Genomic DNA, 57671 nt, shown 5'->3' on the forward strand with positions numbered 1-57671 from the left:
AGTTTGGAAATTATAGTTTCGTATTATTTCCCCTTGAGAGTTTATGGAACTGAGCCGACTGATATTATTCTGTGCAACTAATATATATTGAGAATCGGGGGAAGGTCTACTGCCGAATACAGCTGGTAGCCCGTTGGGACCTGTCTTGTGAAGAGGTATCCGTTTGGCTATCTGTTGATTCTCTATATCAAAAATGACAATGTCATATAATGATTTTTGTGTATTCTCAAAGTGAAGGTATTCTTTCCCGTTTTCTTCGAATTGGAACATGGATTTGCTTAAGTAATAGGTCTGTTCGTCTAAAGGGAAAGTCAGCTGTTTTTCTGCTACCAGTTCTACTTCGTTCTGTTTGCCAGCTTCGTTTTTTGGGGAGGACTGGCAAGATACGAGGGTAAATATAGAAAAGAGTGATATAAAAAGGAGTGTTCGATTCATAATATTTTCGGTTTTATGATATTTGTAATTTATGTGACCGGATTTCTAACCGGCCACATAAATTGTTGGTTGTTAATTGGTAGGAGCACCATGATTCCCACCTTCTCCTGAACCTTCACCGGGGGCACCTACCTCTACTCCGGTGCCGCATTTACCATCTTCACTGATACACACTGTGCCTGTAGCAGCCATTTTGCAATTTTCCCATTCAGTTTCGAAAGCACAGTACTTTGGTCCCCCTCGTGGCATTTGCACGGCAGGTGCTCCAAACACTACTTCCTCATTAGAAGAGTGGAGGTTCAAGCTTATTGCAAATGTTGCAATAACAGCCATAATCATTGTGAATTTTGTTTTCATAGGTGTCATATTTATAATTGTCTGAATATAAGATGTTTAATGGGTGTTGACAACTATAAATGGACTTATTGTTCTTGCTATTATGGATATTTAACAGAAGGACTTGCTTCATTGATACTTACTTGCCATCAGTACCGCTTTCAATTTGATAAATTCTTTTCCATTACAAATGCCTTCTGCCTGCAACTTGAAAAGGTGCTCTTCCGTTTTTTCTAATCGGATAAACAGCTGTAGTAGCGGAGTTTCCAGCGGGTTGATGGCAGACAGGAATTTGGAAGAAGCAATCTGTACATACTGCAAAGGTTGGTTGGCGATCTGTTCGGCACTTTCTTTTATTATCTGTAAGGTACAGACGCCCGGAACCACCGGCTGTCCGGGGAAATGACCTTGATAGAGCATATGGCCGGGATTCAGCTCTATCTCTATTGCCTGTTTTCCGTCTTCTCTTTCCTTTATATGAATGATTTTATAAAAGTTCTCCAGCAGCATTTCAAGGGTTGTTTATGTTCAGTTTGTCCAATTGGATTCTTAACCGTAGCAGCGGATGCTTGATTTGTACTTTCTCCGCCTGTCCGTTTACGAAGCCGGACAAGGTGAATACCGTCTTTCCAAATCCTTTGCCACTGATTCTTTGCTCAAAAGTACTACTTTTCTTTTTAATACGTGCTTTTTCACTCTTTAGAAATAGATTTTTGAAATCAGTTTCCAGTATTTTCAGCATCTTTTTCTTCCTCATCGGTTCCATGCAACTGTTCACTATGAAGGTGTCGCAGTGCAGGGAGAAGTCAAAAAGGCTGAGGCCAAAGTAAGTGGATCCCAGGATACGGATTTCGTTATCAGGCATTTGGCGGACAATGAGCATTCCGCTGAAATGATGTTTCATGAAATCCAGTTGCAAGTTGTACTTTTGCGACTGTGCTTCTGCCTGCAGGATGGGAGGCAGTGCCGTAGCTTCCCCTGTCACCCGGTGTGAGCAGGAGAGCAGGATAAACAGCAACAGCAGCCAGCTAGCGTATCGTAAACTTTGCCTCATCTTTCAAAGAATTGAATTTCTTGTCCGAGAATTCGTATTCGGTATAGTTGGTTGCGGTTTCCGATAAACGTAGTTTGTGGACAGACATGTCTTTTTTGTCTAAATAAATTTGAATCTGGTTGATATATGCCTGTATCGCTTTGCTGACGGGCTTGATTTGAATGAGATAGTAATGGGCGTCTTCAAAATATTCCAAAGCATAGCCGGGCGACATGTTGGACAGGTCGCCCACCATGCAGGCGGTAAGCATATCCTGCATTTGGTTCATCATCTTATTGGAGTGAAGGTCCATGATGCTTTTCTTTCCGTCCGATACTATTTTCAGTTGGTTGTTGTTGATCACGATAAGGTAGTTCATGGGCTGTGCGTAGTCCATGCATATCTTATTGCTCTTTTTATAATAGAACTTTCCTTTCGAGGTTATTTTCTCATCGAATACATCCAGATATTTTATCTGAGTGAAATTACTTTCGATGGACTCTATATTTTTAGCCTCTTGCAGCAGACGGGCTTCAAAATCTTTCAGATCAGTAAGTTTCTTCATCTGTTGGGCTTGCATCGGCAGGACTGTACAGAACATCAAGAGCAAAAGTATTTTCATGTAGGTCATACTTTATAGAGGTTTATCCGTTTGTAATGGGAAGCAAAGATAGTATATTTTGAGAAACCATTCATACCTTTATCGCTTATTTACGATTTTTACCTGTTTCTACAATCGTTCACATGGGCAATTATAATGAATAAAAAAGTTATATTTCTGCGTTGCAATATTTTTTTGTTTTATCACGGCATGTTATTGTTAATCAATAATTTATAGTGACGAATCCTCCTGTATCCCCCTCGAAACGGTTTATCCGTTTTCCCTGTCGGAGTCAGTTTGGCAGAAAGCGTCATTATGCAGGATGAAGGTCTGTTGGAATTCTTGTAAGGAGAACGGTAGGATATGATTTTCACTTAGGTGAAGATGGGTTTTCACCTGTGTGAAGAGCTGTTGTCACCAGTGTGAAACCACCGTTTCAAACTGGTGAAGCAACAGTATATATCGGAAGTTTACACACTGACATCCTATTAAGTTGAACGAAAGTACAGCATATCCTGTCAGATTTAATCTGATATCTGCGCTTCTCTTGCAAATAACGGGTGAATGTTCCACTCCATCGCTTACATACCGGTTTGGGGGTATTACAGACTTTTTTACACGGCAAGTTGTTGGTAATGAGTGGAATGAAGTGGCGGAAGAATTTTATGTTTTACGTAAGACGAAGTTATCTTTTTATCGGTTTGATCATGAAGGGTGAACCAGGTCTCGTTTCTGGAACTTGGTGATGTTGCTGTTGAAAATATAGAAGAAATTTATTTTGTCATGTCCTTTATCAGCCTATCTAACGCTACTACCGTATACCCCTCTTTTTCTATAAAGTCCAGAACTTGTACCAGCAGCCTGTCACTATCGGGCATCCGGTCATGTAGCAGAAGGATGGAGCCCGGAACGAGCCGTTTCTTGATGTGTTTGATAATTTTTTCAGGAGTGGGTTGCTGAGTGTCCAGTGTGCGGATGTTCCAACCAATGGGGATGTATCCCAGCCTGCGCACTGCTTTAGCCAGGGTAGGATTGGTCACTCCGAAAGGCGGCCGGAACCATCGGACCGGTTGGCCGGTCACTTTTTCCAATTCTTGCTGGCAGGTAATTAAATCATGGCACATCCGTTTGAAGGTATAGAGAGGAAAATAGCCGGAATGGGAGAAGGAATGATTCCCGATACGATGTCCTTCTTTGATGATTTGCCGGAGCAGTTCTTCATTGCCTTTTATCTTGTTTCCGATGCAAAAAAAGCAGGCCGGTATGTGTTTTTCTCTTAACACTTTCAGCACTTTGGGGGTCTGTATCGGATCGGGCCCGTCATCAAAAGTGATGGCTATGATTTTCTCTTCGGTTTTCTTGCAACAGAAGACACGCATGTAAATACAGGCACGGATGCTGTAAGAAGCGTAAAAGAAATAGGCCATGACGCTTACTATGATGACTACAGAAACTAGGATGTGCATTGCTTGATTAAGATGATTGAGTGATACTTTAATAAATGATCTTGTAGAGATTATTCTAATTGTTTGTCATTATCTGTCAGTATTCTGAACTTTTTTTCGGTATCAATCGTATTCAAGTGTGCTAATTGCTCTTTGGCCATCTGCCGAAGATGAGTAAACCTTTTAGACTTGTCCACCTTACGCTTGATTAACTCTGCATTGAAGGATTCCATATTCGATAATACGACTAATTCATTTATGCTTGCTACATCTCTGATATTGATATTCTTATCTGCGTATTGTGGATTTGCTTCACGCCATTGTCTTGCGGTACATCCCCATAATGCGAGATTTAACAAATCAGCTTCATCGGCATAAACAAGTTTTTGATTGAAATCTTCTACTTTAGGTATAATAAAGTCTTTGATTGCATCCGTATGTATGGAATAATTTACTTTACTAAGTATTCTTTTTACGTTCCATTCACTTAATAAAGGGTGTGATTCTGCTTCTTTAAGTCTTTGGTATTCTTTGATGAGATATAGTTTAAATTCAGGGCTGAGCCAAGTCCCGAATTCAAAAGCTATGTCTTTATGGGCAAAAGTTCCCCCATATCGCCCGGGCTTGGATATAATCCCTATTGCTTTAGTTTTTTCTATCCATTGTTTGGGGGTTAGGGTGAAACTGTTTGTTCCACTCTCCATTTTAAAAGCATCGAATTCGATGCCTTTAAAATTTGGATTATTTAGTTTTTCCCATAACCCTAGAAAATCAATCGTACTACGTAGACGCATCCAGTTTTGTATAATGTAGTTAGTACGTTCTCTGTCTTTGAAATGTGCCATGTCTGTCAGGCAGATATAATCATTATTATCAGGTCTTACAGATATGGATATATCAATATTCGTAACAGTTATTTTCTTCATTATTTCTACCACTTTTATTTTATGAGGGATAAAGTTAAGCATTATTCCTGTTTTCAGTATCTTAAAAGCATCTTTTTAATAGGCCATGACGCTTACTATGATGACTACAGAAACTAGGATGTGCATCGCTTGATTAAGATGATTGAGTGATTGATACCTTGATATTGGTTATAAATCAATGCGTAACGGGATGAAGCTTCTTCTTTCAAGGCTTTTGCCGCCATCCAGAGAGCATAGGATGAAGCAGTCTGATATTCTCCGCATTGTTCTTTAAAACTGCTATGCAGGGCATGAGGGAACAGACTGTGTTCCAGATCCGTATAAACGGCATCTGTTGCTTCCTGCCCGTTCTTGCCACTGATAAACCAGTCAATGTCTTCGGGTGCAAGCCCGTGAGATTTTAGAAAATGATGCATCCTGTTACTGATTTCCGGAGCACTCATCCGGGTGATAAAAGTATCTACCCCTTTCAGTTCGGCAAAAGTCTGTTCCTCTTTTTGTGCGCTTAACAGGAAAAATTGTGCTCCCTCACCGGCTGTCGTTCCTTTCAACAGTCCTAAACGCTGCTGAATGATATGGCTGGTAGGGGTTATTTCATCCATAGCACCTGCCAGTACATGCTGTTTGCCTTCGGCAATGCTTATGATGCCATCTATCAGAGCACTTTCAAAACTTAAACCACGGTGTACATACGTAACATTATAAGCATGTATTTTGAGTAGCAAAGCTAGCTGTGCACCCACCGTATTAAAGGTGGACTGAATGAAAGCGGTGGGATTGAGCATCTGTTCCCGGTTGTCCATCAAGGCGTTCATAAACTTTTCCGTATCGGCCAGACAACCCAGTCCTGTAGCGGTGATAATGGCATCTACCTTTTCCGACGGGATATCTTTCAGACATTCCAGTCCGCAGGCTACTCCCATCTTGATCATGCGGCTCATGCGCCTCCGCAGATTGGCGTTGGTGATCATTTCTTTATAATCAGGTTCCTGTGCGGAGAAATAAGGCTTTTCATTTCTGCTTTCCGCATGGATAGAGGCGATACGGTTGATATATACTGGGCACATACGCTATTGGGTTAGAGTGGAAAATACGAGAGATGAGTTGTTGCCGCCGAATCCGAAGGAGTTGGATAATACATGCCGTATGGGAAGTCCCGACCGGAAAACCGTTTCAGGAATGAGGCCGCTTTCTTCATCGGACAGATGGAAGTTCAGATTAGGGTAAATCAGTCCGTGACGGATGGAGAGTACGGAATATACGGCTTCTATTCCTTCCGAGGCTCCCAGGGTGTGCCCGATGAAAGCCTTGACCGAACTGAAAGGAGGAATACGGGTATCGAAGATACGCCGGATGGCTTTCCCTTCGGAAGCGTCGTTGCTGGGAGTGCCTGTACCATGTACATTGATATAGTCTATGGCTCCGGCTGTCAGCCCGGCAGAGGCTATGGCCTGACTCATGGAAAGGAAAGGCCCGTCTCCGTCGGGGGAACTTCCTGTCTGGTGGTAGGCTTCATTGGCATTGGCGTAACCGCTGAGTTCGCAATAAGGAGCTTTAGTAAGGGATTTATCAGATTGAAGAACAAGGTATCCGGCTCCTTCTCCCAGGTTTAGTCCGGCACGTGTGCGGTCGAAAGGACGGCAGTGCTCTTTGTCCAGTATCATCAATGAATTGAAACCGTTGAGCGTGAAACGGCATAAGGCATCCGTTCCGCCTACAAGGACAGCGTCCAGCAGACCATGCCGGATGAGGCGTGCCCCTAACATAATGGCATTTGCGGCGGAAGAACAGGCGGTGCTGAGGGTGGTCACCGTTCCTTTCACTCCCAAATAAGCGGCTATCATTTCGGTACTGGACCCACAGTCATGGGAGATAATGTCACGTAATCTCCCTTTTCGGTTATCTTCCCGGAAAGAGGCATAAAACCGCTCGCTTGCATCCATTCCTCCGATGGAAGTGGAAGAAATGAGCCCGATACGGGGAGAAGTGAAATCGAGTTCCGCATCACGGGCCGCTCCTTGGGCTGCCCACAAGCCCAGCAAGGCTGTACGTGAATACGTCTTGCCGGATGGAAGGGACAGGAGTTTCTTTAATTCTTCATTGCTCTGTTTTACTTCGGACACGGGTACGTCAAGTGCGGTGGGGAAAAGGGTGATTTTCCCCATACCGTGTTTCCCGGCTTTTAAGGAATCCAGGTTTTCTTCCACTCCTTTCCCTATGCCCGAAATCACTCCCAGACCGGTGACATAGATCTTCCTCATTTCTGATGGGCGGTGATGTAGTCTGCCAGGGTACGTACCGAATAGAATATTTCCTTGCCTTTGGCAGGATTCTCTATCTTGATTCCATAATTCCTTTCCAGAATCAGGATAATCTCTAATGCGTCAATCGAGTCAAGGCCCAGACCGTCATCTCCGAATAAAGGTGCTTCACTGTCAATGTCCTCCGGAGTGATTTCTTCCAGATTCAATGCTTCTATTAATTCAACTTTCAGTTTATCAATCAATTCTTCCATATTCTTTATTGTTTTTCAATCAGTTTAAATACTGCTTTATAGGTGTTCTTCCATAATTCACACCACCCGATGATACAATAGTTCAGTTTCCCTTTTTGCATGACTATACGTGCGTATCTTTCCAGTTTTTCCGGCTGATAGGCTTCAGTGATGAAAAAGGTGTTTTCCCCTTGTATCTTGTGGCGGATGCAAATCTCGCCGGACACTACATTGGGTAGTGTGTAAACAAATACAGCCGGACTGGCTGCCTGGTCTCCTTCCCGGTCTATCAGTTGCTGGTGTCTGATGTCCGTATGCAGAGAGGAAGCGGCATTGGCAAGTAACATCCCCATTTCCAGTGGAGCGAATGTCTTACCTTCCAGCAAGTATTCGGCGGCCACATATCCCAATTTGCAAAGGTCATCCATTTTATAGAATTTCAGGTTGTTTCCGCCTGTTTTTTTATAGGTATCACGTATAAATGTGCCGAAATCCGGTTCTTCGGAATGAAAAATAAGTTCGTTGTTTATGAAGACAGAACTGTTTTCAATACGAACCTCCCGTGTACATCGGATTTCGGGCAAGGTGTTGTCCTCATCTTTGAACGGAGTATATTCCGGTAAAGATAAGACAATGGCTGCGTTGCATCCGCCGAATCCCGAAGCGGTTTTTACGCAATGTTTCATCGGGATGCTCCGGTGGGTGGCATAGACCGGTATCGGCATAGGAACTCCCGGCGTTTCGTAACCCGGAGTGCCGAACAGGATGCCTTGTTTCAGTTCGTGCATACAGACAATGCTTTCAATGATTCCCGATGCTCCCAAGGTATGGCCGAAATAGGGCTTCAAACTATGGACGGGCACTTGTTCCAGATGAGCCAGTGTGAGGGCTTTGGATTCCATTTCGTCATTGTATACGGTAGCAGTGCCGTGAGCATTCACAAAACTGATATCCTGAGGGGCTGTCCCTGCTTCCTGCATGGCTTGGCGGATGGCGAAATAGAGTCCGTCTCCCGTGCGGGAAGGACCGGAGATGTGGTTGGCATCGTTACTGACGGCTCCTCCCGAAAGGATAACATGTTCTTCTGTTCCTTCTGAACTGAGCAATACGGCTCCGCAGGCCTCTCCCAAGTTCAATCCGTCACGGCTGCTGTCATACGGACGGCATGGGCGGGAGCTGAGAGACCGGAAAGACCCGAAACCGCTGGTGATGAAATGAGAGAGAAGGTCACCTCCCGCTACGATTACCCGGCGGTAGATACCGTTCTCTATCATGCGTTTTCCTGCTATGAGGGCTGACACTCCTGAAATGCAGGCATTGGAAATGACATGCACCCGTTCCTCGGCATGGAAATAACCGGCAATGTTTTCTGCCATTTTCCAAAGAAAGACCGCTTCATCGGGATGTTCCGTATGACGGGCCAGTAAATCGATGTTCCCTTTGGTGGTGGAGAGGATGAGTCCGCAGGTTTTGTCTTCCAAAGTTTGTCCGGACTGACGGATGAGTTCGTTGATAGTCAGTATGAACAGTTGTTCCATCCGGGGATAGCCACTTACTCCTATGGCTTCCGCCTGTTGTTGCAATCTCTCTTGCGAGAGAGTGGCTGCCAATAGGGGAGTGTCCGCAATCCGTTTGTCCGTCTGCAGGGTGATACCGCTGTGATAGCTCCGGATGGCTTCCAGATTTTCCTGTGTGCCGAAACCCAGCGCGCTGATCAGGGTATCATGGGTGATATAGGTAGTCAGATGATGTTCCATTTCTTTTTCCACTCTATGTAAAAGGCAGGATTAACCAGTTCCAGTTCTCTATTTGTATTCAGGAATACCTGTGTAGTGGTTCCTGTTGCCACAATGTTTTGGTCCGATGCCCGGTAGATGGTGTATTCAAAAAGAATTTTGGCGGCATCACTGTGGATAAACCGTGTCTCGACAATCGCTTCCTCGCCAAAAGACAGCGGTTGTTTGAACTGGCAGGTCAGGTCTACGATAGGAACTACATATCCTTCCCGGTAGATGCTCATATAGTCCAGACCGTATCGCTTTCCGAAAGCTTCGCGTCCGTCTTCGAAATAACGCACATATTCTCCATGCCATACTATCTGCATGGAATCTATCTCACTGAAGCGGACTTTGATGGTGGTCCGGTCCGTCAGTGCCGCCTGATGTGGACTTGTTTTTCGTTTCATTCTTTCTTCAGATATATTTTCATCCGGCATTCGGCCAGCAATTCATCGTTTTCTTTTACCTCGGCGGTAATCAGGGTGATATCAAATACTTCCTGAACGATGGTTATACCGGTATATAGTTCTGCTCCGGCAGAAGGAAGACGGAATAGTTTCATCTTTTCTACCGAACCGATAAAACCTAATGGTACAGGTTCTTTCCGCAGCATATAGATATAACCTACACGTGCCGCCGCCGACTGGGCGATGTGCTCTATGATTCCCGTTTCCTGTAATACACCGTCCCGGCAGAACAGGTTGTCGGTAGTGACGGTCAGCCCTGACCAGGATGTATTTTCTTCTATCCCATAGAAGCGGTCTATCATTACCATGGGCGGGCGTTGGGGAATCAGCCGGAACAGCTCTTCTCCCTGACAGATGATTTCTTTGCTGCTCATTTCAGTCTGCATTGCAGGATACTGTGTCCCAGTCCTATGTTATCTTGAATTTCTTCCACTTCCAATCCGGCATTTTCAATGCAGCGGATCAGGTCATCCGAATGGAACATCTTACTGTTGCCGTTGGCCATTGCTGTAAAGTAGAGGCTGATTTGTGTCAGGCAATAAGATGCTGTTTCATACCGTTGGCGATCCCATAATGTTTCCATAATATAGACTTTGCTGTCTTTGCCGATGGATTGTGCCACACGGGTCAGGATGCTGATGACTTCTTCTTCCGAGAAGCAGTCCAGAAACTGGCTCATCCATACAGCGTCAAAACCCGTGGGAAAGGGCACGTCCCGATCCAGCAGATTGGCGCCGTGACCGTGTATGCGTTCACTACCGGACAAACCGGCCGTTTGCTTTCTCATCATTTCCAGTTGTTGAGGCAGGTCCACGATGGTTACTTCCACTTCCTTATTATATTGTACGCATTGTGTGGCCCATCTGCCGGTATTCCCGCCAATATCGAGCAAGCGTTTCGGGTGATGGCTGAACACGATTTCCAACGCTTTGCCGAATGACTGGTCCGAATAGAAATGATCAAAGCCGAACCAGCTTTTCTGTACCTGTTCCGGCAATTGGGACAGACCTTCGTAAATGGTAGGCCATTCTCCGAATACTTTCAATCCTTCCGGACGCCCGTTTAAAAGAGCTTCTTCCAAATGGAACAAGCCTTGATAGTTCACATCGTGATTGAATTCCATATTGACACGAGCCATTTTATCGTTCAGCAGAAACCAGCCTGCCTTGGCCAGTACATAACGGTCTTCTTCCAACAGGATGGTTCCGATGGTCAGCGATGCTTCCAGTAATACTTGTGCCGCATAGCGTGTCAGTCCGGTCTGCCCGCTGATTTCTTGCAGCGTATATCCTTCCCGTTTGCCGGACAATAATTGGAAAATTCCGAATTTCAACATCAGGCGCGATACTTGGAATACCACAGGACCGAAAGCTATCTCTTGTGCCAGTCTTTGCGCTTCGGCAGCCGTACATTGTTCTTTTGTATATCTTTTATGCATCATACCAGATTTATTTTTATGTCCAGAACGGGTAGTAATTGAACCATTGTTCCGGATACTGCCGGACAATCTTTTCCAGCGTTTGTGTATATTGCTCCAATAATGCCTGTTCGGCCCGTTTCTCTTTCGTCCGTACTACTGTCTCGGCTATAAAGAAATGGAAACGATACGTTCTTTGGGCTTCACGCATGGCAAAATAGAATACGACGGGTACTTTTAACTTCGAAGCCAGCAGGAAAGGGCCCATCGGAAATTTGGCTTCTTTTCCCATGAAAGAAGTCGTGAGTAATTTCTCTTTATTCAGATAGCGGTCTCCCTGAAAGCAGACATACTCCCGGCGGTCCAGCGCTTCCGTGATGCGGAATACATGTGTCAGGCTGTCTTCATTCACCGGAATTATTTTGTAGTCTCGCGTAGAGGCGTTCTTTTCCAAAATCTCCTTTATCCGTTCGTGTTCGGCGTCAAACATGACGATATTGATCTTTTTGCCATATTCATCGAAGAAAGGAGCGCCTATTTCCCAGTTGCCCACATGGGCGCCAATCATAATTACTCCGGTGTTTCCGTTTAGTACGTCTAAAAATGCCTGATAGTTCTCAAACTTGAAATGATACTTGCCGGTCATTCCGTTGCCGATGGCCACTTTGTCAATCAATATTTGTCCCAGCCGGTAATAGTTTTTCAGGAGCAGTGCGACGGATTTCAGCCGTCCGTATTTCAGCCTGTTCCGTGCGTAACTCCAAGTATTGCCCGTTGCTTTCGGTGCGAAAGGTATGAAGTAGAGGACGACCAATGCCAGGAAGCCGTAGGCCGCAGTTATCCCCAGACAGCGGATCATGTAGATAAAGAACATGTATCCGAATATGCCTCCTCTTGTCTTACCTTTCCATGTTTCGGACATCAGTCTTCTTTTTGCATATGTGAAATTACCAGATTATAGAAATCCTGGAAGGTTTTGATACCGGCAAAATCTTTGGCTGTAACGGTGAAACCGAAATTCTTGTCAATCAGTACTACCATATCCACCAGGTCAAGGCTATCCAATTCCAAGGTTTGCATCAAAGGTGCGTCCGGTTGGATCTGTTCTACATCAATCTCAAATTCTTCGGCCAGGGTGGTTCTGATCTTTTCGATGATTTCTTCGTTGGTCATAAATTTATATATTGGTTTGAATTAATTGTTTTCTTTAAATTTACGGATAATCAGTGAGGAATTGGTTCCTCCGAATCCGAATGAGTTGGACAAGAAGGTGTCAAATTCCGTTTCTATCCTCCGGGAGGGGATGTTCAGCAGAGCAGAGGCTTCATCGGGTTCTTCAAAATTGAGATTAGGAGCGATAAATCCGTTATTCATCATCAAGATGGAATAAATGACTTCACTGGCGCCTGCCATCCACATCTCATGTCCGGTTTGTGACTTGGTGGATGTGACATAGGGCCGATGGTTTCCGAACACTTCCGCTATGGCTTTTGCCTCATTCAAATCTCCCACGGGGGTGGAAGTGGCGTGTGCATTGATATATTGGATTTCTTCCAAGGGAATGCCCGCATCGTTGATTGCCATCTGTAAAGAGCGTCTGGGACCGTCCACATTCGGTACGGAAATATGATCTCCGTTTGATGAGAAACCGTATCCTATGACTTCTGCCAGAATAGTAGCTCCGCGCCTTACGGCTGATTCATAACTTTCGAGTACCAGGCTGGCGCCTCCTCCGCTGGGTACCAAACCGTCCCGTCCCTTGTCAAAGGGGCGCGATGCCTTTTCCGGTTCGTCCTCACGGGTGGAGAACGCGCCCAATCCGTCGAAACTACCCACGGAGTAAGGATTTACCTCTTGTGCTCCTCCGCACAGAATGCAGTCCTGAAGTCCTGATTTGATGAGCATATACGCCATGCCGATGGCGTGTGAACCGCTGGCACAAGCTCCCGATATGGTAAAATTAATTCCCTTCAAATGGAAAATAACCGAAAGGTTCATGGTAATCGTAGAGTTCATGGACTGGAAGATAGAACCGGAGCCTACCATAGCCGTATTCTTCTTGGCACGAATGACATCAATGGCCTCGATTACCGGAGCGGCGCTACTGTCATTTCCATACAATATGCCTACTTCATGATCCAATAAAAACTCCTCGTCTATTTGTGCCTGACGGAATGCCTCCAAGGTAGCCATATAGGCATATTCTCCCTGTTCGGCGAGGCTATGCCGCTTTTTGCGGTCCAATAACTTCTTTAAATCAGGACGTTCGACAAGTCCTGTCAATGCGGAAAAATACCCCATCTCTTTACGTGCCGGATCGATGCCGATGCCTGAACGCCCTTGGAACAAAGAGTCTTTCACCTCATCTTGGTTCTTGCCTATGCACGAATAAATACCCATGCCTGTAATCACTACTCTTCTCATCTTCTGCTTATGTATAGATTCCTCCATTGATGGAAATTACCTCTCCGGTGATATAGGAGGCTTGTTCCGATGCCAGGAAGCCTACCAGTGCGGCTACTTCTCCGGGTTCGCCGAACCGTCCTGCCGGTATCTGTTTTTTCCATTCATTTTCATCAATGCCGTTGGTCATATCCGTGCGGATAAATCCCGGTGCTACGGCGTTCACCGTCACGTGTTTTCTGGCCACTTCCTGTGCCAGTGCTTTGGTGGCGGCTATCATTCCGCCTTTGGCTGCCGAATAGTTGGTTTGTCCCGGCATTCCTTTGATACCCGACAGGGAAACGATGTTGATGATACGTCCGAATCGCTTTACCAGCATATTTTTCAGCAAGGGTTGGGTGACGTTAAAGAAACCGTTCAGGCTGATATCCAACACCCGGCTCCATTCATCCTGTTCCATCCACAGCATCAGGTTGTCACGGCGTATACCGGCATTGTTCACCAGTACCTCAATGTAGGTATCGGGATGCTTCTCCATCCAGCCGTTCAGTGCGGCGTGTGTGGCTACTGCGTCTGTCACGTCAAATTTCATCAGTTCGCCGTCCGAGCCTTGTTCCCGTATCTGTTGCAGGGTGGCTTCGGCTTCCGTATCGTTGCTTTGGTAGTTTATCAGTATATGATATCCCATTTCGGCCAGTTTCAGACATACAGCCTGTCCGATGCCCCGGCTTCCTCCTGTTACTAGTGCGTATTTCATTTTTCTTGCAACCTCCCTTTTTTAAGATATACCATCATTCTTTCTATCTCTTTATATTTAGGCGTATCTTCCCGGAACACAGGAAAAAATGCTCGTATCTCTTTATATACTTGTTGTGACCGGGGGCTTAGCCGACCGGCTATTTCCAAACAGTCTACAGCTTGTACAATACCCATCATCAGGATAGCCATCACCTGATAAGCATTTTCTATGACTGTTTTTGCCAGCAGTGCGGAATTGGTTCCCATGCTTACAATATCCTGATTGTCATTGTTGTTGGGGATGCTATGTACATACATCGGATTGGACAAAGTCTGGCACTCCGCTGTGGTAGAAGTCGCGGTAAATTGTGACGCCTGCAAACCATAGTTCAATCCCAGCACTCCCATATTGACAAAGGGGGGCAGAATGCCGTTGATGCGGTCGTGAAACAAGTAATTGATCTGCCGTTCGGCAAGCATGGCCAGTTTGGTGACCGCTATTTTCAGTTTATCCATTTCAAAAGAAACGTAATCTCCGTGAAAATTACCGCCATGATACACGTTTTGCGTGTCGGGGTCCACTATCGGGTTGTCACAGGCTGAATTTATTTCGTTTATCAATACTTTTTCGGCATTGAGCAATTCATCATAAACCGGTCCTAGAATCTGTGGGATGCAGCGCAACGAATAATAGGGTTGAACCTTATGGGTGAAGATTTTCTCTTCGTGTTTTCCGTTGTAAAGTTCATTCTCTCTTTTGCGTACACATTGGCTGCCTTCCACCCATTGGCGCATCATGCGGGCTATCTCTTGCTGTCCTTCATGCCGTTTGGCTTCGTTCAGCGGTTCAGACATGAAATCATCGTACGAGGCGGCAATTTCATTCATCATGACCGATGCGCCTACTGCCCAATGCATCAGTTGGCGGGCATAAATCAGGTTGACAATGCCTATACCTGTCATTACCGAAGTGCCGTTGGTCACTGAAAGCCCTTCGCGGATATGCATTTTGAAGGGTTGCAATCCGTTTTCCGCCAAAACGGATGCCGTATCTCTTTTCTTGCCTTGGTAAAAGACCTCTCCTTCTCCAATCAGGGTGAGGGCGATATGGGCAAGCTGTACCAAATCGCCACTGGCCCCTACACTGCCGTGTTCGGGTACGTATGGAGTAATCCCCCGGTTGATAAACTCGGTAATGAGCAATGCCAGTTCTTTATGTATGCCGGATTTTCCTTGCAGAAAAGTATAGAGACGCGCTATCATGGCAGCTTTGACATAGAGTTCCGGAAGGGGGTGCCCTGCTCCGGTGGCATGGCTGCGGATGATATTATACTGTAATTGTGACAAGGATTCATCTTCAATACGGTATTGGGCCATCGGTCCAAAGCCGGTATTGATGCCATAGATGATCTTGTCGTTGGAGAATGTTTTCAGAAAATGGAAACTCTCTTCCAATTTTTGCATACATTGGTCGGAGAGTGTCAGTGGCTCTTCTTCAAACAAAATCTTATACAGGGACGCTAAAGTTATCTTATTCTCAGCTAGCATTGGATTGGTGTGATAAGCAGTTTTGTATAATTTCCGCAAAAATAGTTATTTAAAAATAAGTATTACCATCCGAAGGGAGATTTTTCAGTTTTGATGGTTATCTGAAAGGTTCACCACAGATTATACAAATAAACGCAGATGCTTCTTAAATCATTGATTGTCAGGTGGGTAATCTGTGTGAATCTGTATAGTCTGTGGTGAAAAATATAGTGTCGCTCTATGTATCCTATTTATTCAGTTTCCATGTGAAACCGTCTTTGGTATCTTTCACTTCAAAGCCAAGAGCGGCCAGCTCATCACGGATTTTATCGCTTGTAGCCCAGTCTTTATTGGCTTTGGCTTTCATACGTTGTTCCAGCAGCATATCTACTACTTTGCCGTATGCCTCTTCACGTGCCTCGTTATTGGCGGCTTCTTCTTTCAGACCCAGGATTTCGTACATAAAGAGATGGAACATACTTTTCAGTTCTTCCAGATCTTCTGCGGAAATAGTGGCTTTCTTGTCCAGAACCGTATTAATCATACGGGCGCCGTCAAACAGATGGGCAATGACAATCGGTGAGTTCAAGTCATCATTCATGGCTGTATAACACTTTTCACGCAAGTCTTTTACCCCCTCTATGCCGGTGGTTTGTGTTGCCGGAGTGATGCGTTCAAGACCTTTCACAGCTTCTGTCAGCCGTTCCAATCCTTTTTCGGCTGCTTGTAATGCTTCGTTACTGAAGTCCACTGTACTGCGGTAATGTGCCTGAAGGATGAAGAAACGGATGGTCATGGGGCTGTAGGCTTGGGTCAGTAACTTGTGGGTACCGTGGAAGAACTCATCCAAGTTAATGAAGTTGCCGTATGATTTTCCCATCTTCTGTCCATTAATGGTAATCATGTTGTTGTGCATCCAATAGTGAACCATGTCATCTCCTTGTGAAGCCACGCTTTGTGCGATTTCACATTCGTGGTGTGGGAAAATTAAGTCCATTCCCCCTCCATGAATATCGAAATGCTCGCCCAGGTATTTCTTACCCATTGCGGTACATTCACAATGCCAACCGGGGAATCCGTTACTCCACGGGCTGGGCCAGCGCATGATATGTTCGGGTTGTGCACATTTCCACAGGGCGAAATCGGCAGGATTGCGCTTCTCGCTTTGACCGTCCAGCTCGCGGGTGGTGTTCAGCACATCGTCCAGGTTGCGGCCGGACAGTTTGCCGTAATGATGGTCTTTGTTGTATTTTGCTACATCGAAATAAACGGAACCTTCACTTTCATAAGCATAGCCGTTTTTCAGAATTTCTTCTACCAGTTCTATCTGTTCAATGATATGGCCTGATGCATGTGGCTCGATACTGGGTGGAAGTACATTCAAGGCTTCCATTGCCTTGTGGTAGCGATTGAGGTAATATTGCACTACTTCCATGGGTTCCAGTTGCTCCAGACGGGCCTTTTTGGCGATTTTATCTTCGCCTTCGTCTGCATCGTGTTCCAGATGACCGACATCGGTAATGTTACGGACATAACGTACCTTGTATCCCAGATGGGTAAGATAACGGAACAGGATATCGAACGTGATGGCGGGGCGTGCGTGTCCTAAATGGGCATCGCCATATACGGTAGGACCGCATACATACATACCTACATGAGGGGCATGCAAGGGAACGAAAAGTTCCTTTTGACGGCTTAATGTATTGTAAATGGTTAGTTTATTTTCCATAATTCATTCTATTAGAATTGCAAAGTTATAAATTAAAGTGTGTATTTGGCTAATAATTAACAAAAAATCTGATGCTGATGTCCTCTGCTTGTCTACAAATGGTGTTTGTTGGTTTAAAGGATAGAGATTTATGGTAATAAATAAAAGTAGGTTGTCTTTGAATGTAAAAGAACAGAATGATGATTTTTTGTATGGAGATTAGGGAACCTAACTCTTTTTCCTTTTCATGAAATAGGTTTCTCTTGTTTCTGTTTATGATCTTTAATCTCTGCTATTGATTTGTAAAACAGGACCACTGCCTCATAAACCTTGGTGTTGTTTTACGGGGCAGTGGTGGTGTTTCTATATGAAGTTTGCGTGCGGAGCGGGAATGTTTATTTGGACTTCTTTCCCCAATACGTCTTGTTGTTGGCATAGCCGGCATAGACGATGGTATGGGTGCGCGGACTGGCTTCCCAGTCGGTTTCGCGTTGCAGATAAAGTTCCACTCCGTTGACAGTCAGAATCTGTTGGGCGGCATCATAGCTCCACGTACTGCCTTTCCAGATACCTTCGGTGATAGTGTGGTCGGCGGCGAGAGTCATTGTTGCTGAAGTTCTCTGCTCTCCATATTTGTATGTAAGGTCGATGTGTTCCCAATTGCCGGGCAATTCTTCTTCGGTGATGGCTACCTTGGGAACGGCTCCGTAGCGTTCAGGCATTACGAGAGGCCAACCGTCTTTCGTCCAGCGGATGCTGCGTACGTGCCCCATCATGATGGCGTTGCTGGCGTTGATGCCCGGAACATCCTTAGGCAGACGGCCTTGTGAGGCGTAGAACCAGTTGTCTTTGCCATCGTCGAAGATAGCGCAGTGGGCGATGCCTACCCAGCCGTAGCCTTTGCTGAACTTATAGGGATGAGTCACTATGGGCAGTGCATCGGCACCGGCGGTCACGTCTTTGCCGTCAATGCCCACGTAGGGACCGGTGATGCTTTTCGAGCGGACCACACGGGTGTTATAGGGCACGTCGAGAGCGTCGTAGGCCAGGAAGAGGTAGTAGTAGCCATCGCGGTAAATGACTTCGGGACCTTCACTGGCTTGCCAGCGGTTACCTGTCTGGCGGGTGGCGATCAACTGACCATACTCGGCAGGTGCTTGGCCTGTAGCCCAAGGTTGGCCCAAAGTTTCGGCAGGCTTGCCTGTTTCGCTATTGAGCTTGAGAGCGGCTATGCCGCTATGCCATGAACCGTAGACCAACCAGTGCTCGCCTTCGGGCGTGATGACATAAGAGGGGTCGATGGCATTCCATTTATAATAGCAATTGGCCCAATCATCCGGCTTCACGTTGAAGTTAAGTCCTTTGTCGGAAGCATTGGTGATGACGTAGCCTTTGTCTACCCATCCGTTGTTGTTGGAGGGATCGTTGTTTTCCATCAGGCCGATAAAGGCGCGCTCCGACCAGGTGTTGGCACCGTTGAGTGTGCCGGGGCAGACAATGGAATAGTACATGCGATAGAGGCCGTTCTTTACCTTGCGTACTACGGGAGCCCAATAGCCGAAGTCATTAACATTAGGATTGATTTCGGCAAGTCCCATTTCTTTTCGTATTTCATTGAGCTTGGGCACTACCCATTCGGGCAGGTTCTTCATTGTACCGCCGAGGTATTCCCAGTTGACAAGGTCCTTGGAGCGACGACCGTGGAAGTGGCCGCCTGCGGTGTGGACGTTGCCGTATGAAGCATCCGTCTGATACATGTAATAATAACCATCTTCGGCCAATACAACCGAGGGGTCGTGTACGTTGGCAAGATTCCATTGAGAGCGTTTGCTCCAGTCACTTATCGAGGTATAGTCATCGGAGTAGGTGGGGGCCACGTAATTCTTGAGTTCATCGTCTAAGCTTAAGCTTTCTGTGGTGGCCGTGACCACCTCTGAATAGACATAACGGCTGTCACAGTAGACGTATGCACGGATATAGTAGGAGGTACCGGAGGTCAAGGTTGAGAGGGAAGCACTGAAATTCTCATCGGCATCCACCACGTGGTCTTTGATAGTCGGTACGGAAGCTGCTGCACTGTAACAGAAGCCTTTCTTGACTATTTGGTTCAGATCACCTGTAACCGATGCGGTGACGGTCAACGAGGTGGGGGTGGTTGTAGTTACTTTTGGAGTACTTACAGTTGCATAATAGCGGTCTATATCTTCGCTGTTGTCAGAACAAGCGGCTAAAACAAGGAATATTGGTAAGAACATCCACAATGGTAATAGTTTTTTCATCTGTTGATAGTTTAAAGACCATGCCGCTTCTTCCTGAGGAAAACGGCATGGCTTGTGTGATTACTGATTCGGATTAGAAGACGAGATGGCCGCCTTCAATCGTTAAAGCGAAGTTCAAGTCGTTCATATCCAATTTGTTGATCCCTAAATAGTATTGGGCATAGGAAGTACCTGAAGTGCCTTTCATTACTGCTTGAATGTCGGCTGTACCATTGCCGCAATTGGTCACGTAGACGGTGACTTTGGCTCCGTTCATATCGGCAAGCCAAGCAGCCCAGTCGCCTTGTGTACCGTTGTGAACGAGGCTGGCATTTCCATCGTATCCTGCACCCCATCCATAGTTGTCGGCGCGTACCACTGCATATTCGGCAAGATCGGCTTTGCGGAGAACGATAGCGAAGTTGCTCCAGTTATTAGCTTGGCTGGTGTAATTGGTGAAGCTGATGGATCTGGTTTCACCTGCCGGCACGTTGAAATTGTCAGAAAAGACAGTCCACCAACCCGTTGAATTGTCTTCGGCTCCTATGATACCGGCTGAGTTGCTCACAGCGGCAACCACAGATTCGGCAACTTTGACTTCTACGGTAGCGGTAACTTCTTCGGCAGTAATGGTTACGGTCTGCGTACCGGCTTTGGCAGGAATGGCAGAGAAATGGAGTTTGGCGTTGTCTACTACTCTTGTGCTTCCGTCGGCATAAGTAGCCGTTACTTCCAATCCTTCGGGAAGGAATGCCAGCGTACGGTCGGTCATCGTTTCCGTTGCTGCCGAAGTATAATAGTAATACTGCGTGTGCGCAGGTTGAGCCGTCACTTGGATGGATACAATCTTTTCCACTACTTCAAACGTAGCATTGGCCACCACCGGCTGGTTGCAATTCTCGCCCTTGAAGGTCTTGTTGTAGATGACTACCAGTGTCTTCGTGCCCAGTTCGTTCATATTGGGGATGGCAGTGAACTGGAGTTCTTCTGCGGTTACGGTCTTAGTCACCCCTTCTTCGAAGCTGACGATGGCAGTAATCCCGGCCACGGCTTCTTCGAGTGAGGTGCCGGCATTGACCTGATCGGGTACATTTTGCAGTACCATCGAGAGCGGATTCTTGTCTTCGGCAGAGGTAAGGCCGCCGATAGGAACGATGTTCGATTGCAAGAAGTTGATGTAAGAGCCTTCGGGTACCAGGAAGCAGCGGATGTTGGTATTGCTCGCGTCTGCATTCAGATTGGGTAACTTGTACGGCTGTTTGTAGGTTTTGGTTGCCGAGGCGTTCTGGATTTTGATAGAGAAGGCATTTTCATTGGTGCGGTCTACGGTGAGTGTTACTTTGCCGCCCAATTTCTGTACAGTTTCGTCCAGATTGTCAACGGGTGACAGCATCAGTGTGCTGGAGGTGTATTTGAAGAAGAGATGGGAACCCCATTGGGAGTTATAGGCCAAAGTATCGTTTGTGGTATCAAAACGATAAGCGCCATATTCCGTGTATCCTTCACCTCCGCGGTCTGCGTCATTGGTAATGACTAGGGCGAAGTTTTTATAATAGGTATTGTCGGCAGGGTTGATGTTGAGGTTGAACACTCCATGCCACTTCTGACCATCGGGCACGACGTAATACTTGGAGAAAGCTGTCCAGAAACCGGAGGTGTAGTCCGTATTACCGAAGGAGTAGACATCTTCCTGCATGCCCTCCAGCACTTCTTCTTCCGGATCTTTCTTTGAATTTGCTATGGAGTCCACTTTCTCGGAAATCCAGTCGGGGGCGTTAACATCATACAGCTCGCCACCCTCGCAGCTTGGCAATGCCATCAACCCGAAGGCGATGGAACAGCAAGCGTATACTAATTTATTGAGTATTCTCATTGTCTTACATTTTAATAGGTTTGTTTATTTGCTTAAGTCAACCACCGGATGAACAGTCCATCCGTTCTCACTGAAATAAGTAGAGTTGTCCGTGCTAAAGTTGGCAGAGTTACCACTTAGGTTAGGGTTCTTGTTCAACAACTGTTGTACGATGGGCAGAAATTCGTGCCCGGGTAAGTAGGTGTCAAAAGAACTTTTTAGTTCGGAGTCGGTTGCGATATCGTTGTAGTCTACAGGATCTTTGGTTCCGGTTACAGAACGGCGTACGACACTGTGCTCCTTAAGTTGTTGCAAACGATCATTCTTATAGAAGAATCCCCAGCGGATAAGATCGAATCCGCGTCCGAACTCACAACCAAATTCTTTCGGACGCTCCACATTGGCAATCTGCTCGAAGAGTTTGTCGGCTGTAGGGAAGTCAGCCAGTTCCAGATCGGGCAAGTCAGCGCGGTTGCGTACTTCGTTAATCCAGTCGATGGCCTGTTGTGTGGGGCCGTTGACTTCGTTTTCACATTCGGCAGCACGGAGCAGCACGTCGGAGTAGCGCATCAGACGCAAGTTGATTCCATCGTGTAAACCTGTAATAACGGTGCTATAGAGTCCGGTACGGAGGTTTGTGAACTTGGCGATGGGTAGACCACCGTATGTGTTGTTGGTTACGATGTTGTCGGTGGCTGTAAGTTTGCTCGTATAAGCTACATTGCCATATTCAAAGTCTTCCCAATCGGATTCGTAAGTACCGATGGTCCAGTACAGACGCGGGTCGAGTTTGCCGTCAGTAGTACGTTCTGCTTTGAAGAGATGGTAGAGCCAGGGGGAAGCCGAAATGTCGGCCCAACCGCCATAATTGCCGGGAGCGAAGTTACTCTCGATGGCCGAACCTTGGGTGGCATTCGGGCTGGTGTTCACCGGAGTCCACTCGTCGTCGGTTCCTTGTGATTCTAAGTCAAGGAATTGCACTTCGAAAAGGCTTTCCTTGTTGTTCTCATAGGCAGGACCTTCACGAAAGTTGTCGCCATAGTTATCCATCAGTTCATAAGTACCATATTTTTTGCCGATAATGTCTTTCAGTACAGTAAGGGCGTCTTTGAATTTATGGCGTACCATGAGCGCACGGGCATAGTAACCGGCTGCGGCACCACAGGTGGCACGTCCTTTTTCCCATTCGCCACCTTGATCTCGTGAGGGTAACAATTCCATGGCTTCTTTGAAATCACTTTCCACTTGGTCCAGCACGGCATCATAGGTGCTGTTGCCGGTATAAAGTCCATCCAATGAAGAGTAGGTGGCATAATCTGTGATGAGGGGCGGGTTCTGGTAATAACCAACCAGATTGTAGTATGACAGACCGCGCAGGAAGAGCACTTGTCCTTTGATGCGTTTCATTTTTTCGGAAAGCTGGCTGTTGTCTTCATCGCAACGGGAAATGGCAAAATTACATACATTAACGGTGTAGTACCATTCGCGCCAGGGCCACCACGTGATGTCCGAGGTTACTTCCGCATTCAGGTCATCGAAAGGCAGATACCATACTTGTGATGAATTCCAGGCTTCATCGCCACGACACACATCAATGGTGTAGCCTACACGGGCGTAAGAACCTTCCATACGGATATGGTTATAGGCGGCAATAACGCTCTCTTCCAAATCATCGGCATTGAAACCGAATGTGTTTGAGGTTTGCTGGTTGGGATTTAACAGCTCCAAATTATCATTGCAAGAAGTCAATGTGCCTAATCCCAAAAAGAGAACCAATGCATATTTATTGAGTTTCATATTGTTATGTTTTTAGTGATTAGAAAGTGAAATGAACGCCACACATGAAGGTACGTGCGGTAGGATAAGAACAGAAGTTATATCCCGGTGTGAAGGTACCTCCTGCATAGTCCACATTGTAACCTTTGTAGCCGGTAAAGGTGTGCAGGTTCTGTGCCGACACGTAGAAACGTACATCCGATACGTATTTGCCAAACCATTCGTTGGGGAAGTTGTAGCCCAGTTCTATATTGGCAATTTTCCAATAAGCTGCGTTCTGAATTTTGCGGTCGCTGAAGAGATCGTTCCAGGCCAGGCTGGCACTGTTGGTGACATAGGTACGTGGTACGCTGGAAAGATAGGTGCTGCCGTCTTCGCTGAAGCGATTGGCGTCGAGCATGGCTACGTCTTTGTTGCCCCAGCCATAGCAAGAGTTCAGAGAGTTGTGGATGTCGTCGCTAACATGATAGTTGAGTGCACCGAACGTAGCGATGCTCAGGTCGAAACGTTTGTATTCGAAGCGGGCGTTCAAACCGAAATTGATCTTAGGCATACCGCTGCCCAATACTACCTGGTCATTGGCATCTACCTTTCCGTCAGGCTTTCCGTCGGGACCGCTTACGTCCTTATAGAGGCAGTCACCAATTTGGGCGCCTTCTTGTGTGGCATGGTTGTCCAAGTCAGCTTGTGTGCGGGCGATGCCATCATAAACCCATCCGTAGAATTTGCCGATCTCTTCACCTACGTTGGTGATGTAGGCGCCGGAGATGTATGAATCGGTACCGAAGCCCAATGAGGTTACGCGGTTACGGACAGTACTTAAGTTAGCCGACACTTCATACTTGAAGTCGTGGTCTCGGTTGCGGTAAGTAGCTGCAAATTCGAAACCTGAATTGTTCATCGAAGCGGCGTTCATTGTTACGGTGGTATTGGATACACCGGCTTGTTCGGGAACGGGAACAGCATAAAGCAGGTCTTCACTGGTGTTCTTGTACCATTCGGCAGTGAATTCCAGACGGTTGTTGAACAAGGCGAGGTCGATACCCACGTTGTAGCTTTTCTTCTTTTCCCAAGAAAGGTTGTTGTCTACGAAAGTGGAAATGGCAGAACCGGTGATGGGCGTGTTGCCAAAGCTATAAGTCATGTTATTACGTGCCATTACAGCCTGATACATGTATTCACCAATGTTTTCGTTACCGAGCTCGCCATAGCTGGCACGTACCTTGAACATGTTGACAATGTTTCTGTTGAAGGGGAAGAAAGACTCCTTGTCGAAACGCCATCCCACAGAAACAGAGGGGAAGGTGCCCCAACGGATATTTTGGGACAAGCGGGAACTGCCGTCGCGGCGCACGGTTGCCGAGAACAGATAACGCTCGTCGTAGTTGTAGTTGATACGCCCGATGTAGGATAGGAGGGTGTGTTTGTATTCGAAGCTTTCAGCGTAAGTGTTGGCGGCATTCTGGAGTTGCAGGAAGTAAGGCTCGGTGAAGTTGACGCCCCAGCCTGTCAGCAAGTCGGTGTTTTCTTCTTCGTAAGTCTGGCCGGCTACCAGGTTAAAATGGTGTTTGCCGACGGTGGCATCATAAGTCAGCACGTTTTCAATCAAAGCATCGGCATAAGAGCGGGTAGCTTTGGTGAGACGTTCGTTGCTTTTGGCCAGATAGACACGGTTGCTCTGTACCCATGCAGGAATCCAGGTGAAGTCCTTGCAATGGGTTTTGCTGTAAGAGAGATTGACTTTATAGTTGAGCTTGTGGTTTTTGCTGTCAATACCGATCATTTTCAGGAGATCCACATCGGCAGAGGCTGTTCCTACAAAGCGGTCTACACGGGTATTGCGCTTTAACAGGTTATTGACTAGCAAGGGGTTGGAAGCTGAAATGTCACCATGTACGGTGTCGTAGTAAACACCATAACCATAAGAGTCATAGTTGAAGTTATTGGCGATCCCTACCAGATTGTCAAGTACCCAAGTAGAGTTGTCGTAGGCTTTGATGGTGGGTTGCATCAGCAAAGTACCACGCAGTATGTTGGTTACGTCTCCATACAGACCTTGAACGTATTCGGAAGCGTTTGACAAACCCATGTTGTCTTGATCGGAGTGAGAGTAAACCAGGCTGGTATGGAACTTGATGAATTTGGTGTCCATCGTGTTGTTGACACGCGCCGTGTAACGTTCGTAGTTGGGACCGGCGCCTTCCAGTGTACCTTTTTGGTTGTAGTAATCTAATGAAACGTTATAAGTATTGTGGGCACCGCCACCGGAGAGGTTCACATTGTGATTTTGACGGATACCTGTTTTGAACACTTCTTTAAACCAGTTGGTATTGGTGTTATCCTGGAAATGATATTTTCCGGTGGTACTGTCCAGCTTGTAACCGCCGGGCAGCGGAGTGTTGGAGTTGGCGCATGCCTGACCGATGTACTGGCTGTATTGGTCGGCATCCATTACGTCATAGACACTACTGGGAATGTAGTCCATACCTACGTACCCATTGTAGTCTACTTTCAGCGGTTGGTCTTTCTGACCGCGTTTGGTAGTGATGATGACCACACCGTTGGCTGCACGCGAACCGTAAATGGCAGCAGCCGATGCATCCTTCAGAATTTGGATGGTTTCAATATCGTTTGAAGAGAAATCGCGGATGGAAGTACCCATGGGGACACCATCGATAACATAAAGAGGAGAAGTGTCACCAAAAGATCCGACGCCACGGATACGGACGGTAGGGTCGGCACCGGGCTGCCCGTCGGAAGTGACTTGTACGCCTGATACTTTACCTTCGAGCATGGTGGAGATATTGGAATGGGATGTCTGTTTCAAGGCTTCCGTGTCTACTACAGCTACAGAACCGGTCAAATCGGATTTCTTTTGTGTGCCATAACCTATGACAACAACTTGTTCCAGCATCTGGTTGTCGGGTTGCAATTGGATGGCTTCAATGATAGCGCGGTTACGAACGGCTACTTCGCGTTCCTTGTAGCCTACATAGCTTATCGAAAGGATAGCGTTTCCGGCAACCTCCAGTTGGAAGTTTCCGTCCACATCGGTAATGGTTCCACCTTGTCCTCCTTTAATTCTGACAGTAGCTCCTGTCAAGGGCTCACCTTGTTCATCGATAACTTGACCGCGAACCTTGATAGCCGGAGATTGTGCCACGGTAGCTATAGCAGGTGTGGGATACACCATCATGCCACCCATAGCACACAGACTAAGCATTACGGAAAATAATAAATGTTTCCTCATTTTTTTAAGTATTAAATTAGTAGATTAAATTGTTGCTGATGTATTGAATTGAGATGTTGGATTATTGTACAATCTAATGTTGAATACTCTAGGTAGACAAACCACAGAGTTTATAAATATGCTGGAGCTATTCTTCATAATATTTAAGATTAGGATTAGACTTTAAAAGCAGGGTTCTCTTCCGAAAGATTGAGCACCGATTGCATGACAAAAGTATAATTTACACCGTAAACAGGGGTGGACAAACGGTTTTATAGGGTGGACGAATGGATAATGGAAAAAAATGTATTTATTCCGCTTATAGTTTGCGTCTTTTGGAGGTGGTGAGATAGGCTTAGGAGAAGGCTTTTTTTATATAAAGTCATGTAGCCGGACAACCTGGTGAAGGACTGTCCGGCTACATGAGGGATAAAATACAAATAAAATTCTCTGAAAGGAATTATTTCACAAGTAAAAATCCTCCTTCCGCCTGCATCGTAATGCTGACTTCATCATTCTTTTTTAATGTTATCTCTTCAGCGTGAGGATTTAGTTTTTTATCGTCCTGATAAAGCATCACTTTATCTCCTTTAGTACACATGGGAAGGTTCAACTTTAATTTCAGCGGTTCTTTTTGTGCATTGATTCCGGCTATGTACCATTTATCGGCATGCCGACGTGCCAGTACTACGTATTTGCCCGGATAGCCGTCAATGAATCTTGTTTCGTCCCATGTGGTGGGAACTTGCTTCATGAAATCCAAACAAACTTGGGGGGCATCGGTCAGGTTATTAGGCGCCAACGCAAAATTCTGAATAGGATTTTGGAATAAAACGGCTGTTGCCAGTTGGAATACATCAGTGGTCTTGCGTATGCTTCCGCCGTCATTGTTGCGGTTGAGGCGTTTGTTGAGGAATGTGCCGCCAAACTCCATGCAACCGATGGTGTTGCGGATAAATGGATGCAGACAGGCATTAAATGCTTCTTCATCGCAAAAATGTTGTTGGAAAATCAGGTTTTCCGATGCGAGCACGGCTTCGCTTCCTACATAATTAGGATACATACGCTCCCATCCCCGAGGAAGGGTACAGCCGTGGAAAATGACCATCAGTCCATTATCATCCGCATCGCTCAGGATGGCTTCGTACAGACGCATGGTTTCCTGCTTGTCACCTCCGAAGAAGTCTACTTTGATTCCTTTTACTCCTATATTATGCAGCCATTTCATTTCCTTTTTACGGATAATGGGATTGTCCATGTAATTGGTAGGACCTTGTACGATATCATTCCAGTAGCCGCTGGAACTATACCATAAAAATACATCTACATTTTTACTGTGTGCATAGTCTATGAAGTCTTTCATACGTTCACGGCCGATGTTGGTATCCCACCAGTTGTCTATCAATACATATTCATATCCCATGGCGGCAGCAAGATCTACATATTTTTTCTGATCGTCGAAATTGATGCTGCCATCTTGCCAAAGTATCCAGCTCCAGGTTCCGCGTCCCATTTTGTATGTATGCTCCGTTGGGTAAAGAGGTTCCACGACATCCCATGGAATCGTTGTTTCTACAATGGGCTTCAGGTTTTCGCCTACAGTAATAGTACGCCAAGGAGTGGAACCGGGCAATGCAAGACCGGGAGATGCCGTACCGTTACCGTTGTTTTCTTCGGGCATGGGGAAAGCGAGGGTATAAAGTCCGTCGGCGGTGGCATCGCTCAGGTGTGAACCACAGTATTTGCTGTCTACTCCGGTTTCACTGATAAGTGCCCAGCCATTTTCTCCTACATGGAACAGACAAGGAAATGTGTAACCGTGCCCATATTGTGAACGTACATTCATAGGAGCGTCAGCCTTATATTCTTCCTCATAACTGGGCTTGGTACGTTTCCAACCTATCATGGCGTCACTTTGCGGGCACAGGAAAGTAGTGGTGAAGGAGGGGAAGTCAAAACCGGTAGTTTCTTTTTCTATCACGATGCTTCCCGTATCGCCATATTTGGGCATTTCGTAGCGGAAAGCAATATCGTTGTTGCTTACGCGGAATATTATATTTATATTTTTCTTTTCTTTATTGGTAAAGGTGCATGTAAGTTCATTGGCTTGATAATGAATTTGTGATTGTTTGATACGGTCTTGTGTATAGGTCTTATCTATTTTATTCTCTTTTTGTCCGGTGAAAGTCATATCTCGGCTGAAGTCCCCCACATTGGCAATGAAACCTAAAGGTGAATCTTCCAGGATGGTCTTGTCCTTATAGGTAACGGAATAAACGGGGATACCCTGTTTTACGGATACATTTACTTTCAAAAAGGAATCGGGTCCTGTAACTGTAGCTTGTTGGGCAAAAGCTGACATTGTAGTGATGGCAAGCAGCCAAGTCATAAATTGTTTTTTCATGGGTATTAAATATGCTATTATAATGTAGAGCAAAGATAATTTATTTAGCGAGACGAGAGCGTAGAAAAACGGAGCATTTATGGTATACAATCCGTTCATTTTACGCTCTGGAATAAGTCAGTCGGTTCCATTCTCCATCATCGAACTGGGTGTTGTTCCGAAATGTTTTGTAAAGCAGCGTGTGAAGTATTTGGGATCATTGAATCCTACTTCGTATGCTATCTCAGATATATTCATATTGTGCGTCAGCCGGTTACGGATAATAAGTTCCCGCGCAAGATTCAGCCGGTAGTTACGCATGAATTGTCCGGCAGACTGTCCCGTCAGATTTTGCATTTTTTTGTTCATCAAACTTTTGCTTACCCCCATTGCTTCGATGAAATCGCTTATTTCGTAATAGGAGTTCTTATAGTTTTCTTTCACAATCTGCATCGCCTTGTCCAGGAATTTCTTGTCACTGGATTCTTTTTCGATATTCAGTGCATCCACGTCCATACTGTATGAGAACTTTTGTTGGAAACGTTTGCGGTTTTCCAGTATATTGGATATCCGGGCCAGCAGCAAAGTATCATCAAATGGTTTCAGCAGGTATTCGTCTACACCTATACGGAAGCTTTCGATGCGCGATTCGTTGGATGTTTTGGCTGTGAGCATCAGGAAGGGGATATGTGAGATGGCGAAATTGGATTTTACCCGGCGGGACAGTTCCATACCATCCATGACAGGCATCATCAAGTCACTGACTATGAAATCCACGTTCTGGGATTGGAGCACAGTCAATGCTTCTTCACCTTGGGATGCTTCGAGCACGTTATAATATTCGGCCAGAATGGAACGGATATAGGCGCGCATATCTTTGTTGTCTTCTACTACCAGAATCGTCAGTTTTCCATTGGTGGCAGGTTGCAAGGCCAGCGGAGATTCTACCGGTTCTTTAACTTGCTCTGTTGGTGCGGGCAGACTGTTTGCATCGGCATATTGCAAAGGAAGTAAAATACGGAAAGAACATCCTTTGCTCTGATTATTCTTGGCACAAATTGAACCTCCATGCAACTGGACAATTCGTTTGCATAGATAGAGGCCGATTCCGGTCCCGCTTTGTCCGTTGATAGAGGAATGCGTCTTGTTTTGTGATTGGTAGAAGCGGTTGAATACTTTGTCTATCTCTTCTTCGGGCAGTCCTGGCCCCGTATCCCGGATACAGATGAACAACTTTTCCTGCTCTTCCTGGCGGAAGGGGGTGGCATAGATGGTAATTTGTCCTCCTTTGGGGGTAAATTTCAAAGCATTTCCTATCAAATTGACAATCACTTTATGCATGGCATCCTCATCGTACATGATTTCACATGAAGGAAGGCGGAAACGACGTTCGATGGTTATTCCTCTTTCGGATGCATATGCGTCGAAGGGAACCAGCAGTTCATTGAGTAACTTGGCAAAGTTGCCCGGGTTGCGGACAATTTCCATTTTCCCTGATTCTACTTTGCGGAAGTCCATTAATTGGTTGACCAGTGAGAGCAGATATTTTGAGTTGCGCTCCACAAAATGTAATTGTTCAATGACTTGAGGATTGTAGCTTAGTTTCAATGCCCTTTCTATAGGTCCTACGATTAATGTCAACGGAGTACGGAATTCATGGGTGATATTGGTGAAGAAGGCGAGTTTGTCAACCGTCAATTCCTGTACTTTCTTTGACATTTGTATCAGTTGCCCTTTTTGTTTGGTTATTTTTTCGTTTTGCTGTTTCAATAGTTGGTTTTGACGATAGAGCTCGCTTGCCTGAGTGGAAAGCAGTTTTTTTTGTTCTTCCAGTTCACGGGTACGTTCCTCTACTTTGATGTGGAGCATTTCTTGTTGTTCTTTTAACGAACGAAGCCTCCATGATAATACCTTATATATAAGGAAAGATAGAAGAACCAATATGGACAGAATGAACCAGATGGTTTTATAGAAATAAGGTGATACGGTAATGTGGAGTTCTGCCATTTCTTCCAGCCATTGTTTGCCGTCGGGGGCATAACGCAGTTCGAAAGTATAGTTGCCGGGACGCAGGTTGGTATAGGCGGCTTGTCGCCTGTTGGCCGGCACTTTTATCCATTTGTCGTCAAATCCTTTCAAGCGGTAATAATAATTGGCGAATGTCGATGCATCATAATCCAGTGCGGCAAATTCAATATAGAGAGATTTGTCGCGTTCGTGTAACTGTAGGGTGCCGTTTGTGTACAATCGTTCTTCATTGGCCACACGAACATGGGTGAATGCCAGAGGAACAGCCTCCTTGGGATTTGTGTCTATGACTGGTTTGACTACAGACAGCCCTTTAGTACTTCCTACATACAAATCTCCATTGGCGGCACGGCATATTGCGTTCCAATAGAACTGGTTGGATAATAGTCCGTCTTTCCGGGTATAGTTGAAGAAGCTGTTGTTGTTAGGATTGAAGCGGGAGAGTCCGTTGGTGGTGGTAATCCAAAGATACCCTTCTTTATCTTCCGATATGCAGCGGACACTGTTGTTTATCAGTCCGTCTTCGGTGGTGAAGGAGCGGAAGGTATATTCTCCGTTTTCTGTTGGTGAGGATTTGTAGAAACCATATCCGTTGCTGCCTATCCATAGGGTTCCGTCTTTAGACTGGGTGATGTAGGTTACCCTTTCCTTCAACTTTGATTCCGGTTCGTCCAGCTTGATCCTCCAGAGTTGATAAATCAGTCTGGGGGCTTTCAAACTGCTTAGATCTATTCGGCAAAGTCCTTCTGTAAGTCCCAGCCACAGGTGGTTATCCTTATCTATATAGTATCCTGTACAGCCTTCAATTCCACCTAGGTTCATACCCTTGAATGGTTCGGTGAGCGTTTGTGTTTTCAAGTCGTAAACATAGATATTGGTACTGGTTCCCACCCAGATGGCATTATTCAAGTGGTCATAGCAGATACTTCCGGCCCATCCCCATGAGAAGTCTCCGTATTCGGGTATTTCTATGTGGTGGAATTGTTTGTTCTGCGGATTTTTCATGTCTATCCATCCTATGCCTCCTCCCCAGGTTCCTATCCAGAGTCTTCCATCGTTATCGCTGGTAAAACAACTGACGGTATTATGGCTTAGGTGGGCGGGTGCATCAGTGGTATAGTGTTCAAAAGTGTTGCTGCCGGGAGCCCGCCGGTTTAAACCTCCTTCTACGGTTCCTACCCATAAAACACCCGACGGGTCTTCATAAATGGCATTGACGGGATTTTGGGAAAGACTTCCGGGAATGGTGGGAATATGATAATAGTTTTGTACCAACAGCATCCGGCGGCTCATCTTGTTCAGCCCTCCCACTTCGGTTCCTACCCAGATAATGTCACCATCGGTCAGCAGACAGTTTACGAAGTCACAGTTCAATGTGTTTTGTACAATTTCTCCTTCTCCGGTATCTTTATTTATCCGCTCAAAATTGTCTGTCAACGCATTATAAAGGTTTATACCTTTTAGGGTGGCAACCAGCATGGTATGTTCTCCTGTTTCTGCTATGTCTGTGATAAAGTTTTGGGAAAGCGAGTTGTTGTCATTCGGATCGTACATATAATGCTTCATCAGTTCCGTATCCATATTGTATCGGAAAAGGCCTTGTGCGCTGCCAATCCAAATTTCATTTTCTTTCCGGCAGATTACTTGTATGGACACACCGGGTAATTGCAGGGCAGATGAAATGAATGTGGGTTCCTGTACTTCCATAGCCGATTCTTTGATGCGGTAGATACCGTCTTTGTAGTTTATCCAAAGATAGTCTTCCACCTCACAAATAGTCCGGATGGATTCTCCTGCCGGCACTTCGCATATTTTAATGATCTGTCTTATATTTCCTTGTTTGTCAAAGGTAATTTTGAATAAATTGTTTTCCGAACAAACCCAAATATTTCCCGCTTTGCTATGGAGAATGAGATGGGAGGGGCGGTTGCACAGTGAAATAAGTTTGTCTTTCGTATCAGCGACTTGTACAGTCTGCATGGTTTGTATATCCAATATGTCAATACCCATTTCACTGACAGCCCAAATACGCTTGAAGTTATCCTCACACAGTTTGTTTATGAAGTTGCTTCGTAGTTTGGTGTGGGTGCTTCCCATATTGAAGGCGGTAAATTCATAACCGTCATAACGGGCGATTCCTTCCCCACGGGTGGCAATCCATAAAAAGCCCTGGCTGTCTTTCAATATATCGTCCACGAAGTTGTGAGGAAGTCCTTCATCCATCGTAATAGCGGTGACGTTATAGCGTTCGGACCATTTTCCGGCGGTCCCTTCAGCTTGTATAGACAGGCTCGACAGAAAGATGAACAGAGCAAATAGCAAAGAATGTCTTTTCATAGTGTGTAGTTCATTAATGACGTAAGAATATACCATTATGGAAACAAAGATATACCTTTTCGTTTTTCCTTAAAAACAAACAAATCATTTTTATCCCTCTGCTGTACAAATGTCCACCCTTTAAGCGATATTGTCCACCTGGCGAGCTTTTGGTTGCAGCTATATTTGCATTAATAATAATTAGTCAATGTGTCAATGTGCCGATTGGCTGCGCTATATGCCACATGGCCATTGACAAATTAGTACATTAGCAAATGGTCATATAATAAACAAAATACTATGGAACAGCAATTTTTTCCTCAAAGATTATTCATGGACATGAAGAGGTTAATAATAAATAGGTTGGTTGGTTTAGGCCTGTTGGTCGTAGGGGCATTGGTATCATGCAATGCACCTACGGCTTTCGTGCCTGTTCCTTCACCGAATCCTTGGGTGGATGATTATACCGCCCTTTCGTCTATGGAAAATTACAAGCAGTGGGGAACGTATAATGTACACGATCCGGCCTGTAAAAAAATAGGGGATACCTATTATATGTATTCCACTGATGCTATCTTTGCCGAGAACCGGAAAGAGGCGGAAGAGAAGAATGTACCGTTAGGTTTTATCCAGGTACGCAAATCAAAAGATCTGGTACATTGGGATTTTGTGGGATGGGCCTTTCCCGAAATACCTGCTCCGGCTATAGAATGGGTCCATAGTCAGGCGGAGGGAAAAGGGGCGACTAACATTTGGGCTCCCTTCCTGATGCCTTATCAGGGTATTTATCGTTTGTATTATTGTGTATCGGCATTCGGCAGGAATACATCCTATATCGGTATGGCCGAGTCGGATTCTTCCGAAGGTCCCTGGATACAGAAAGGGTGTGTGGTCAAGACAGGGGAAGGGGATGCGATGAATGCCATAGATCCTTCTGTTATTGAGGACCCGGAAACCGGAAAGTGGTGGATGCATTATGGCTCTTATTTCGGCGGTCTGTACTGTGTGGAACTGAATCCCGAAACAGGAATGACTAAGCAGTCGGAGGATCATGGGCACTTGATAGCACGCCGGGCCAATTACCGGAAAGACAACTTGGAAGCGCCGGAAATCATGTATCAGCCGGAACTTGGCAAATATTATCTGTTTACATCCTACGATCCGTTGATGACTACCTATAATGTACGTGTCGCTTATTCCGATTCTCCCGAAGGACCTTTTGTGGATTTCTATGGAGAGGATATAAAAGATACAACGAATAATGTTCCCATATTGACAGCTCCTTATCGCTTCGAAAATCATCCGGGATGGGCGGGAACGGCTCATTGCGGTCTTATTGATGCCGGTGACGGCCGTTATTTTATGGCTCACCAGGGACGTCTCTCTCCTCAGAACCATTTGATGGATCTGCATGTGCGTGAAGTGTTCTTTACTGTGAATGGATGGCCCGTGGTTTCTCCCGAACGCTATGCGGGTACTGCTCCGCGCTCTTTCACTAAAGAAGATTTGGTAGGTGAGTGGGAAATTATCCGCATTCAGGAACCACCTTTGGAACGTAGCTTGGAGGCCGGTCAGATATTGTGGGGCGAAGGAGACTTGCGGAATGGTGAGCAGGCATTATCTGCCCGTGTCGTTTTGGAAGCAGATGGCAGTGCGGGAGATGCAGTATGGGGGTTTAATGCTAAAAAACAGCTTCTTACTATAAAAACAGCGACAGAAGATATTAACAATTTGATTATCTTTGCCGGACACGATTGGGAAAATGAGACAGAAACCATTCTCTTTACTGGTCTGGATGCTCAAGGGCATTCTGTATGGGGAAAGAGAATTAACTAATAAAAATTAATAATATTACTATCATGAAATTACACCGAACTCTATTCACGGCATGGGTATTTGCTGCCGGAGTAGCGCTACATGCACAGAATGCGCACAACATGGTCGTGCAGACCAATAAACTTGGTGCGGAAATACAACCAACCATGTATGGTTTGTTTTTTGAGGACATTAATTATGGAGCCGACGGAGGATTGTATGCCGAACTGGTAAAGAACCGTTCATTCGAATTCCCGCAACGTTTTATGGGGTGGAATGTTTTCGGTAACGTGACCTTGATGGATGACGGGCCGTTTGAACGAAATCCGCATTATGTCCGTCTGGGTAATTCCGGGCACAGGGAAAAACATACAGGGATTGAAAACGAAGGTTTCTTCGGTATAGGTGTCAAGGAAGGAGCCGAGTACCGTTTTTCCGTATGGGCACGTGGTGAGAACCAGAAACTTCGCATTGAATTGATCAAGAATGATACGATGGAGGAACGTCAGGCTTTTGAGTCAAAAGAACTGACAGTGAACTCGAAGGATTGGAAACAATATGAGGTGATATTGAAATCGCCGAGAACGGAACCCAAGGCTCATCTCCGTATTTTCCTTGAAAGTGCGGGAACGGTGGATCTGGAACATGTTTCTCTTTTCCCTGTGGATACTTGGAAAGAGCGTAAGAACGGTCTTCGCAAGGACTTGGTGCAGGCTTTATATGATATCAAACCCGGTGTTTTCCGTTTTCCCGGTGGCTGTATTGTGGAAGGTACGGATGAGGCTACCCGTTACGAATGGAAAAAAACAGTAGGTGCGGTAGAGAATCGTCCGTTGAATGAAAACCGCTGGCATTATACGTTCAAGCATCGTTTCTTCCCCGATTATTTCCAGACTTACGGACTGGGCTTCTTTGAGTATTTCCAGTTGTCGGAGGATATAGGCGCCGAACCGTTGCCTATTCTGAACTGCGGACTGGTATGCCAGTATCAGAATGACCCCGACCAGCAGGTCAGCTTGTCCAAACTTGATTCGTATATACAGGATGCATTGGATCTGATTGAATTTGCCAATGGTGATGTTACGACTACTTGGGGAAAAGTTCGTGCGGATATGGGACATCCTGCTCCCTTCAACTTGAAGTTCTTGGGTATTGGCAACGAACAATGGGGACCGGAATATCCGGAACGTCTGAAACAGTTTGTCGAGGTGCTTCGTAAGGCGCATCCCGAAATCAAGATTGTCGGCAGTTCGGGACCTCAGTCTGAAGGTAAAGACTTTGATTACTTATGGCCGGAAATGAAAAATCTGAAAGTGGATTTGGTGGATGAGCATTTCTATCGTCCCGAAAGCTGGTTCCTGGCACAAGGTAACCGTTATGACAATTACGACCGCAAAGGTCCGAAGGTCTTTGCCGGAGAATATGCTTGTCATGGAAAAGGCAAGAAATGGAACCATTTTAATGCTGCTTTAATGGAAGCTGCGTTCATGACCGGACTGGAACGCAATGCCGATGTGGTACACATGGCTACTTATGCGCCTTTGTTTGCTCATGTGGAAGGGTGGCAGTGGCGTCCGGATTTGATTTGGTTTGATAATCTGAATTCCGTCCGTACTTGCAGTTACTATGTACAACAGTTGTACAGTCATAATAAAGGCACGCATGTATTGCCGTTGACAATGGATAAAAAAGCTGTGAGCGGTCAGGAAGGACAGGATGGTCTGTTTGCCAGTGCCGTATGGGATAAGGATGAAAAGGCTTGTATCGTGAAAATTGCCAATACTTCGGATAAGGCACAACCGGTATCAGTGACTTTCAACGGATTGAAGAAGAGTGATAAACTTGTGGAAGGTAAATGCATCACGCTCCAGTCTGCCGATTTGGATAAAGATAACACGGTAGAGCATCCGAATGTCATCACTCCGAAAGAAAGTGATGTTACGATTGAGGGTAATGTACTGAATGTAGAGATGGCGCCCAAGACTTTCGTGCTTTATAAGTTTGTTAAGGCAAGTAATAAGTAAAAGATGAATCATTCCTTTAAATGCTAACACAGAGGATAGAGAAACATAAAGCAGCCGAAGGGCTGCTTTATAATCCCAACTGCATCCGGAACTTTTAAAGGAAATGTATACCTGTCTCCCTTGGTTGTACCAAGGGAGTTTTTTTGATTATACGTATATTGTCATCTTGGATTTTTCACGTTATTTTGCTGTAAATCAGTAATGTACCGTGAAAATACATTCTAAATCCCCCCGGAACGGTTTGCCATTCTCCGCTGCCAAATTTGGTTTGACGGATATCGGTTGTTCTGATTCCTGTGTCATAGCTACGGTTGTTCCATTGCAGGGGAGCGTCATAAGGCGTATTTTTGTTCGGGTGCGTTCATTGCTTCACTAAGGTGAAGAGGCAGCTTCGCTTAGGTGAACAGCCGCTTTCACCCAAGTGGAATAACTGCTTCACCTGGGTGAAATATCAAATGGAGTGAGGTGAAGGTATGATGAGAATAGGTTCTTCTGATGCCTACGAGCTACCGGGAGGTAACGAGGGGCTGATTTTACATTCTGTCCGAGAGCATCCCCGAAGCAGATGTATTTCGCCACCGGCATACCGATTGAGGAGGTTTTGAAAGACTGTCGCACGGGAAGCTCTTGGTAATGAGTGAGTTGTTGTGATGGAATGCTTTTATGTTTTATGTAAATGAGTCAAAAGTGATTTTTGTTGTCGTTATGTTGTATGGGCGGGCTCATGGGCCTGCCCATACGGTGGAACATTTGATGGTTATTTCGGATTTTTGAAATATCCTCTTATTGGATGAGTCCTGTTTACATCTTTATTCTCTTATTGCGTACTTGCCTCAGAATGGTCTGCAACTCAAATACTTTCTCAGGATACTTTTCTGCTACATTCTCTTGTTCGCTCACCTTTTCCATTTCATATAACTGGGGAACGTTCAGGTTTCCGGTTTCTATTTTTTCTGCTTTCATGAAAGTGGTCGGGTCATCATTCGGTTCAATGTATTTCCAGTCTTTGGTACGGACGGACAACGTGTGGTTCATGGATTGTTCCACAATCCAGGGGCGGTCTGTCTTGTCGGTTCCTATCAGATTCCCTAAACGGTCATAACTGTCCGGAGCGCTGCCTTTAGGTAATCTGGCGTTGATCAAAGCTCCTAAGGAGGCTAGCCAGTCAATCTGTGACATTAATACGTCCGAGTCTCCTGTCTTTTTTATCTTCTGTGGCCAGCGGACAATGACCGGGACGGCTGTTCCACCCTCGAAAGCGCTGTATTTGTTTCCTCTCCACGGACCGGAAGGTGTATGTCCGTTCAACAGCTCTTCTGCCTTGTCCTTATATCCGTCGTCTACAACCGGACCATTGTCGCTGGATAGAATAATCAGCGTGTTTTCAGTTAGTCCAAGTTGGTCCAATGTTTCCATCAGCTGGCCTACCGTCCAGTCGAATTGGGCGATTGCGTCTCCGCGTAGTCCCATAGGATTCTTTCCACGGAAGCGGTCATGGGGAAAACGAGGAACGTGTACATCATTGGTTGCAAAATACATAAAGAAAGGCTCGTCTTTATGCTGTTTGATAAAGTCGATGGCATGAACGGTGATGGAATCGGCAATGTTCTCGTCTTTCCAAAGTGCTTTTCCGCCCCCTTTCATAAATCCGATGCGGCTGATGCCATTGACGATGGACATGTCATGTCCGTTGCTGGGATGTAGGTTATACAGTAATTCGGGATTATCTTTGCCGGTCGGTTCTCCCGGAAAGTTCTTGGTGTAACTCACTTCTATGGGATCGGACGGATCATAGTTGGCTACCTTGCCGTTTTCTATAAATACACAAGGTACACGGTCGGCTGTAGCGGCCATGATATAGTGATAGTCAAAGCCTAAGTCACCTAAAGCGGCTGGTAAAGGAGCATTCCAATCCTGCCCGCCTGTCTTGTCTCCCAGGCCCAGATGCCATTTGCCGATGGCGGCTGTAGCATATCCGGCACTTTTAAACATGTCTGCCATGGTGTATTGTTCGGGACGGATAATCATTTTTACATCTCCTGCGGCAATATCCGTGTCCGGTCTGCGCCATGCATATTCTCCTGTCAGCAAGGAGTAGCGGGATGGGGTGCTGGTAGCGGCTACGGTATGTGCATTAGTAAAACGAATGCCTTCCGATGCCAGTTTGTCAAATGGGGAGTTTCTATATTCTTGGCTCCGTAACATTTTAAATCTCCATATCCCAGGTCATCTGCCAGAATAACGATAACATTGGGCTTTTGGGGGTCCTGCGTACTGTTTTTTTGAACGGTTTCTGCTGTTGCAGAGTTACAGGCGGCTAATGAGGCAAGTAAGGATATGCCTGCATAATTTCTACTTTTCATCTCTATTTATTTAAGGTTTGATCCGGATACATGTCTATTTTCACTTTCCGGTTTCTCGACCTGAAGGTGAAGAACGACGGAAAGTTATCAAGAAAATCTTGAAGCAGCAAAAAAGAGGACTGAAATATGATTTGAAAGTGTCTGGAATTAGATGATAATGCCCCCACCCAGTACTACATCATCCCTATAGAAAGCGGCTGCCTGTCCCGGAGCAATGGCTGTCAGCGGCTCGTGCAGTTGTACATGCAGGGTGTTATCCGGTTGCAGGGTTACTGTGCAGCGGTTGGCTTGTTTCCGATAGCGTATTTTGACGATGATGTCGTCCTTGTTTAGTAATAAAGCGGGATTGGTGATGTGCCATTCTTTCAGTCTCATTTCTGTTTTTTCCAGTGCTTTCAAGTCGCTCAGTATGACTTTGTTTTCTGCCGGAATGATTTCTTTGACAAAGACAGCCCGATTAAGATCTATGCCCAATCCTCTCCGCTGGCCGATGGTATAGAAAGGATAACCTTTGTGCCGTGCGATAAAATTCCCCATTTCATCGAAGAATTTACCCGGTAGGATACTTCCTTCAGGTAATTCCTTATGTAGGAATGTGCGGTAGTCCATGGGGCAGAAGCAGACTCCCAGACTGTCCCGTTTATGGGCGGCTTTCAGAAAACCACGCTCTGCCGCGATTTCACGGACACGGGCTTTAGTCAGGTTGCCCATAGGGAGAAGCATACGTTGCAGGATTTCTTGTGGCAGCCCCCATAGGAAAAAGGATTGGTCTTTATCCGAGTCGGCACCGGTAGTGATGTGATAGCATCCATTGATGAAGCGCCGGCGTACATAATGTCCTGTAGCGAAGTGATAAATTCCCATTTCATCGGATATTTTCTTTAAAAGAGGCCATTTCAGGTAGTTGTTGCACAAGGTACAGGGAACCGGGGTATGACCTGCCATATATTCGTTGATGAAATAGTCAATGATGGTTTTCCGGAAGGTGTCACGAACATCGTATGTGAGATGGGGGATGTTCAGACGTTCACATAAAGCGCGGGCGTCCTCCAGATACTCAGTATCATTTTCTTTTTCATAAAAGCGGAAGGTGATGCCGGTTACTTCGTATCCTGCATCCTGCAATAGAAGGGCGGCTACGGAACTGTCTGTTCCTCCGCTCATGCCTAGTAGGACTTTATTATTGGACTCTGTTTCTCTCATCTTTATAGCAGTTTTGTGACGATAGATGCCGGAATATCCATTTTGGAGAAGGCAAACAGTTTCTTTCCCAAATCTTTCAAAGAGGCTCCGATGTGATATATGTCGGATTGGTCTATAATAAGAAAACGGTCATGTGCCTGGCTATTAGCCCATTGGCGGAATTGGATTCCTCGTTTCGTATTTACACGGTATCCTACTGATATAATCACATCTAAATTATAATATTCTAAGTTACGCGTAATCTGTCTGTTGCCTTCTTGGCGAACTGTTCGGAAATTCCGAACGGTTGAACTTTGGATTAGTTCTTCTGATTTATAAATGTTCTTTAGATGCTCGCTTATATTGGCTTTGCTGGATTGGAATAGTTCTACTATTTGTGCCTGGGTCAGCCACACTGTTTCATCTTCAATGCGCACTTCCATCCTCACTGATTCATCCGGTTGGTAGAGTATGATTTCTCCTTGTTGTTCCATGTGTTCGATTTTTTGAGTACAAAGCTAGCAAATATAAATCAGACTGATCTTGTTTTCAGGTTATAATTGAAATGTAGGATGGGAAATGAAACTCCGATGACAATCTATATGATAGTGCCATCGGAGTTCTGACATACTCTTCTTATTAAGGAAGGAATGCTTGCTATGTTTTTATTTTACCGGCATCAATGTGAATCCCCAATGATATTCCTTATTGGCGGGTAGGGTATGTTCCGGCAGAGGGCGGTCTCCCCAGCTGTCATAACCGGCTATACCTTGTTGCTTCATATCAATACATACTTCCACAAAATTACGTGGGGTGATATCATTGACATGTGTCATGCGGCGTATTACATTTTTAGCTTTTTCCTCATTATGGTTAGCAACTTCTTCGGGAGTGAAGTTAGTCCACTGACGGGGACGGCTGATAGCTTCTTCCGAGTCAAAGTCCTCTACGGAGTTGCGCAGGGCATTGAATCCGATAGTGCTGTCGGCACGTATTAACAATCCTTTTCCGCCTTTGCGGGTCAGTTCTACCCAACGGGTGTCGGTGCGGTGTCCGTTTTCTTGCGGACGGACATAGTTGTTGGTGTACATCTGGTCGGCTGTAGTGCGGTAGAGATCAACGAAGCTGCTTGCATTACGGTCGATGTAGTTTTCACCCGGTCCGCGTCCGAAGTATTCTACCTGGTTCATATCGGATGGCAAATGGAAACGTACACCGATACGTGGTACGTTCAGTTTGGAAGAGGCAAGGCGTTGAGCATCCTGTCCCGGTGTGAAAGTGGCCATTAAGGTAGCTTCTGATACTTCCGTGTCGGCAGCCTTCATATCGGTAGAAGTAAAGGTGATGCCTGCATGAACCACACCGTCGGGATAGATGGTATATTTCATGATGTACAGATTGCCTGCCGCCAGTAGGTAATTGACTGTTAATACGGTCTTGTTGCCGTCTGTTGTTGTGGTAACATCTGCTACATTGAAATTCTTGCTGGACTGTTTCCATATTTGCTCGCGCTTAGGCCCACCGTTACCATAATCATTGTCCGTCGGTGCGCGCCAGAAGTTAGGCTGAATACCAAAACCTTCAGCGAAATATTCTGTACCGTTTACTTTGTATGAAGTCACGAGTCCGCTTCTCTTGTTGAAAACGAACTGCATACGTGGTGATAATACGGTGATGATGTCACCATCCGTGCTGACGGTAGTCTTGCCGCTTGCTTTATGTCCGGTCATAGCCAATGGTTCTATGGGCAGGCGGAATTGTTCGGAAGCAATATCGTGTCCTGCAGGAATCAAGGGCTCCGGTTCTGTGGTGGTAACTACAAAATCTACAAAATATTCTGTGCCGGCCTTGGGTTTCAATCCGTTGAGGTTGATGTTCAGTTCTTTGGAACCTTGCGGTTCGATATCTAATGATACTTTTCCGCCTTTGATTGTTTTTCCGTTTGCCTTTACGGTATAACTGATCATATACTTTTTCAAGTTGGTGAAGTAGAAACGGTTTTTTACCAGGAATTTGCCGGCAGCCGGGTCGATGGCTTCGAAACCTACATTCTGATGTGCATATTTCACTTCTGTCATGGCCGGATGCGGAGTGCGGTCCGGAGCTACGATTCCATTGCATAGGAAGTTTCCGTCGCTGGGTGCATTGGTTCCGTAATCACCTCCGTAGGCCCAGTAGGTACGTCCATTTTCGTCTGTTTCCAGAATACCTTGGTCTACCCAGTCCCAAATGTAACCGCCTTGCAGGTTCGGGTACTTGTAGATTGCTCTCCATTGTGCTGCCAGATTACCATTGGAATTGCCCATAGCGTGTGAATATTCGGATGGTGCGATGGGACGGTCGCTGCCTTTCTTGCCTATTTCTTCCAGCCAGGCGGCACTGGGGTATTGGGGTACATACATATCTGTGTTCCATTCCCAAAGGGCGCGTTCATAATTTACAGGACGGTTCATCCCTTTTACTTCGCGTTCTTTCAGCCATAAATAGGTCTGATAGAAATTATAACCGTTTCCGGCTTCGTTTCCTAATGACCAGATGGCTACAGAGGGATGGTTTTTGTTACGCTCGTACATATTAATGGTACGGTCCATGTGCGGCTTCAGCCATTCGGGATGGTTGCCCAATGTTCCGCCCCGGCTTAAGTTATAATACATACCGTGGCTTTCTATGTTGGCTTCATCATATACATAGATACCATATTCATCACACAATTCATAGAACTTGCGGTCTTGCGGATAGTGGCAGAGGCGCACGCTGTTGATGTTGTTCTGTTTCATCAGGGTGAAGTCCTTGCGCATCAGCTCTTCGGGAACATAATGTCCTGTTTCGGGATTATGTTCGTGTATGTTTACACCTTTCAGCTTGATGGGTTGGCCGTTGACGAACAAGCAAACGTATGGTTTGCCGTTTTCGGCTATCTGATCGGTTGGTTTGATCTCGAAACGGCGGAAACCTACCGTATAAGGAATGATTTCGCTTGTTTTTTCTCCGTCTTTCAGAGATATCAGTAACCGATACAGGTTAGGGTGTTCTGATGTCCAGGTCTTGACGTTGCTGAGGGCGGCTTCAAAAGAGATGCTCTTCTGCCCGTCTGCTGTAACAGGACAGGGGGTGTTACCTTCTGCAACCACTTTCTTTGCGGCATCCAGCAATTCGTATGCTACGGTTACCTCTTTGTTGGCTGCTGTATGGTTGGTTACGTCCACATTCAGTTTGAAGATACCATTCTTATAAGTGTCGTCCAGTGTAGACACCACATTGAAATCTTTGATGTGGGTTTTGGGCTGTGAGAACAGGAATACATCACGTTCAATACCGCTCATGCGCCAGAAGTCCTGGCATTCCAGATAAGAACCGGTACTCCAGCGGAATATTTTGATGACCAGCGAGTTTTTGCCGGGTTTCAGGTAGTTGTTGATTAAGAATTCTGCCGGATTCTTGGAGTCTTCGCTGTATCCCACTTCCTGTCCGTTGACATACACGTATACACCGGATTTTGCTCCTTCCAAACGGAGGAATATGTCGCGTCCATCCCAATCGGCGGGAATTTCGATATCACGCTGATACACACCGACCGGATTGGTTTCGGGTAACTGCGGCGGTTGTGGATTTCTGGGTTTGAATTCGTATCCATGATTGGTGTAGATGGCCACTCCGTAGCCCTGTACTTCCCAGTTGCCGGGTACTTTAATCTCCTTCCAGGCTATGTTGGCATCCGGTTGCTCAATGTTGGCAGGCAGATCTTTGTATGCATCTGCATAATAAAAGTTCCATGTACCGTTTAGTAGTTTGTAATAAGGGCTGTTCTCATACTCGCCGGTCAGTGCCTGGTTCCGGTTGTCGTAAGTCATGAAAGCTGTGCGTGGATATTCCTTGTTGACGGCTACGGTCTGAATATCTTTCCAATAAGGTAGTTTTGTATCTTCCGCATGAAGAACTTGTGTTGAATATGCGCATACAGCAGCGCTGATCAGGAATTTAAATAAGGTTGTCATTTTAGGTTTCATAGGTTCAAATAGAAAAATGAAGAAGAAAGGGCGCTAGTACCGGCGCCCCTTTCCTTAAGTCCTTTTATGTAAAATAGCAATTATTTAATTGCGTCTGCCAGTTCAGCACCTGGTTTGAACTTGGTTACTTTTTTAGCAGGAATAGTAATCGTTGCTTTTGTGGATGGGTTGATACCTGTTCTTGCACTTCTTTCAGCAACAGAGAATGTTCCGAATCCGATTAATGATACTTTGTCCCCTTCTTGGAGGGCTTTTGTTACAGTTGAAACGAAAGCTTCAACTGCTTTTTTTGCGTCGACTTTGCTCAAGCCGGCTTCAGCGGCGACTGCGCTGATAAGATCTGCCTTATTCATAACGAAAATGATTAATTATTAAATGTAACACAAAAGTTTTACCAAAATCAGTGACAAATATATGCTTTCAAAATTAGAAATCAAACAGATAGCCTAAAAAAGATGCTCCAAAAATCAAAAAAACGTAAGAGAACTCTTGTTTTCTGTTATATAACAGAATAAAATTGTAAATTTGCGCGCAATCAATGTTTTATAAGACGAAGAATATTTATGAACAGTATACCTACAGTAACCAAGAATTTATTGATAATAAATGTGTTGTGTTTCTTTGGCGGCGTGGTAGCCATGAAGTATGGAATTGACTTGAACGACCTGCTGGGACTGCACTTTTTTATGGCATCTGATTTTAATCCTGCCCAGTTGATTACTTATATGTTTATGCATGGCGGTTTCCAGCATATCTTTTTTAACATGTTTGCTTTGTGGATGTTTGGCCGTACGCTTGAACAGGTCTGGGGACCGAAACGTTTCTTATCCTATTATATGGTATGTGGTATAGGTGCGGGACTGGTGCAGGAGCTGGTGCAATATATACAATATGTGACTGAATTATCGCAGTATGACAGTGTGAATACGGGGATTGCCGTGATCCCGATGGCGGAGTACTTGAATCTGATGACTACAGTTGGCGCTTCGGGAGCGATATATGGTATTTTGTTGGCATTCGGTATGCTGTTCCCCAATAGTCAGATGTTTGTATTCCCTATCCCATTTCCTGTCAAGGCTAAATATTTTGTGATGGGATATGCTGCTTTGGAGATATTTTTGGGCTTGGGTGCTTCGACCGATGGCGTTGCCCACTTTGCACACTTGGGAGGTATGATTTTTGGCTTTATATTGATAATGTATTGGAGAAAAAAGAATAACAATGGGCAGTTTTATTACTGATTTGAAAAATAGTTTCAACAAAGGGAACATATATATCCAGTTTATATATATTAATGTAGGGGTATTCATTGTAACTTCCTTATTGGGAATTTTATGGATGCTGTTCAACCGGAATGGAGCATTTGTGCTTCAATATTTGGAACTGCCGGCCTGGACGTTGCAGTTTGTCAAGCAGCCTTGGTCTTTGCTGACTTATATGTTCATGCACGCAGGTATTTTGCATTTGCTGTTTAATATGCTGTGGCTTTATTGGTTCGGGCAGATGTTTCTGTCTCTTTTCTCGGCAAAGCATTTCCGCGGGCTCTATCTGTTGGGAGGTATTTGTGGCGGTTTGTTGTATATGATCGCTTACAATGTTTTCCCTTATTTCAGTGATTCTTTGTATTATTCTTATTTGTTGGGAGCATCAGCTTCCGTACTTGCTATTGTTGTGGCCACTGCGGTACGTGCACCGGAATATAGAGTAAACTTTATGTTTATTGGGACTGTTAGGTTGAAGTATGTGGCTCTGTTTATGGTTGTGACCGATTTGCTGTTTATGACATCGGGCAATGCCGGTGGCCATATCGCTCATTTAGGAGGTGCTTTGGCCGGATGGTGGTTTGCTTCCGGATTGTCCCGCGGACATGATGCTACGTCATGGATAAACCGATGCTTGGATTGCTTCTCGGAAGGTCTTTCGTTTCGTCGTCAATCGAAAAAACCGAAGATGAAAGTTCATTATGGTGATAAGGCAAAAGATTACGATTATAATGCCCGTAAAAAACAGCAAAGCGAGGAGATAGACCGTATATTGGATAAATTAAAGAAATCCGGTTATAACAGTCTGACTACCGAAGAGAAGAAAAGCTTGTTTGATGCGAGCAAGAAGTGATATATGAAATATATTGGTCGTTTTTTGGGATGGATACTACTGGGCATAAACTTGTGTATGGTGGTATTGTTACTGGTATGTGCTTACAGCCCTTATATTGATCCTGTGGCTCATCCGGTATGGTCATGTGCCGGTTTGGCTTTTCCCGCTTTTTTGATTGTTAATCTTTTGTTTCTGGTCTTCTGGTTAGTGATTTATCGTAAATATGCGTTGCTTTCATTTTTAGGCCTGGTATGTTCCATTGGTGCTATCCGTACTTATTTCCCAGTCAATGTATTTGTATCTGATGTACCGGAAGGGGCAATCAAATTCTTATCCTACAATACGATGGCCTTTGAAAAGAACCGTGCGAACACCAAGGATAATCCGAACCCTGTGCTGGAATATTTAAGAAACAGCAATGCGGATATAATCTGCCTGCAGGAATATATTGTAGGCGGACGCTTAACCAAGAAAGAGGTGGATTATGCTTTAAGAGATTATCCTTATAAAAATTATCATAAGATATCGGGGGCCAACGGTTTGGGTTGTTATTCCCGTTTTCCTATTTTGTCGGCACATCCGGTGAAATATGCCAGCCTTAACAATGGTTCCATTGCTTATAAAATCAAAGTGAATGGTGATACCTTGCTGGTTGTTAATAATCATCTGGAATCCAATAAGCTGACTGAGAAGGATAAAGAAGTCTATCGCGAAATGATGAAGGATCCTGATAAGCAAAAGGTATCGCAAGGGTCTCGTTTGCTGATCGGAAAACTGGCGGAAGCATCGGCTATACGTGCCGTTCAGGCTGATTCCATAGCTCGTTTGGTGGCCGGTTACAAAGGGGGAGGCATAATTGTATGCGGTGACTTCAATGATTCTCCTATATCATACACTCACAGGGTGGTAGGGGAAGGTCTGAATGATGCTTTTGTGGAGTCGGGAAACGGCTTTGGCATATCTTATAATCAAAATCATTTTTATTTCAGAATAGACAATATTTTATTGAGCAAGAATTTAAAATCTTACCGTTGTACGGTGGATAATACGATAAAGAGTTCGGATCATTACCCCATTTGGTGTTATGTGGCGGAGAAGTGATTTTACATACCTTTAATTGACAGATTATGAAAAGACTATTATTTACGTTAGCGACGTGTTGTGTAATGTGTGCATGTGAACAGAAAACAGAAATGAATCCGTTCTTTACGGAATTCCAGACCGAGTACGGTGCTCCCGATTTTACTAAGATCAGACTGGAGCATTATGAACCTGCTTTCTTGAAAGGAATAGAGGAGCAGAATGCGGAAATTAAGGCAATAGTTGATAATCCCGAGGAACCTACTTTTGAAAATACCATTGTGGCGCTGGATAAAAGTGGCGGGATTCTGGCGAGAGTAAGTGGGGTGTTTTTTGCATTGACCGAAGCGGATACAAATGATTCGTTGACGGCCTTGAATGAAAAGATGGCTCCTGTACTTTCAGAACATAGTGATAATATTTATTTGAATCAGGATTTGTATAAACGGGTGGCTGATGTGCATCAACAGGAACAGGAAGGTAAGATAACTCTTACGACTGAGCAACACCGGCTGTTGGACAAGTATTATAAAGCTTTTGTCCGTTCGGGTGCCGGACTGGATGCCGGAAAACAATCCCGTTTGAGGGAGATCAATAAAGAATTGTCGACTTTGGGGATTGCTTTCGACAATCATATCTTAAATGAGAATAACGCTTATCAGTTGGTTATCGAGAATGAGGCTGATTTGGCCGGGTTACCCGAATGGGTGAAAGCGGGGGCCGCAGAGGAAGCGAAAGCTGCTGGAAAAGAAGGGAAATGGCTATTCACTTTGCAAAACTCCAGTCGCTTGCCTTTTTTGCAATATGCTGAAAACCGTGAGCTAAGAAAAAATATTTATGAAGCTTATATCAACCGGGGGAATCATGATGATGCGAATGACAATAAAGAGATATTGGGAAAGATCATGGCATTGCGTTTGGAACAGGCAAAATTATTAGGATTCGATTGTTATTCCAATTTTGTACTGGATGAGAACATGGCTAAGAATTCGCAGACAGTCATGGATTTCTTGAACAACCTGTGGGGATACTCACTGGAAAATGCAAAGAAAGAGGCCGCCGAGTTGCAGAAAATAATGGATAAGGAAGGTAAGGGAGAGAAGCTGGCTGCATGGGACTGGTGGTATTATGCCGAAAAATTGCGTCAGGAAAAGTATGATTTGAATGAAGATGAAATCAAGCCCTATTTCAGTTTGGAAGATGTGCGTAGCGGATTGTATACCGTGGCCAACAAGCTGTATGGCATTACATTGACCGAACTGAATGATGTGCCCGTATATGAGCCGGATGTGAAAGTGTATGAAGTAAAGGATGCCGATGGCTCATTTTTGGGATTGTTCTATGCGGATTACTTTCCACGCGCAGGTAAGCGTGGTGGCGCATGGATGAGTAATTTTCGTGAACAGGCCGGTGAAGTACGTCCTTTAATTTATAATGTGGCAAGTTTTACTAAACCTGCAGGAAATATGCCTTCTTTACTGACTTTGGATGAGGTGGAAACCATGTTTCATGAGTTTGGACATGCATTGCACGGTATGCTGACCAAGTGTAACTACAAAGGAGTGTCCGGTACCAGTGTGGCGCAGGATTTTGTAGAACTTCCTTCACAGATTATGGAACACTGGGCTGTAGAACCTGAAGTGCTGAAACTCTATGCCAAGCATTATGAAACAAGAGAAGTGATTCCGGATGAGCTGATTACGAAAATCCAAAATCAGGGTACTTTTAATCAAGGTTTTATGACTACGGAATTATTGGCAGCCGCTTTGCTTGATATGGAACTGCATAACCTGACTGATACAGACAACCTGAATGTCGTTGCTTTTGAAAAAGAAACGATGGACAAGCTGGGGCTGATTCCTGAAATAGCTCCTCGGTATCGCGCCACTTATTTTAGTCATATTATAGGTGGATATGCTGCTGGGTATTACAGCTATCTATGGGCAGAAGTTCTTGACACGGATGCTTTTGAAGCGTTTAAAGAACATGGAGTGTTCGATAAAAATACCGCAGACTCTTTCCGTAAAAATATTCTAGAGAAAGGTGGAACGGAAGATCCTATGACCCTTTACAGAGGTTTTCGTGGGGCTGATCCCAGCTTGGAACCCTTGCTTAAAAACAGGGGTTTGAAATAAAATAGACTGTGAGATAGAATAATTTAGGCTGCAAAAAATGCTTTTGCAGCCTTTTTTCTCTTTTGGAATCTAAATATTTGTGTTTGATACCGTGGGAATGTGAAAAAAAAACTATATTTGCAACCTTGTATAAACTAAGAATTAATCAAAAAGTAAAAATAATAAATTTCAAAGTAACATGCAAAACAAAGGATTTGTAAAGGTTTTTGCGGTATTACTCACCCTTGTATGTGTGTTTTATCTTTCTTTCTCTTTTGTGACCCGCTATCACATGGACAAAGCGGCACAAGACCCGAAAGGTGAAGCACATTACCTTGATTCTATGCAGAATGAAAAAGTTTATTTGGGTAGTTATACGCTGAAACAGTGTCGCGAGATGGAGATTGGTCTGGGTCTGGACCTGAAAGGTGGTATGAACGTTATCCTTGAAGTTTCTGTACCGGATGTAGTGAAGGCTTTGGCTGACAACAAGACTGATGAAGCTTTTAACAAAGCGGTTGCAGAAGCATCAAAACAATCTATCACTAGTCAGGATGACTTTATTACTCTTTTTGTAAAAGAGTATAAGAAACAAGCTCCCAATGGCAAATTGGCTGAATTATTTGCTACTCAGCAGTTGAAAGACAAAGTAACCACCCGCAGTTCCGACAGTGAAGTTGAAAAAGTATTGCGCGAAGAGGTAAAGGCTGCTATCGACAACTCTTATAATGTATTACGTACACGTATTGACCGCTTTGGTGTGGCACAGCCTAACATTCAGGCATTGGAAGGAAAGATGGGCCGTATCATGGTGGAACTGCCGGGTATCAAAGAACCGGAACGTGTCAGAAAACTGTTGCAGGGATCTGCTAACTTGGAATTCTGGGAAACTTTCGACGCAAAAGAAATAGTTCCTTATCTTTCTTCTGTAGATAACAGACTGCGTGATATTCTTGCCGTTGAAAGTGGTGCTGCTTCTGCTGATTCTGTAGCTACTGATACTGTTGCTGTCGCACAGGCTTCTGCAATTTCTGCTGCCGACAGTCTTGCAGCCGCATTGAAAGGCGAAACGGCAAGTAACTCTGCCGCAATGGAGCAGATGAAGAAAGAACATCCGTTGGCTTCTGTTCTTCAATTAAATCCGAATGGTTACGGGTCGGTGGTAGGTTATGCCGATTATAAAGATACTGCTCAGGTAAACCAGTACCTTGCTATGAAAGAAGTGAAAGAAATGTTGCCGAAAGATCTTCGTTTGAAATGGGGTGTAAAGGCTGCTGACTTTGACAAGCAGGGACGTATTTTTGAATTGTATGCTATCAAGTCTACTGAACGTAACGGACGTGCTCCGTTGGAAGGTGATGTGATCACTGATGCTAAAGATGAATATGACCAGTTCAACAAGCCTTGTGTCAGTATGTCTATGAACACTGACGGCGCACGCCGCTGGGCTGTTCTGACAAAGAACAATGTAGGCAAGGCTATCGCTATCGTACTGGATGGTTACGTATACAGCGCTCCGAATGTAAACGGTGAAATTACGGGGGGACACTCTCGGATTACCGGTAACTTTACCCCGGAGGTGACAAAAGACTTGGCTAACGTATTGAAGTCTGGTAAGATGCCTGCTCCTGCACGTATCGTTCAGGAGGATATTGTTGGTCCGTCATTGGGTCAGGAATCTATCAATCAAGGTATTATTTCATTTGTTGTTGCGTTGATTCTGTTGATGATCTATATGTGCGCTATGTACGGATTGATTCCGGGTATGGTTGCCAATTGCGCATTGGTTGTTAACTTCTTCTTCACATTAGGAATCCTTACCTCGTTCCAAGCTGCACTGACCATGTCTGGTATTGCCGGTATGGTGTTGTCATTGGGTATGGCTGTAGATGCTAACGTGTTGATTTATGAACGTACAAAAGAAGAATTGAGAGCCGGTAAAACTGTTAAGGCTGCTTTAGCAGACGGTTATTCTAACGCATTCTCTGCTATTTTTGACTCAAACTTGACATCAATTATCACTGGTATCATTCTGTTCTATTTCGGTACGGGTCCGATTCGTGGTTTTGCCACTACGTTGATTATCGGTATCCTCTGCTCATTCTTTACAGCAGTATTCTTGACCCGTATTGTTTATGAGCACTTCATGAATAAAGACAAGTGGTTGAACTTGACATTCACTACAGGGATCTCCAAGAATCTGATGCAGAACGTGAATTACAACTTTATGGGAATGATGAAACGTTCATTCACGGTATTCGGAGCGATTATCGTTATCTGTATCATTTCATTCTTTATCCGTGGTTTGGCGCAGAGTATTGACTTTACCGGTGGACGTAACTTCGTAGTTCAGTTTGAACAGCAGGTTGAACCTGAAACAGTGCGTGACCTGTTGAAGAAGAAAATCACAGAAGATAATGTACAGGCTATTGCTTTGGGTACAGACAAGAAGACAATCCGTATTACAACCAATTACCGTATTAATGAAGATTCTCCTACTATCGACTCTGAAATTGAAGAGTTCTTGTATCAGTCTTTGAAAGATGGTAACTTGCTGGGCGAAGGTACTACATTGGAAATCTTTATTGACCGTGATAATCGTGTCGGTGGTTCTATCATCAGTTCTCAGAAAGTAGGTCCTAGTATCGCTGACGATATCAAGACTTCGGCTGTCTGGTCTGTATTGTTTGCATTGGTGGCTATCGGTTTGTATATCTTGCTGCGTTTCCGCAATGTAGCTTATAGTGTGGGTGCGACTGTTGCATTGGCTGTCGATACTATTTTGATCATCGGTGCATACTCGTTATGTTATGGATGGGTTCCGTTCTCATTGGAAATTGACCAGACTTTTATTGGCGCTATTTTGACCGCTATCGGTTATTCTATCAATGACAAGGTGGTTATCTTTGACCGTATCCGTGAGTTCTTCGGTCTGTATCCGAAACGTAACCGTATGCAGTTGTTTAATGATTCATTGAATACTACTTTGGCTCGTACCATCAATACTTCATTAAGTACATTGATCGTATTGTTGTGTATCTTCGTGCTGGGTGGTGACAGTATCCGCAGCTTCGCCTTTGCAATGATTTTGGGCGTTGTGATCGGTACATTGTCTTCTATCTTCATTGCTGCTCCTATCGCTTACCTGACTATGGGTAACAAGATGCCGGAAGAAACAAAGGCATAAGAAGGTTTCTTTTAAGAAATAAATAAAAAGAGGAGGATGCTCATATCATGAGCATCCTCCTCTTTTTATAATGGTCGATTGGAATTGGTTTGTGGAAAAAGGGTAGATGAATCTTCTGTGGCTTCAAAAATTAACTTAAGTACATTGGGTAAGTAACTTAGCTTACTTGGCATTTCAACTTAACTTGCTTGTCCCATGAAGTTAACTTGCTTTTTTACGCTGTATCTTGCAGATCAATTCTGTTTGGCTATAATCGTGAAAATAGTTATCTGACTACTCTTCCTGAAGTGTTTCCTTGCATTAACTCTTCCACTTCTTCTACTGTTACTTGATTGAAATCTCCATATATGGTATTTTTCAATGCAGATGCGGCAAGGGCGAATTCCAATGTTTTTTGGTCATTGTCGGGGTAGGTCAGCAAACCATAAATCATGCCGCCTACAAATGCATCTCCTGCACCCACACGGTCTACTTCATGGACAATATCGTAAATGCCGGTATGCCTTAATGTTCCTTTAGAATAAAGTATGGCTGCCAGCAGATTGTGATTGGAAGTGATGGTATTACGCAACTCCAGAAACATTTTCTGGCATCGGGGAGCTTGTTCTGATACTTTTTGACCGAATACTTTGAAACCGGACAAATCTAATGGATATGAGGTGTCTACAGCTTTAAAACCTACCGGGGGAATGCCGAAAATTTCTTTGTATTCGGGTTCTGCACCAAAAATGACATCACTATATTGAACAAGGGGGAGCATTACCTCTGATGCGGATTTACCGTAATTCCATAATTTTTTGCGGAAATTTAAGTCGCATGAGATTGTTAATCCCAGGCGGTCTGCTGTTTGCAGTGCTTCCAGGCAGGCATCTGCTCCTTCCTGTGACAGGGACGCTGCTATACCCGACCAGTGGAACCAGCCTGCATCGGAAAGAATCTTTTCCCAGTCTATCATGCCGGGACGTAAAGTGGCAAAGGAAGAGCCTTCACGGTCATATACTACATTGGAGTTACGAAATGCTGCACCGCTTTCCAGAAAGTATAATCCCATGCGTTTCCCACCATAAATAATGCCGTCTGTACCTAATCCGTAAGCTTGGAGTGAGTTTACGCAGGCTTGTGCCATTGCATTCTCGGGAAGTCTGGTAACGAATTCTGTGGGGATGCCGAAGTTGACCAGTGATATGGCTACATTCGCTTCACTTCCTCCATAAGTAGCAATAAACTCGTTTGTTTGGGAAAAGCGCTGGAAATTGGGGGCGGTCAGCCTTAGCATTACTTCTCCGAATGTAACGACTTTCTTGTTCTGGGTAATAGCTCTTGTATTCATAGTATGTTTTTAATCAGTATGTTAATTTGCACGAAGATACGATCAAAATTTTATATAAGTGCAAGAAATGTATAAAAATAGCCTTCTCTATCTTTTCCATATAGAATAGAGAAGGCTATTTTATTTATTCAATATTAGTGGTTTATTTATTGAATCGTATTTTTAGTTTGGCAAGCATATCCTGTGTCATGCTGTCTAGATCATATTCCGGTTTCCATCCCCATTCCTCACGGGCACAAGTATCGTCCAGTGAGTTCGGCCATGATTCGGCGATAGCTTGACGTAGCGGATCTACTTTGTACTCCATATGGAAGTCGGGCATATACTTCTTTATATTGTTATAAATAATTTCCGGATCAAAACTCATTGAAGCAATGTTGAACGAATTGCGATGAATTAGTTTGTCGGGATTCGCTTCCATGATTTCAATGGCTGCACGTAAACCGTCAGGCATATACATCATATCCATGAATGTACCGGCTGCAATAGGACATTCAAATTTTTCACCTTTTACAGCCGAATAATAGATGTCTACAGCATAATCGGTAGTCCCGCCACCCGGAGGTGTGACATACGAAATTAATCCGGGGAAACGAACGGAGCGGGTATCTACGCCAAAACGGATATGGTAATAATCGCTCAGTAATTCTCCTGATACTTTTGTAACTCCATACATGGTACGCGGATTACGGATAGTGTCTTGCGGGGTCTTGTCTTTAGGGGTGTTGTTGCCGAAGACACCGATAGAACTTGGGGTAAATACGGCGCAACCCATTTCGCGTGCTACTTCCAATACGTTGAACAGGCCTCCCATGCCTATTTTCCATGCTAGTTGAGGTTTGGCTTCTGCTACAGCCGATAGTAAGGCTGCCAGGTTGTAAATGGTGTCGATGTTGTACTTTGATACAGTTTCGGCAATTTGTTGTTCGTTGGTGATATCTACGATGGCAGAAGGGCCTGATTCTTTTAATTCCCCTTTAGGCTCAGCACCGGGAATATATCCGGCTACGATATTACCATTGTAAATACTTCTCAATTTCATGGTTAGTTCCGAACCGATCTGACCGGTGGAGCCGATAATTAATACATTTTTCATAGTTTGCTATTTGCTTTAAGTTTTCTTTTGGAAGCAAAGATAGATAGAAAACTGCATATTTTATCAAAATTTTCTCTATAATTTAATCGGATATCAAAAAAAAATAAGAACTTTGTCAAGTCAGACTGATTTTTAAACTTAAACTATATACTTAATAAAAAAACAAAGCTATGTATGGTAAAATGAAGGAGTTCCTTGCGAAGGAACTGGCTGATATTAAGGCAGCCGGATTGTATAAAAATGAACGTATAATTACCACACCTCAGCGTGCGGACATCAAGGTGAATGACGGAGAAGATGTGTTGAACTTTTGTGCCAACAATTATTTAGGTTTGTCAGATAATCAACGCTTGATCAATGCTGCCAAAGAGGCGATGGACACACATGGCTTCGGTATGTCTTCCGTACGCTTTATCTGTGGAACTCAGGATTTGCACAAACAGCTGGAAGCTGCCATTTCTGATTATTTTAAAACAGAAGATACTATACTTTATGCAGCTTGTTTTGATGCTAACGGTGGTTTGTTCGAACCGCTGTTTACAGAAGAAGACGCTATTATTTCAGATGCGTTGAATCATGCATCTATTATAGATGGTGTACGCTTGTGTAAGGCAAAACGCTATCGTTATGCCAATGCTGATATGGCTGACCTGGAACGTTGTTTGCAGGAAGCGCAGGCACAGCGTCATCGTATTATTGCTACAGATGGTGTATTCTCGATGGATGGTAATGTGGCTCCATTGGATAAGATTTGTGAACTGGCGGAAAAGTATGACGCGTTGGTTATGGTGGATGAATCTCATTCGGCCGGTGTAGTAGGTCCTACAGGGCATGGCGTGGCAGAACAGTTTAATGCATACGGGCGTGTGGATATCTTTACTGGTACATTAGGTAAAGCATTTGGTGGGGCAATGGGAGGATTTACCACCGGTAAGAAAGAAATTATTGATATGTTGCGCCAGCGTTCCCGTCCTTATTTATTCTCTAATTCTGTAGCTCCTGCCATTATCGGTGCTAGTCTGGAAATGTTTAAGATATTGAAAGAAAGTGATGCTTTGCATACTAAGCTGATGGATAATGTGAATTATTTCCGTGACAGGATGCTGGCTGCCGGTTTTGACATCAAACCAACTCAGAGCGCGATTTGTGCTGTGATGCTTTATGATGCGAAACTGTCTCAGGATTTTGCCGCCAAGATGCAGAAAGAGGGCATATATGTAACCGGTTTCTATTATCCGGTTGTTCCGAAAGGACAGGCACGTATCCGTGTCCAGTTGTCTGCCGGGCATGAAAAGGCACATTTGGATAAGGCAATTGCTGCATTTATTAAAGTGGGCAAAGAACTTGGGGTGATTAAATAAGCAGATTTGAAAGCTATCCAGTAAAAAAAGAGCAGTAAACGGTTGTATAACAATTGTTTACTGCTCTTTGTAGCCCCGAGGGGAATCGAACCCCTATCTAAAGTTTAGGAAACTTCTATTCTATCCGTTGAACTACAAGGCCCCTTTATGGGTACAAAGGTACTTCTTTTTGTTAAAATGGCAATATGAAAGATTGAAAAATGTCTTAAGTGGGAAGAAAATAATCCTTTCTTTGTTGTTTTGTTGTTTTTTGTCTGTTTTTTATAATCTAATAATGTTGTTATTCTGCTATAAACTTTCATGTTGTTCATAAAACATGGATAAAAATAATAAATTGTAAAAATGAATCGTTTTTGATGCTGTCATAATGATAGGGATTTATGCTTTTAAACAGGTAATTATCTCTGCTTTTTCTTAGCTTGGAAACAAATAAACCTTTAATTTTGTACATTTTGATATTCAAACGTAGTTTGATAGCGGAATATTTTGTCCTTTGACAGAACTTTCCGAACTTTGCAAACAGTGAAATTTTGTAACCCTAAATAATAAGTTATGGCAGATGAAATGATAGTCAAGGAGTTGGACCAAGTGGTGGTCCGTTTCTCAGGCGACTCAGGCGATGGTATGCAGCTGGCCGGAAATATCTTTTCTAATATTTCGGCTACAGTGGGAAATGATATCAGTACATTCCCCGATTACCCGGCGGATATACGTGCCCCGCAAGGTTCGTTGACCGGTGTGTCAGGTTTCCAGGTGCATATCGGTGCGGGTAAAGTTTTTACCCCTGGTGACAAATGCGACGTGCTGGTCGCAATGAATGCCGCTGCATTGAAAACACAATACAAATTTGCGAAGTCCACAGCTT

At 44.7% G+C, this 57671-nt stretch carries 40 protein-coding genes, 1 tRNA gene and 2 pseudogenes (2 of these 43 cut by a window edge); 9 read left to right on the top strand and 34 right to left on the bottom strand.

Annotation, left to right across the window (positions count from 1 at the left end; translation table 11 throughout):
* The 26 genes from RE317_RS01240 to RE317_RS01365 all read right to left on the bottom strand — a co-directional run.
* Window positions 1-435, bottom strand: the start of a protein-coding gene (locus RE317_RS01240; protein ID WP_117870176.1) for a DUF4221 domain-containing protein. 750 nt of this gene lie to the left of the window's left edge; only the first 435 of its 1185 coding nucleotides appear in the window; its start codon is at window positions 433-435; the stop codon falls past the left edge of the window.
* 72 nt (window positions 436-507) lie between these two features.
* Entirely contained in the window at window positions 508-792 is a 285-nt protein-coding gene (locus RE317_RS01245; RefSeq protein WP_117677895.1) for a hypothetical protein, read from the bottom strand.
* A gap of 108 nt (window positions 793-900) precedes the next feature.
* A complete protein-coding gene (locus RE317_RS01250; protein WP_117677884.1) occupies window positions 901-1281 on the bottom strand; it encodes a hydroxymyristoyl-ACP dehydratase in 381 nt (126 codons plus the stop codon).
* Window position 1282: 1 nt separating this feature from the next.
* Window positions 1283-1825, bottom strand: a complete 543-nt coding sequence (locus RE317_RS01255; RefSeq protein ID WP_022508325.1) for a hypothetical protein — start codon at window positions 1823-1825, stop codon at window positions 1283-1285.
* Window positions 1800-2435, bottom strand: coding sequence for an outer membrane lipoprotein carrier protein LolA (locus tag RE317_RS01260; protein ID WP_008781356.1), 636 nt, complete (start codon window positions 2433-2435; stop codon window positions 1800-1802). The genes RE317_RS01255 and RE317_RS01260 overlap by 26 nt, the downstream gene beginning before the upstream one ends.
* 743 nt (window positions 2436-3178) lie before the next feature.
* Complete coding sequence (locus RE317_RS01265; RefSeq protein ID WP_008781357.1) at window positions 3179-3871, bottom strand: polysaccharide deacetylase family protein; 693 nt, start codon at window positions 3869-3871, stop codon at window positions 3179-3181.
* A gap of 50 nt (window positions 3872-3921) precedes the next feature.
* Entirely contained in the window at window positions 3922-4776 is an 855-nt protein-coding gene (locus RE317_RS01270) for a KilA-N domain-containing protein (RefSeq protein WP_005850183.1), read from the bottom strand.
* Window positions 4777-4889: 113 nt separating this feature from the next.
* Window positions 4890-5843 carry a beta-ketoacyl synthase chain length factor gene (locus tag RE317_RS01275; RefSeq protein WP_008781358.1) on the bottom strand — a complete coding sequence of 318 codons (954 nt, stop codon included), beginning with the start codon at window positions 5841-5843 and terminating at the stop codon, window positions 4890-4892.
* A 3-nt stretch (window positions 5844-5846) separates the two neighbouring features.
* Window positions 5847-7037, bottom strand: coding sequence for a beta-ketoacyl synthase (locus RE317_RS01280; protein WP_005844334.1), 1191 nt, complete (start codon window positions 7035-7037; stop codon window positions 5847-5849).
* Window positions 7034-7291 (bottom strand): phosphopantetheine-binding protein, encoded by a 258-nt coding sequence (locus RE317_RS01285; protein ID WP_005844336.1) that lies wholly within the window; start codon window positions 7289-7291, stop codon window positions 7034-7036. The genes RE317_RS01280 and RE317_RS01285 overlap by 4 nt, the downstream gene beginning before the upstream one ends.
* A 5-nt stretch (window positions 7292-7296) precedes the next feature.
* The gene (locus RE317_RS01290; protein WP_005844339.1) at window positions 7297-9027 is read right to left on the bottom strand and encodes a beta-ketoacyl synthase N-terminal-like domain-containing protein; all 1731 of its coding nucleotides are present in this window, start codon (window positions 9025-9027) and stop codon (window positions 7297-7299) included.
* Window positions 9012-9455: a thioesterase family protein gene (locus tag RE317_RS01295; RefSeq protein WP_005850194.1), complete on the bottom strand. Its 444-nt coding sequence runs from the start codon at window positions 9453-9455 to the stop codon at window positions 9012-9014. Before RE317_RS01295 ends, RE317_RS01290 begins: the two co-directional genes overlap by 16 nt.
* Window positions 9452-9889: a hydroxymyristoyl-ACP dehydratase gene (locus RE317_RS01300; protein ID WP_005844343.1), complete on the bottom strand. Its 438-nt coding sequence runs from the start codon at window positions 9887-9889 to the stop codon at window positions 9452-9454. The genes RE317_RS01295 and RE317_RS01300 overlap by 4 nt, the downstream gene beginning before the upstream one ends.
* Complete coding sequence (locus RE317_RS01305; protein ID WP_005844345.1) at window positions 9886-10956, bottom strand: methyltransferase; 1071 nt, start codon at window positions 10954-10956, stop codon at window positions 9886-9888. The genes RE317_RS01300 and RE317_RS01305 overlap by 4 nt, the downstream gene beginning before the upstream one ends.
* Window positions 10957-10969: 13 nt before the next feature.
* Entirely contained in the window at window positions 10970-11854 is an 885-nt protein-coding gene (locus RE317_RS01310) for an acyltransferase (protein WP_005844347.1), read from the bottom strand.
* The gene (locus RE317_RS01315) at window positions 11854-12105 is read right to left on the bottom strand and encodes an acyl carrier protein (RefSeq protein ID WP_005844349.1); all 252 of its coding nucleotides are present in this window, start codon (window positions 12103-12105) and stop codon (window positions 11854-11856) included. Before RE317_RS01315 ends, RE317_RS01310 begins: the two co-directional genes overlap by 1 nt.
* Window positions 12106-12126: 21 nt before the next feature.
* A complete protein-coding gene (locus tag RE317_RS01320; RefSeq protein WP_005844351.1) occupies window positions 12127-13356 on the bottom strand; it encodes a beta-ketoacyl synthase in 1230 nt (409 codons plus the stop codon).
* Window positions 13357-13363: 7 nt separating this feature from the next.
* A complete protein-coding gene (gene fabG, locus RE317_RS01325; RefSeq protein WP_005844353.1) occupies window positions 13364-14092 on the bottom strand; it encodes a 3-oxoacyl-ACP reductase FabG in 729 nt (242 codons plus the stop codon).
* A complete protein-coding gene (hutH, locus tag RE317_RS01330; RefSeq protein ID WP_165859743.1) occupies window positions 14089-15621 on the bottom strand; it encodes a histidine ammonia-lyase in 1533 nt (510 codons plus the stop codon). Before hutH ends, fabG begins: the two co-directional genes overlap by 4 nt.
* Before the next feature lie 226 nt (window positions 15622-15847).
* Entirely contained in the window at window positions 15848-17329 is a 1482-nt protein-coding gene (gene cysS / locus RE317_RS01335; protein WP_005850206.1) for a cysteine--tRNA ligase, read from the bottom strand.
* Between the two features lie 374 nt (window positions 17330-17703).
* Window positions 17704-19587: an arabinan endo-1,5-alpha-L-arabinosidase gene (locus tag RE317_RS01340; protein WP_008666661.1), complete on the bottom strand. Its 1884-nt coding sequence runs from the start codon at window positions 19585-19587 to the stop codon at window positions 17704-17706.
* A gap of 73 nt (window positions 19588-19660) precedes the next feature.
* On the bottom strand, window positions 19661-21439 hold the full coding sequence (locus tag RE317_RS01345) for a bacterial Ig-like domain-containing protein (RefSeq protein WP_005850209.1): 1779 nt from the start codon (window positions 21437-21439) through the stop codon (window positions 19661-19663).
* Between the two features lie 24 nt (window positions 21440-21463).
* Complete coding sequence (locus tag RE317_RS01350; RefSeq protein WP_005844363.1) at window positions 21464-23215, bottom strand: RagB/SusD family nutrient uptake outer membrane protein; 1752 nt, start codon at window positions 23213-23215, stop codon at window positions 21464-21466.
* A 19-nt stretch (window positions 23216-23234) separates the two neighbouring features.
* Complete coding sequence (locus RE317_RS01355) at window positions 23235-26444, bottom strand: TonB-dependent receptor (protein WP_005850211.1); 3210 nt, start codon at window positions 26442-26444, stop codon at window positions 23235-23237.
* A 439-nt stretch (window positions 26445-26883) separates the two neighbouring features.
* On the bottom strand, window positions 26884-28812 hold the full coding sequence (locus RE317_RS01360) for a glycoside hydrolase family 97 protein (RefSeq protein WP_008666662.1): 1929 nt from the start codon (window positions 28810-28812) through the stop codon (window positions 26884-26886).
* Between the two features lie 132 nt (window positions 28813-28944).
* Entirely contained in the window at window positions 28945-33171 is a 4227-nt protein-coding gene (locus RE317_RS01365) for a two-component regulator propeller domain-containing protein (protein WP_117873212.1), read from the bottom strand.
* A 279-nt stretch (window positions 33172-33450) separates the two neighbouring features.
* Between RE317_RS01365 and RE317_RS01370 the strand changes: the two genes are divergently transcribed.
* Both RE317_RS01370 and RE317_RS01375 read left to right on the top strand, forming a co-directional pair.
* Window positions 33451-34986: an arabinan endo-1,5-alpha-L-arabinosidase gene (locus tag RE317_RS01370; protein WP_303266129.1), complete on the top strand. Its 1536-nt coding sequence runs from the start codon at window positions 33451-33453 to the stop codon at window positions 34984-34986.
* Between the two features lie 23 nt (window positions 34987-35009).
* Complete coding sequence (locus tag RE317_RS01375) at window positions 35010-36989, top strand: alpha-L-arabinofuranosidase C-terminal domain-containing protein (RefSeq protein ID WP_005844374.1); 1980 nt, start codon at window positions 35010-35012, stop codon at window positions 36987-36989.
* An 801-nt stretch (window positions 36990-37790) separates the two neighbouring features.
* On the opposite strand, the pseudogene RE317_RS01380 reads toward RE317_RS01375, so the two are convergent.
* From RE317_RS01380 to RE317_RS01400, 5 genes and pseudogenes are all read right to left on the bottom strand, one after another.
* Window positions 37791-39352: pseudogene (locus RE317_RS01380) on the bottom strand (arylsulfatase).
* 147 nt (window positions 39353-39499) lie between these two features.
* Window positions 39500-40555 (bottom strand): tRNA 2-thiouridine(34) synthase MnmA, encoded by a 1056-nt coding sequence (mnmA, locus tag RE317_RS01385; RefSeq protein WP_008781368.1) that lies wholly within the window; start codon window positions 40553-40555, stop codon window positions 39500-39502.
* 2 nt (window positions 40556-40557) lie between these two features.
* Window positions 40558-41028 (bottom strand): virulence RhuM family protein, encoded by a 471-nt coding sequence (locus tag RE317_RS01390; protein ID WP_008666667.1) that lies wholly within the window; start codon window positions 41026-41028, stop codon window positions 40558-40560.
* Window positions 41029-41199: 171 nt separating this feature from the next.
* Window positions 41200-44448 (bottom strand): annotated as a pseudogene (locus RE317_RS01395) (glycoside hydrolase family 2 TIM barrel-domain containing protein); the annotation flags it as partial.
* A gap of 173 nt (window positions 44449-44621) precedes the next feature.
* Window positions 44622-44894 carry an HU family DNA-binding protein gene (locus RE317_RS01400; RefSeq protein WP_005844385.1) on the bottom strand — a complete coding sequence of 91 codons (273 nt, stop codon included), beginning with the start codon at window positions 44892-44894 and terminating at the stop codon, window positions 44622-44624.
* 210 nt (window positions 44895-45104) lie between these two features.
* Between RE317_RS01400 and RE317_RS01405 the strand changes: the two genes are divergently transcribed.
* From RE317_RS01405 to secDF, 5 genes are all read left to right on the top strand, one after another.
* Window positions 45105-45782 (top strand): rhomboid family intramembrane serine protease, encoded by a 678-nt coding sequence (locus RE317_RS01405; RefSeq protein ID WP_005850228.1) that lies wholly within the window; start codon window positions 45105-45107, stop codon window positions 45780-45782.
* A complete protein-coding gene (locus RE317_RS01410; protein ID WP_007833752.1) occupies window positions 45763-46656 on the top strand; it encodes a rhomboid family intramembrane serine protease in 894 nt (297 codons plus the stop codon). The genes RE317_RS01405 and RE317_RS01410 overlap by 20 nt, the downstream gene beginning before the upstream one ends.
* Window positions 46657-46659: 3 nt before the next feature.
* Window positions 46660-47739, top strand: coding sequence for an endonuclease/exonuclease/phosphatase family protein (locus RE317_RS01415; protein ID WP_008666671.1), 1080 nt, complete (start codon window positions 46660-46662; stop codon window positions 47737-47739).
* A gap of 26 nt (window positions 47740-47765) precedes the next feature.
* Window positions 47766-49853, top strand: coding sequence for a M3 family metallopeptidase (locus tag RE317_RS01420; protein WP_008666673.1), 2088 nt, complete (start codon window positions 47766-47768; stop codon window positions 49851-49853).
* Between the two features lie 178 nt (window positions 49854-50031).
* Window positions 50032-53019, top strand: coding sequence for a protein translocase subunit SecDF (gene secDF / locus RE317_RS01425; RefSeq protein ID WP_303266128.1), 2988 nt, complete (start codon window positions 50032-50034; stop codon window positions 53017-53019).
* Between the two features lie 265 nt (window positions 53020-53284).
* Here the strand turns inward: secDF and RE317_RS01430 are convergent, their stop codons facing one another.
* Together RE317_RS01430 and RE317_RS01435 are read right to left on the bottom strand one after the other, a co-directional pair.
* Window positions 53285-54349 (bottom strand): sugar kinase, encoded by a 1065-nt coding sequence (locus tag RE317_RS01430; protein WP_005844400.1) that lies wholly within the window; start codon window positions 54347-54349, stop codon window positions 53285-53287.
* A 142-nt stretch (window positions 54350-54491) separates the two neighbouring features.
* Window positions 54492-55445 (bottom strand): NAD-dependent epimerase/dehydratase family protein, encoded by a 954-nt coding sequence (locus tag RE317_RS01435; protein WP_005844402.1) that lies wholly within the window; start codon window positions 55443-55445, stop codon window positions 54492-54494.
* Between the two features lie 170 nt (window positions 55446-55615).
* Between RE317_RS01435 and kbl the strand changes: the two genes are divergently transcribed.
* Entirely contained in the window at window positions 55616-56806 is a 1191-nt protein-coding gene (gene kbl / locus RE317_RS01440) for a glycine C-acetyltransferase (protein WP_005844404.1), read from the top strand.
* Window positions 56807-56876: 70 nt separating this feature from the next.
* Here the strand turns inward: kbl and RE317_RS01445 are convergent.
* A tRNA-Arg gene (locus tag RE317_RS01445) sits at window positions 56877-56948 on the bottom strand.
* 410 nt (window positions 56949-57358) lie between these two features.
* Here RE317_RS01445 and RE317_RS01450 point away from each other — a divergent pair.
* On the top strand, window positions 57359-57671 hold the 5' end (the start) of the coding sequence (locus RE317_RS01450) for a 2-oxoacid:acceptor oxidoreductase subunit alpha (RefSeq protein WP_005844406.1). It continues 1535 nt past the right edge of the window; only the first 313 of its 1848 coding nucleotides appear in the window; it begins with the start codon at window positions 57359-57361; the stop codon falls past the right edge of the window.

This window comes from Phocaeicola sp. GP0067 (genome assembly GCF_031119655.1).
In the GTDB taxonomy this organism is placed as follows: Bacteria; Bacteroidota; Bacteroidia; order Bacteroidales; family Bacteroidaceae; genus Phocaeicola; species Phocaeicola vulgatus.

Coding starts and splice junctions, on each gene's coding strand:
- RE317_RS01245 (WP_117677895.1), bottom strand. CDS start 792: ATGAAAACAAAATTCACAATGATTATGGCTGTTATTGCAACATTTGCA.
- RE317_RS01250 (WP_117677884.1), bottom strand. CDS start 1,281: ATGCTGCTGGAGAACTTTTATAAAATCATTCATATAAAGGAAAGAGAA.
- RE317_RS01255 (WP_022508325.1), bottom strand. CDS start 1,825: ATGAGGCAAAGTTTACGATACGCTAGCTGGCTGCTGTTGCTGTTTATC.
- RE317_RS01260 (WP_008781356.1), bottom strand. CDS start 2,435: ATGACCTACATGAAAATACTTTTGCTCTTGATGTTCTGTACAGTCCTG.
- RE317_RS01265 (WP_008781357.1), bottom strand. CDS start 3,871: ATGCACATCCTAGTTTCTGTAGTCATCATAGTAAGCGTCATGGCCTAT.
- RE317_RS01270 (WP_005850183.1), bottom strand. CDS start 4,776: ATGAAGAAAATAACTGTTACGAATATTGATATATCCATATCTGTAAGA.
- RE317_RS01275 (WP_008781358.1), bottom strand. CDS start 5,843: ATGTGCCCAGTATATATCAACCGTATCGCCTCTATCCATGCGGAAAGC.
- RE317_RS01280 (WP_005844334.1), bottom strand. CDS start 7,037: ATGAGGAAGATCTATGTCACCGGTCTGGGAGTGATTTCGGGCATAGGG.
- RE317_RS01285 (WP_005844336.1), bottom strand. CDS start 7,291: ATGGAAGAATTGATTGATAAACTGAAAGTTGAATTAATAGAAGCATTG.
- RE317_RS01290 (WP_005844339.1), bottom strand. CDS start 9,027: ATGGAACATCATCTGACTACCTATATCACCCATGATACCCTGATCAGC.
- RE317_RS01295 (WP_005850194.1), bottom strand. CDS start 9,455: ATGAAACGAAAAACAAGTCCACATCAGGCGGCACTGACGGACCGGACC.
- RE317_RS01300 (WP_005844343.1), bottom strand. CDS start 9,889: ATGAGCAGCAAAGAAATCATCTGTCAGGGAGAAGAGCTGTTCCGGCTG.
- RE317_RS01305 (WP_005844345.1), bottom strand. CDS start 10,956: ATGATGCATAAAAGATATACAAAAGAACAATGTACGGCTGCCGAAGCG.
- RE317_RS01310 (WP_005844347.1), bottom strand. CDS start 11,854: ATGTCCGAAACATGGAAAGGTAAGACAAGAGGAGGCATATTCGGATAC.
- RE317_RS01315 (WP_005844349.1), bottom strand. CDS start 12,105: ATGACCAACGAAGAAATCATCGAAAAGATCAGAACCACCCTGGCCGAA.
- RE317_RS01320 (WP_005844351.1), bottom strand. CDS start 13,356: ATGAGAAGAGTAGTGATTACAGGCATGGGTATTTATTCGTGCATAGGC.
- fabG (WP_005844353.1), bottom strand. CDS start 14,092: ATGAAATACGCACTAGTAACAGGAGGAAGCCGGGGCATCGGACAGGCT.
- hutH (WP_165859743.1), bottom strand. CDS start 15,621: ATGCTAGCTGAGAATAAGATAACTTTAGCGTCCCTGTATAAGATTTTG.
- cysS (WP_005850206.1), bottom strand. CDS start 17,329: ATGGAAAATAAACTAACCATTTACAATACATTAAGCCGTCAAAAGGAA.
- RE317_RS01340 (WP_008666661.1), bottom strand. CDS start 19,587: ATGAAAAAACTATTACCATTGTGGATGTTCTTACCAATATTCCTTGTT.
- RE317_RS01345 (WP_005850209.1), bottom strand. CDS start 21,439: ATGAGAATACTCAATAAATTAGTATACGCTTGCTGTTCCATCGCCTTC.
- RE317_RS01350 (WP_005844363.1), bottom strand. CDS start 23,215: ATGAAACTCAATAAATATGCATTGGTTCTCTTTTTGGGATTAGGCACA.
- RE317_RS01355 (WP_005850211.1), bottom strand. CDS start 26,444: ATGAGGAAACATTTATTATTTTCCGTAATGCTTAGTCTGTGTGCTATG.
- RE317_RS01360 (WP_008666662.1), bottom strand. CDS start 28,812: ATGACTTGGCTGCTTGCCATCACTACAATGTCAGCTTTTGCCCAACAA.
- RE317_RS01365 (WP_117873212.1), bottom strand. CDS start 33,171: ATGAAAAGACATTCTTTGCTATTTGCTCTGTTCATCTTTCTGTCGAGC.
- RE317_RS01370 (WP_303266129.1), top strand. CDS start 33,451: ATGGAACAGCAATTTTTTCCTCAAAGATTATTCATGGACATGAAGAGG.
- RE317_RS01375 (WP_005844374.1), top strand. CDS start 35,010: ATGAAATTACACCGAACTCTATTCACGGCATGGGTATTTGCTGCCGGA.
- mnmA (WP_008781368.1), bottom strand. CDS start 40,555: ATGAGAGAAACAGAGTCCAATAATAAAGTCCTACTAGGCATGAGCGGA.
- RE317_RS01390 (WP_008666667.1), bottom strand. CDS start 41,028: ATGGAACAACAAGGAGAAATCATACTCTACCAACCGGATGAATCAGTG.
- RE317_RS01400 (WP_005844385.1), bottom strand. CDS start 44,894: ATGAATAAGGCAGATCTTATCAGCGCAGTCGCCGCTGAAGCCGGCTTG.
- RE317_RS01405 (WP_005850228.1), top strand. CDS start 45,105: ATGAACAGTATACCTACAGTAACCAAGAATTTATTGATAATAAATGTG.
- RE317_RS01410 (WP_007833752.1), top strand. CDS start 45,763: ATGGGCAGTTTTATTACTGATTTGAAAAATAGTTTCAACAAAGGGAAC.
- RE317_RS01415 (WP_008666671.1), top strand. CDS start 46,660: ATGAAATATATTGGTCGTTTTTTGGGATGGATACTACTGGGCATAAAC.
- RE317_RS01420 (WP_008666673.1), top strand. CDS start 47,766: ATGAAAAGACTATTATTTACGTTAGCGACGTGTTGTGTAATGTGTGCA.
- secDF (WP_303266128.1), top strand. CDS start 50,032: ATGCAAAACAAAGGATTTGTAAAGGTTTTTGCGGTATTACTCACCCTT.
- RE317_RS01430 (WP_005844400.1), bottom strand. CDS start 54,349: ATGAATACAAGAGCTATTACCCAGAACAAGAAAGTCGTTACATTCGGA.
- RE317_RS01435 (WP_005844402.1), bottom strand. CDS start 55,445: ATGAAAAATGTATTAATTATCGGCTCCACCGGTCAGATCGGTTCGGAA.
- kbl (WP_005844404.1), top strand. CDS start 55,616: ATGTATGGTAAAATGAAGGAGTTCCTTGCGAAGGAACTGGCTGATATT.